A 46148-nucleotide genomic window follows, 5' to 3' on the forward strand; every position below is an offset into this window, starting at 1 on the left:
CGCTGATCCTGCTGCTGATGATGTGGGGGTTGCACAAGGCGTTCTACCTGGAGTCGCAAAAGCAGATTGCGCAGTTGCATTCCCTGGCGCCGATCTCCGCTTCGCGCAAAGGCCGAGGTGGCTGGCGCCAGCGTTTGAGCCAGGCGGTGCATTTTCCATCCCGCGATGAGGTGTACCGTTTCCTCGACACCACGGTGCGCCCGGCGATTGAGGAAGTGACCGCAGTGTTTGTCGAGAAGGGCCTTACGGTGGTGACCCAGCCCGACCCGTCCAACGACAGCGTCAGCCTCGAAATTGGCCATGGCGAAGAACGCCCGTTCATCTACCAGGTGCAGATGCGTGGCTACTTCACACCGTCGTTCGCCTTGGGCGGCATTGGCAAGAAAGAGATCAACAACCGCCGCTACTATCGGGCCGAAGTGCACTTGAGTGAGGGCAGCCAGGACTATGACCTGGTGGGCTACACCAAGGAGCAGATCATCAATGACATCCTCGACCAGTACGAGCGCCATCTGCAGTTCTTGCACATGGTGCGCTGATAGCGTTCCTCTCAAGTAGGTCTTTGCTGTAAAAGGAAGAGGCAGACTTAAGCGATTCAGCTGCTTAAAAGGCCCGGGAATATGCCTATTCCCGGGCCTTATTTGCCCTAGATCAAGAGAGGATTCGATGACGTACATTGCTGCCGAAAACCGCTATGAATCTATTCCTTATCGCCGCGTAGGCCGCAGTGGACTGGTGCTGCCGGCACTGTCCCTGGGGTTGTGGCACAACTTTGGCGACAGCACCCCGATCGACACCCAGCGCGCTTTGCTGCGCACCGCGTTCGACCTGGGTATCAACCACTTCGACCTGGCCAACAACTACGGCCCGCCCTACGGCAGCGCCGAGATCAATTTCGGTCGGTTGCTGCGCGAAGACTTCAAGCACTATCGCGACGAGTTGATCATCTCCAGCAAAGCCGGGTGGGACATGTGGCCCGGCCCTTACGGCCAGGGTGGCGGGTCGCGTAAATACGTATTGGCGAGCCTGGACCAGAGCCTGCAACGCCTGGGCGTCGATTATGTAGATATTTTCTACTCGCACCGCTTCGACCCCGACACGCCCCTGGAAGAGACCGCCAGCGCCCTGGCCACCGCCGTGCAGCAAGGCAAGGCGTTGTACATCGGTATCTCGTCTTACTCCGGGGTAAAAACCCGCGAAATGGCGGCGCTGCTCAAAGAGTGGAAAGTGCCGCTGTTGATCCACCAGCCGGCCTATAACCTGCTCAACCGTTGGGTGGAAAAAGACCTGCTGGAGACCACTGAAGAACTCGGCGCCGGGGTGATCGCTTTCACGCCGCTGGCCCAGGGTTTGTTGACCGATAAATACCTCAACGGCGTACCGGCCGATGCGCGGGTCAATCGTCCGGGTGGTGGCTCGTTGCAGGCCCAACACCTGTCCGAAGCCAACATCGCCCATGTACGCGGCCTGAATGAAATCGCCAAGCGCCGTGGCCAGAGCCTGGCCCAGTTGGCGCTGGCGTGGACATTACGTGATCCACGGGTAACCAGTGCGCTGATCGGCGCGAGCCGGCCGGAGCAGATTATCGAAAACGTCGGGGCGTTGAAGAACTTGAGCTTCAGTGCGCAAGAACTGGCGGAGATTGATCGGTTTGCGCAGGAAGGTGGGATCAACCTGTGGGAAAAACCGTCCACTGCTGAATAACCTTACACCACTGGTTGATCGTTCCCACGCTCTGCGTGGGAATGCAGCCCCGGACGCTCGGCGTCCGCTTTAAAGTCGTGACGCAGAGCGTCACAGGAGGCGTTCCCACGCAGAGCGTGGGAACGATCTGTCGCCAAGCGTCAGAACGGCACGTCCCCAAGAATCGTCGCCCGGTGCATCACCCGCCGCTGCGGCCGGTAGTCATCCACGGCGTAATGCTGGGTGACGCGGTTATCCCAGAACGCCACGTCATTCTCCTGCCAGCGCCAGCGGATGGTAAATTCCGGGCGGGTGGCGTGGGCGAACAGCAGCTTGAGAATGGCCTCGCTTTCGGCCGGTTCCAGTTCATTGATTCGGGTGGTGAATCCGTCGCTGACGAACAGCGATTTACGCCCACTCACCGGGTGCGTGCGCACGACCGGGTGCGATAGCGGCGGGTTTTTCTTGCGGGTTGCTTCCCAGCGCACAAGGTCTTCGGCGGTGTTGCCAAAGCGCTCCAGCGGGAACGACTTGGTGAAATCGTGTGTGGCGGTGAGGCCATCGAGCAAGCGCTTCAACGGCTCGGACAACGCCTCATACGCCGCAATCCCACTCGTCCACAAGGTATCGCCGCCGAAGGCTGGCAGCAGCTTGGCGCTGAGCACAGCGCCCAGGGCCGGCGTGGGCAGGAAGGTCACGTCGGTATGCCACACCGCGTTATCACGCACATCGGTGACGGCGGTGTCGAGGATCAGCACTTCGGGCTGTTCCGGCACGTTGGGGTAGATCGGGTGGATGTGCAGGTCGCCAAAGTTTGCCGCGAACCGTGCCTGTTGCGCAGGGGTGATCGGCTGGTCACGGAAGAACAGCACCGAATAATCGAGCAACGCCTGTTCAATGGCCTCGCGCTGTTCGGGGTTCAGCGGCTGGGTGATATCGACGCCACTGATCTGGGCGCCCAGGGCGGTGCTTAATGGGGTAACGGTCAGGCTGCTCATTGTGGGTTCTTCACTCAGTGTGCCTGGCCATGCCAGGGCACTAATTTACGCTGCAGGGCGCGCAGGCCCATTTCCATGGCGAAGGCGATCAGGGCGATCACCAGGATCCCCAGCACCACCACATCAGTGACCAGAAACTGCGCCGCCGACTGCACCATGAAGCCCAGGCCACTGGTGGCGGCAATCAACTCGGCCGCCACCAGAGTCGACCAGCCCACGCCCAGGCCGATGCGCACACCGGTGAGGATATCGGGCAGGGCGCTGGGCAGGATCACATGGCGAATCAGTTGTGCGCGGGTGGCGCCCAGCGACTGCGCAGCCCGCAGCTTGGCCGGGTCGACGGTGCGCACCCCGGTTGCGGTCGCGATGGCGATCGGGGCGAAAATTGCCAGGTAAATCAGCAGCACCTTGGACAGCTCGCCAATGCCGCACCAGATCACGATGAGCGGCAGGTAGGCCAGCGGCGGAATTGGCCGGTAGAACTCGATCAACGGATCGAAAATGCCTCGGGCAATGCGGTTGGCACCGATGGCAATCCCCACCGGCACGGCGGTCAGCACCGCAAAGCCCAGGCCCAGGCCGATGCGGCTCAGGCTAGCGCCCAGGTGCTGCCACAAGGTGGAATCCATGTAGCCGGTGGTCGCCAGCAGCCAGCCTTTTTGCAACACGGCGGACGGTGGCGGCAGGAACAAAGGTTCGATCAAACCGGTGGCGGTCACCGCCCACCACAAGGCAAGCAGAGCGACCAGGGTCAGTACGCTGATCCAGCGCGTGCTCAGGCTGCGGCGTACCGGGATAACGGCAGGTGCCACCGGCTTGTTGGCCGTGGCGGGAAGTTCGTAGCTGCTCATGCGTACACCTGCCTTTGGGAGAACACTTTGCCCAGCACGTGTTCGCGGGTTTCGATAAAGCGTGGGTCGGACTTGATGGCGCGGGCCGATTCTCCGGCGGCATACCGTTGGCCGAAGTCCAGCTGCAACCGCTCAACGATCTGGCCGGGGTTGGGCGCGAGCAAGATCAGGTCGGTGGCGAGAAATACCGCCTCTTCAATGTCGTGGGTAATCAGGAACACCGGCTTGGCCGTGCGCCGCCACACTTGCAGCAGCAACTCCTGCATCTGTTCACGGGTGAAGGCATCCAGGGCGCCGAAGGGTTCGTCCATCAGTAATACGCGAGGGTCGGCCGCCAAGGCGCGGGCAAGGCCGACGCGCTGTTTCTGGCCGCCGGAGAGTTGCCAGATGCGCCGGCTGTCAAAGCCGGCCAGGTCCACCAGTGCGAGCATTTCACGGGCGCGCACATCGCGCTGCGCCTTGGGCACGCCGGCCAGTTCCAGGCCGAAAGCCACATTGGCCAGCACGTCCTGCCAGGGCAGCAGGGCATCGTCCTGAAACACCACGCCGCGCTCGGCGCTGGGGCCTTTGACCGGCACGCCATCGAGGGTGATACGCCCGGCAGACGGTTCGACGAAGCCGGCAATCAGGTTCAACAACGACGTCTTGCCACTGCCGGACGGGCCCAGGGCAACCAGCAACTGCTGGGGCCCAAGCTCCAGTGAAATATCGGACAGTACCGGTTCCGGAGCGCCTGGGTACTGTGCGCTGATGCGCTCCAGTTGTAGCAAGGCCATCGCAGTGAACTCCTGGGTCAGTTGGTGATGAACTTGGCGCTGACGTAAGGGGCGTAGTCGGGCAGCACGGCCTCGACCTTGCCCTGTTCCTTGAGGAACGCAGCGGTGTCGGTGACAGCCTTGATGGTCGGCGCGCCCAACAGGGTTACCTGGTCGGGGGCCAACGGGTAGACGTTGCCTTGCAGTAGCAAGGGGATGTCGCTGGCCTTGGCGCCGGAGAGTTTCACCAGTTTGTCGACGTTGCCGGTATCGGCGAGCCAGGCTTGTGGGTCTTTGCGGTAGGCGGCGTACGCATCCAGGGTGACCTTGGCGAAGGCGGTGACGATCTCTGGGTGCTTCTCGGCAAAATCCTTGCGCACGATCCATGCATCGAACGTCGGCGCGCCGAACTTGGCCAGTTCGCCGGAGGTAATCAGCACCTTGCCGGTTTCTTTGGCCACCCCCAGAGCTGGGTCCCACACGTAGGTGGCGTCGATATCACCACGCTTCCAGGCGGCGATGATGGCCGGCGGGGCGAGGTTGAGGATGGTGACTTTGGCCGGGTCGATGTTCCAGTGTTTCAGGGCGGCGAGCAGGCTGTAGTGGCCGGTGGAAACGAAGGGCACAGCGATTTTTTTGCCGACCAGATCCTCAGGGCTGTTGATCCCCGAACCGTTACGGGCCACCAGGGCTTCGGCGCCACCGATCTGGGTGGCGACGAGGAAAGTTTGCACCGGGACTTTGCGGGTTATTGCGGCAGTCAGTGGGCTGGAACCGAGATAGCCGATCTGCACGTCGCCGGACGCGATGGCGGCGATGATGTCGGCGCCATTGTCGAATTTACGCCAGTCGATCTTGGCGTTGGTGGCCTTTTCATAGGCGCCGTCGGCTTGGGCGACTTTGGCCGGGTCTACGGTGGTCTGGTACGCAATGGTCACATCCGCCGCCTGGGCAAACAGGCTGGCACCGGCCAGGGACAATGCGGCCAACAGGCGCAGAGGGATCAGCAGTTTCAAGGGGAAGCTCCTCAATCAGGCGGCCGAGGGTCGGCGTGAGAGGAGACTAAATGATCTAAGAACTCGAAAATAAATAACTTTTTCGAATTAGCTTATGAGGGTAAATGGCGAAGCCTGTTTTCAGGCTGGCAGAATAATGTGGGAGCTGGCTTGCCTGCGATAGCGGTGTATCAGTCAACAGGTGGGTTGCTGACCCACCGATATCGCAGGCAAGCCAGCTCCCACACAAGCCAGCTCCCACAGGGGAGCGAGCCTGAGGTTAGTTGCTGATGGCCAGGATGCTTGCCTGGTACGAGCCGACAAACACATCGAAATCGCCCACTTCGTTCTGCTCCAGCTCCGCCTGTTGCGCCAGCGACGCACGGGCCAGTTCTTCAAAGCGCGCTTGTTCCTCAGGCGCCAAAGGCTCCTTGCGGAAGTATTCAGCATGCACTTCGCTTTGACGCAGGGAGAACTGCGCAAAGCTTTCCTTGCGCTCAGCCATGGCTGCCAACACCTGGGCCGAGGGCGTCAGGGACGGGTCCTTGACCTTGGCCAACTGGGCGTCCAGTGCCTCGCTATGTTCGGTGATGCCATGGCTCTGATCGAGCAGGGCGGCCAGCGGGGCAATCTTCTCCAGCAACTCGGCCGCCCACTCCTTCATGTCCACCGGCTGGCCGTCACGCTGCAATTGCAGGCCCGGACGGCGGCCTTCCTTGACCACGCTGAGGAAGTTGGAGCTGGCGTTGCCGCACTCGTTGTTGGCGAACAGCGGGCTGTCGTTCAGTGCGCAGTACAGCAGGAACGCGTCGAGGAAACGTGATTCCGGCAGGTCGATACCCATCGGCAGGAACGGGTTGATGTCCAGGCAGCGCACTTCGATGTACTGAATACCACGGGCCATCAGCGCCTGGATCGGCCGCTCGCCGGTGTAGGTCACGCGCTTGGGACGGATGTTGGAGTAGTACTCGTTTTCGATCTGCAGGATGTTGGTGTTCAGCTGCACCCACTCGCCATCCTTGTGCGTGCCGACTTCAACGTACGGCGCGTAGGGCGTTGCCACCGCTTCGCGCAGGCTATCGGTGTAGCTGGCCAAGTCGTTGTAGCACGGCGTCAGGCCGGCCTGGGCATTGCTCTGGTAACCCAGGTCGCTCATGCGCAGGCTGGTGGCGTAGGGCAGGTACAGCGTGTCGGCGTCGAGGACTTCAAGCTGATGCGAGCGCCCCCGCAGGAAGCCGGCGTCCAGGGCGGGCGAGGCACCGAACAGGTACATCAACAGCCAGCTGTAGCGACGGAAATTACGGATCAGCGCGATGTAGGCCGTGGACTGATAGTCACGGTCGGTGCCGACAAACCCTTCTGTTTCCTTGAGCAACGGCCACAACGCTTCCGGGAGGGAAAAGTTGTAGTGGATGCCTGCGATGCACTGCATGGTCTTGCCGTAACGCAGGGCCAGGCCCTTGCGGTACACGTACTTGAGCTGACCGATATTGGAGGTGCCATAGTAGGCAATCGGAATATCTTCCTCGGCCGGCAACGGGCACGGCATCGAGGGGCTCCACAGGTATTCGCTGCCCAGCTTGGAGTAGGCAAAGCGATGGATCTTGTCCAGGCTGCTCAGGGTCTCGGCCGGGTTGGGCAGGGCTGGGGTGATGAACTCCAGCAGCGATTCCGAGTAGTCGGTGGTGATCTGTTCATTGGTCAGCGCGGCGCCCAAGGCTTCGGGGTGCGGCGTTTGCGCCAGGCGACCTTCGTTGGTGACACGCAGGCATTCGCGCTCGATGCCGTGCAAGCATTGCTCTAGCAGGGAGAGGTGTTCGCGCTTGCCGAGCAGGGCCAGGCGGCGGTTGAGAAGTTCGCTCAAGTTGGATTCCTTCACGCGTCAGTCGCCCCAATATGGGGGTGGGCAGGACGGTCTACAAGGGTGAAGTTGAAACTGGCGTGATCGCCTGGTTTTGAGTCGATTTGACCCGCTCTGAATTTGCCGACTTCACTCCATGAATTGGGCTACAGCGCAGCGAGAAAATTCCGACGCTGTTATCGCAGCGCCGAAATTAACTCAAATCGGGGGTGGGGAGCTATAGGACAGCGAACGTGCCCTGCGCTTTTGCGACAAGTCTTTCGCCTTGGTACACCTCGGCCTCGACCACCAGGGTGCGGCGACCGGTGTGGATCACCCGGCTGGTGCACAGCACATCACCGTCTTCCACGGCGCGAATATAGTTGATCTTGCATTCGATGGTGGCGCTCTGCTGGTCGAAACCGTGGGCGCTGGAACACGCCAGGCCCATGGTGATGTCCACCAGGCTGAAAATCGCCCCGCCATGGAGCTTGCCCGCGCGGTTGCGCAGGTGCGGCTCCAGGGTCAGGGCCACCTCTGCAACGCCCTCTTCCAGGCGTTGCAGGCGGCAGCCGATCAGTTCGCTGAAGGCGCTCTGGGTCAAACCGGCCGGAATCTCCATCAGCGTTTCTTCAGCTGTTTAGCGTTGGCAAACAGCGACGCCATGGCGTTGTTGCTCGGCGCGGCAGTCGCGGTTTCCTTGCGCGGCGCGTTGTTCTGCGACTGGCGTGGCGCCGAACCTGGGCGTGCGCCACGGGCACCGTCGATTTTCTCGCCGGGGGTGTCGCTCATGCGCATCGACAGGCCCACGCGTTTACGCGGGATGTCCACTTCCATGACCTTGACCTTAACCACGTCACCAGCTTTCACCGCTTCACGTGGGTCCTTGATGAACTTCTCCGAAAGCGCGGAGATATGCACCAAACCGTCCTGATGCACGCCGATGTCCACGAATGCGCCGAAGTTGGTCACGTTAGTCACCACGCCTTCGAGGATCATGCCCGGTTGCAGGTCCTTGAGGTCTTCGACGCCGTCCTGGAACTCCGCGGTCTTGAACTCGGGCCGCGGGTCGCGACCCGGTTTCTCCAGCTCTTGCAGGATATCGGTGATGGTCGGCACACCGAAGGTTTCGTCGGTGTACTTCTTCGGGTCCAGGCGTTTGAGGAACGCGGCATCGCCGATCAACGAACGGATATCGCGGTCGGTCTCGGCGGCAATGCGTTGCACCAACGGGTAGGCTTCCGGGTGAACCGCAGAGGCGTCCAGCGGGTTGTCGCCGTTCATTACGCGTAGGAAACCAGCAGCCTGTTCAAAGGTTTTTTCACCCAGGCGTGCGACCTTTTTCAGCGCAGCACGGGTTTTGAACGCGCCGTTTTCGTCGCGGTGACTGACGATGTTCTGCGCCAGGGTGGCGTTGAGGCCGGAGATCCGCGCCAGCAGGGCCACGGATGCGGTATTCACATCCACGCCCACGGCGTTTACGCAGTCTTCCACCACCGCATCCAGGCCGCGTGCCAGTTTGAGCTGTGACACGTCGTGCTGGTACTGGCCGACGCCGATGGATTTAGGGTCGATCTTCACCAGTTCGGCCAGCGGGTCTTGCAGGCGACGGGCGATGGACACCGCGCCACGGATCGACACGTCGAGGTCCGGGAATTCCTTGGACGCCAGCTCCGACGCCGAGTACACCGAAGCGCCTGCTTCGGAGACCATGACCTTGGTCATCTTCATGGCTGGGTATTTTTTGATCAGCTCGGCGGCCAGCTTGTCGGTTTCGCGGCTGGCGGTGCCGTTGCCGATGGCGATCAGGTCCACCGCGTGCTTGGCGCACAGGGCGGCGAGGATCGCCAGGGTCTGGTCCCACTTGTTGTGCGGAACGTGCGGGTACACCGTGGCGTGGTCCAGCAGTTTGCCGGTGGCGTCGACCACCGCGACCTTGCAACCGGTGCGCAGGCCCGGGTCGAGGCCCAGGGTGGCACGCGGGCCGGCCGGTGCGGCCAACAGCAGGTCGTGCAAGTTGTGGGCGAACACGTTGATCGCCTCGGTTTCGGCGCCGTCGCGCAATTCGCCGAGCAGGTCGGTTTCCAGGTGGGTGTAGAGCTTGACCTTCCAGGTCCAGCGCACCACTTCGCCGAGCCATTTGTCTGCCGGGCGGTTCTGGTTCTGGATGCCGAATTGTTGACCAATCATGCCTTCGCACGGGTGCATGGTGCCCGGCAGCTCGTCACCGACTTTCAACGCGGAGCTGAGAATGCCTTCGTTGCGGCCGCGGAAAATCGCCAGGGCGCGGTGGGACGGCATGCTTTTGAGCGGCTCGTCGTGTTCGAAGTAGTCGCGGAACTTGGCGCCTTCTTCCTCTTTGCCGGCGATGACGCGGGCGCTGAGGATGGCTTCTTGCTTGAGGTAGGTACGCAGTTTTTCCAGGAGGCTGGCGTTTTCGGCGAAGCGCTCCATCAGGATGTACTTGGCCCCTTCGAGGGCGGCCTTGACGTCGGCGACGCCTTTTTCAGCGTCGATGAAGCGCGTGGCTTCAGTTTCTGGCGTCAGCGACGGGTCGTTGAACAGGCCATCGGCCAAATCACCCAGGCCGGCTTCCAGGGCGATCTGGCCCTTTGTACGACGTTTCTGTTTGTACGGCAGGTAAAGGTCTTCGAGGCGGGTCTTGGTGTCGGCAAGCTTGATGTCGCGTTCCAGTTGTGGGGTCAACTTGCCCTGTTCCTCGATGCTGGCGAGGATGCTGATACGCCGTTCGTCGAGTTCTCGCAGGTAGCGCAGGCGCTCTTCCAGGTGACGCAGTTGGGTGTCGTCGAGGCTGCCGGTCACTTCTTTTCGGTAACGGGCGATGAAAGGCACCGTGGAGCCTTCATCCAGTAGAGCGACGGCCGCTTCGACCTGTTGTGGGCGTACGCCGAGTTCCTCGGCGATGCGGCTGTTGATGCTGTCCATAAAACCACCTGAAATTCTTAAAATCAGCACGCAGGCCCGTAGAAAAAGGCCGGCGAGGCTGGTTGAGCGGCCCGACTGGCGCCGCTGCCTGGGTCAAGAGGCTGGCTATTGACCCTCGAAATCGAAAAATTCACGACAAGCGGGTAAAAAAAGCCCGGCAGTAAACGGTAACGATCTGACGTTGCCCTGCACGCAGGCGCCGCATTATAACCAGCGTTCTGCCCTTCGGGGGTACTGCGCCGCAGGTTGCAGGGCGCGGGTTCGCTGGCAGTAGATGAAAAATCTGCTAACAATGCACACGGTGCGTATAACGGCAGCTACGCCATAATGCGCGCCGAGATAAGAGGAGCATCCAATGAGCAGCACCGCACAAACTGCTGAAGGCGAAAAAATTCTCATCGTTGATGACGATCCGGGGCTGAGCAGCCTGCTGGAGCGTTTTTTCAACTCCAAGGGCTATCGGGCCCGGGCGGTGCCGAACACCGAGCAGATGGATCGCCTGTTAGGGCGTGAAGTCTTCAACCTGGTCGTACTCGACCTGATGCTGCCCGGCGAAGACGGCCTTACTGCCTGTAAACGCCTGCGCGGTGCTAACAACCAGATCCCGATCATCATGCTCACCGCCAAGGGCGATGAACTGAGCCGTATCAAGGGCCTGGAACTGGGTGCTGATGACTATCTGGCCAAGCCTTTCAACCCCGATGAGCTGATGGCGCGGGTCAAGGCCGTATTGCGTCGCCAGGCACCGGCGGTACCGGGCGCACCGGGCAGCGAAGACGAAAGCGTCACCTTTGGCGACTACGAACTGTCGCTGGCCACCCGTGAGCTCAAGCGCGGTGAAGAAGTGCACATGCTCACCACCGGTGAATTCGCAGTGCTCAAGGCCTTGGTGATGAACGCTCGCCAGCCGCTGACCCGTGACAAGCTGATGAACCTGGCCCGTGGCCGGGAATGGGACGCACTGGAGCGCTCCATCGACGTGCAGATTTCCCGACTGCGCCGGATGATCGAGCCGGACCCTTCCAAGCCGCGGTATATCCAGACGGTATGGGGTGTGGGTTATGTGTTCGTGCCGGATGGCACCGCAACCAAGTGACCGATGATTTGCAGGGGCGGGTATCCTGGCGTTTGACTCCATGAGGGTCGACGGGATGCCCGGCGTCTGCAATTCTGCGAGCACCGCTCGTTCCTGCAAGGTGTGCAGCTTTCATCTATGAAAACCCCGCTGTGGTTCCCACAAAGTTTCTTCTCCCGCACCCTCTGGCTGGTGCTTATTGTCGTTCTGTTTTCCAAGGCGCTCACGCTGGTTTATCTGTTGATGAACGAAGACGTGCTGGTGGATCGGCAGTACAGCCACGGTGTGGCCCTGACGTTGCGGGGCTATTGGGCCGTAGACCCTGAGAACCGCGAAAAGGTAGCCAAGGCATCGACCCTGACTCGGGTTGATGGCGCGGGTGTGCCTGAAGGCGAGCAACATTGGCCTTACAGCGAGATTTACCAGCGCCAGATGCAGGCCGAATTGGGCGCCGACACCGAGGTGCGCCTGCGTATGCATGTTTCGCCTGCGTTGTGGGTGCGAGCGCCGAGCCTGGGGGATGCGTGGATCAAGGTTCCGCTTTATCCGCACCCGCTGCGTGGGCAAAAAATCTGGAACGTGTTGGGTTGGTTCCTGGCCATTGGCTTGCTCTCAACGGCGTCTGCGTGGATTTTCGTCCGCCAGCTCAACCAACCCCTCAAACGCCTGGTGTTTGCCGCTCGCCAACTGGGCCAGGGGCGCAGTGTGCGCCTGCCGGTCAGCGACACCCCTAGTGAGATGACGGAGGTGTACGGCGCCTTCAACCAGATGGCGGAAGATGTCGAACAGGCCGGACGCGAGCGCGAGTTGATGCTGGCGGGCGTGTCCCATGACTTGCGCACACCCTTGACGCGATTGCGTTTGTCCCTGGAACTGATGGGTGACCATACCGACCTCACTGATGACATGGTGCGCGACATCGAAGACATGGACGCCATCCTGGACCAGTTCCTGGCGTTCATCCGCGACGGGCGGGATGAGGTGGTCGAGGAGGTCGACCTCACCGACCTCGTGCGTGAGGTGGTTGCGCCCTATAACCAGAACGGTGAGCAGGTGCGCACGCGCCTGGAGCCGATCCAGCCGTTCGCCTTACGCCGGGTGTCGATGAAGCGCCTGCTGAACAACCTGATCGGCAACGCCTTGCACCATGCCGGTTCCGATGTGGAGGTTGCGGCGTACGTGTCCGGCGACAGTGCAGCACCTTATGTTGTGCTGAGCGTGATGGACCGTGGCACAGGAATCGACCCGGCGGAACTGGAAGGTATCTTCAACCCCTTCACCCGTGGTGACCGCGCCCGAGGAGGCAAGGGCACCGGGTTGGGGTTGGCTATTGTGCGGCGGATTGCGTCGATGCATGGCGGCAATGTTGAGTTGCGCAACCGGGAAGGCGGTGGGTTGGAAGCACGAGTGCGGCTGCCGCTGGGGTTGATGTTGCCTAGAGACGCTGTCTAACAAGCAATATGAATGCAAATGTGGGAGCTGGCTTGCCTGCAATGAGGACGGCACATTCAACATCGTTGTTGACTGAGCTACCGCTATCGCAGCATAGGTATTTACACAATTTTGTACGTTGTAGCAGCCGACGGTAACTACGATGCGAAGCGAGTCGCTCTTGATCTTGATCTGCTTTTGATCTTAGGCGCCCCGTTAAACCACGCTGGCGGATTACGGGCACACCGAGCCTAGGCGAGGTGCCGAGTGGTGGGGCAAGAGCGCTTTGCTTACTTTCGCGCTTTTCGAAAGTGAGCCGCCGTCAGGGCGGAACCCTAAGTGGCCTTTACCTAAATAACGGATATGTACGCGGTCAAATCCAACATCCCCGTCGGCTGTCAGGCCGTCTTCGCAGCGATGCGGCGACCCGACAAGCCAGCTCCCACAATTAGATCGCGGGGCGTCAGGTAGATAGGCGTCGGCTGTCAGGTCGCGGGAGCAAGCTCCCTCGCCACAGGGTCAGTGTGTAGATACCTATGCTGCGATGAGGGCGGCACATTCAACATCGTTGTTGACTGAGCTACCGCTATCGCAGGCAAGCCAGCTCCCACAGGTGTTTTGTGATGGGTGGTAGGTGGGGGTATTCAGCCCTTGCCCTTGGTCCGAGTCATATTCGGCCCGCCGTTCTTCTCCAGATGCTGAATGATGATCCCCGCCACATCCTTACCGGTGGTGGTCTCGATCCCTTCCAGGCCTGGCGATGAGTTCACTTCCATCACCAGCGGGCCATGGTTGGAGCGCAGGATGTCCACACCCGCCACACTCAGCCCCATCACCTTGGCCGCCCGTAGCGCGGTCATGCGTTCTTCCGGGGTGATCTTGATCAGGCTGGCGCTGCCGCCACGGTGCAGGTTGGAGCGGAACTCACCGGGCTTGGCCTGGCGCTTCATGGCAGCAATCACCTTGTCGCCCACCACGAAGCAGCGAATGTCCGCGCCGCCAGCTTCCTTGATGTACTCCTGCACCATGATGTTCTGTTTGAGGCCCATGAATGCCTCGATCACCGATTCAGCTGCCGTCGCCGTTTCACACAGCACCACGCCGATGCCTTGGGTGCCTTCCAGCACTTTGATCACCAGCGGTGCGCCATTGACCATCTCGATCAGGTCGGGAATGTCATCCGGGGAGTGGGCAAAACCGGTAACCGGCAGGCCGATGCCCCGGCGTGAGAGCAGTTGCAGGGAGCGCAGCTTGTCCCGTGAGCGCGCAATGGCCACGGATTCATTCAGCGGAAACACCCCCATCATTTCAAACTGACGCAACACCGCGCAGCCATAAAACGTCACCGAAGCGCCGATACGCGGGATCACCGCATCAAAGCCTTCCAGGGGTTTGCCCCGGTAGTGGATCTGCGGCTTGTGACTGGCAATGTTCATGTAGGCACGCAACGTGTCGATCACTACCATTTCATGGCCACGCTCAGTGCCGGCCTCGACTAGGCGGCGGGTGGAATACAGACGCGGGTTTCGCGACAGCACAGCAATCTTCATGCAGCACCTGGGGCAGAAATAGTGGAGACCGGGAACACCGGCTTGTCTTGAACGTACTTGAGGCCCGGATTGACCACCAACTGGCCGTCAATCAGCGCCTTGGAGCCCAGCAGCAGGCGGTAACGCATGGCTTTGCGACAGGCGAGGGTGAACTCTACCCGCCATACCCGATCACCCAAGGCCAGGGTGGTGCTGATCACGTAGCGCACCTGTGCATGGCCGTTGGAGCTCTTGATGGTTTTCATCGTCACCAGGGGCGCTTCACAGCGCCGGTGACGCAATTGCACCACGCTGCCCAGGTGCGCGGTAAATCGCACCCACTTTTCACCGTCGCGCTCAAAGGGCTCGATATCGGTGGCGTGCAGGCTTGAGGTGCTGGCGCCGGTGTCGATCTTCGCGCGCAGGCCCGCCACTCCCAAGTCGGGAAGTGCCACCCACTCACGCAGACCTACAACGGTCAAATGGTCAAATGTCTTCAATAGGGTTAACCGGTCAATTTGCCCAGGCTTGAGGAGATACCTCAGCCAACGCTTTGAATGCAGGCTTGGCGAACCAGAAACCCTGCATCAGAAATATTCCGCAGTCGGATAGGAAGTCGCGCTCGCCGGCACTTTCGATGCCTTCGGCGATGACAGTAACCCCCAACTGCTCACAGATTGTGACAATCCCCCGGACGATCACCTGACGGACACGATCCTGGTCGACATCGCGAATCAGCGCCATGTCGAGCTTGATCAAATCAGGTTGGAAATCGGCCAGCAGGTTCAGCCCCGAATAGCCCGCACCGAAGTCGTCGATGGCGGTCTTGAAGCCGAATTCGCGGTATTCACGCAGAATATTCGTCAAATGGCGATAGTTATCTACATGCTCGCTTTCCAGGGTCTCGAAAATCAGCCGGTCCAGTGGGAAATTGTGCGCCCGGGCGGCCTCCAGAGTGCTGCGGATACACAGCTCCGGGCGATATACGGCATTGGGCATGAAGTTGATGGAAAGGTGAGTCTGCATACCCAGGGCGGCGGCACCGGCGATGGCCTTGGTCCGGCAGCGCTGGTCGAAGCGGTAGCGATTGGTTTCGTTGACCTGAGCCAGCACCGACAGCGCGCCCTCTCCCTGTGTACCGCGCACCAAGGCTTCGTGGGCGAATATCGAATGGTCACGCAGGTCTACGATAGGCTGGTAGGCAAACGCAAAATCGAACCCCAGCGGCTCGCTTTGCTGGCAGCCCACGCACCGCTGGTTGGGCGAGGTGAGTGAAACGGGAAAGTCGGTCACGGCGTATCCTCGCGAAAACAGGGTGCTACCTGGCGTATCTTAGGTGAGCCTTGGGGTTTATGCGTCGAAGGGTTTCAACGGTAAAGTTGCGACATTTTTCAGAGCGAGGAATTCAAGTGGCTCAAAAGCAGGAAGAGCAAGAGAAGGTCCGGTTGGACAAGTGGTTGTGGGCAGCCCGGTTCTACAAGACCCGCGCCCTGGCCAAGGCGGCTATAGAGAGCGGCAAGGTGCACCATCGCGGCGAGCGCTGCAAACCGGGCAAGGAACCACGCGTCGGTGACGAGTATCAGATTCGTACAGGTTTTGATGAAAAAACCATCGTGGTGCAGGCACTTTCCATCGTACGCCGCGGCGCGCCTGAAGCGCAGGCGCTGTATGCGGAAACCGAAGCCAGTATCGCCAAGCGTGAGAACGCTGCGGCCATGCGCAAGGCGGGTGCTTCAGGCTTGACCACCGATGGCAAGCCGAGCAAGAAGCAGCGCCGCGATCTATTCAAGTTTCGCGGCAGCGGCAATGACGATTGATTGCACGAATCGCCTATGCAAACTCGATCAAAAGTGGGAGCAAGCAAGCCCGCTCCCACTTTTAGCCCTGAGGAGTTACGCAGTTGTGCGCATCACACTCAACCGCCCAATAACGGGCAACTTGCTCAGTAGCCCGAAAAGCGGCGCCGTCATGCGCAACAAGGCGCCCGACACCTTCGCCGCAAACGGCGTGTAATATCCCCAGCCCAACGCCAGCAGCGCCAGCAGTACGCCACCGATGTAGTCGTCCTGTCCCCAATGCGCGCCCGCGACCAGCCGCGGCATCATGAACAGCAGCGCCAGGCCCCAGATCACCAGCACCTGGCCGATGCGCTTGGCAAATACGGTCATGAACATCCCCCAGATCAACAGCACCGAAGCGTGGTCGCCGGGGAAGCTCTGGCTCGAACGGTCCTTCAATTCCCAGGTTTTCTCCAGCCCTGGGAAAAAGTCGCTCATTTGAATCGCGCCGCTGATGACCATCGACGGGCTACTGTGCTGCCAGCCCATGTGCGCCGCGAGTTTGGAGAACAGCATGCGGATAAACAGCAACAGCAGCAGGATGCCAAGGAAGCCAAAAAACGCCTGGCGCACCTGCACGGCCTTGAACACCCAGTCGCCGCGAATCAGCAGTGCCAGCAAGATCACGCCGACCACTGCATCAAACGGCCGCAGGCTGGCCACGGCCCATACATGCAACCAGGTCGAGTTTGTGGCCAATGGGCCATTGAGCAGGTGAAACAGCCACTCGTCTAAAATTACACAGAGCATCTGGCCCGTGGGCCACAGCCAAAAACACAGCAGCCCGATAGCGAGTAGATTGCAAAGAGCCCATCGCCGGAGGTTCCAGTTGGCTTGGAACAAACCCGGATTGTTCATAAACTGTCCCTCATCGCTCTATTGTGCTCCTTGAATTCAGGAGAAGTCGCACCAAGATGGTGCTAAAGCGTTTAATTTTATAAACCTTGTAATCATTTTGTCATCACTTCAGATACCCAGACCTATGACTGATCTACCGGATACCGACTTCACCCAACGCTTCATCTTCGATGAGAGCGATGCCCGCGGCGAGATGGTTTCGTTGGAGCTCAGCTATGCCGAAGTCCTTGCCAAACACGCCTATCCGGAGCCGGTCGCGCAATTGCTCGGCGAGTTGATGGCCGCCGCGGCGCTGCTGGTGGGCACCATGAAGTTCGACGGTTTGCTGATCTTGCAGGCGCGTTCCGAAGGGCCGGTGCCCATGTTGATGATCGAGTGCTCGAGCGAGCGCGAGATCCGTGGCCTGGCTCGTTATGACGCTGAGCAGATTGCTGCAGACGCTACCCTGGCCGACCTGATGCCCAACGGCGTCCTGGCACTGACTGTCGACCCGACCGAAGGCCAGCGCTACCAGGGTATTGTCGACCTCGACGGCCAGACCCTGTCGGAATGCTTCACCAACTACTTCGTCATGTCCCAGCAAGTGGGCACCAAGTTCTGGCTTAACGCCGACGGCAAGCGCGCTCGCGGTTTGCTGATGCAACAACTGCCGGCCGATCGCATCAAGGATGAGGATGACCGTGCCGAAAGCTGGCGGCATATCATCGCCCTGGCCGACACCTTGAAGGCCGAAGAACTGCTGGGCCTGGACAACGAAACCATCCTGCACCGCCTCTACCACGAAGAAGCCGTGCGCCTGTTCGACGCACAAGGCCTGCGCTTCAATTGCAGCTGCTCGCGCGAGCGTTCCGGCAACGCGCTGGTCAGTCTGGGCCTGGAAGATGCGCAAAATCTGGTGGTGGAACACGGCGGCCATATCGAGATCGACTGCCAGTTCTGCAACCAGCGCTACCTGTTCGATGCGGCTGATGTAGCGCAATTGTTCGCTGGCGCAGGCAGCGACACCCCTTCCGACACCCGCCACTAAAACGTTTAAGCACAGGTAAATCACCTGACAAACGCCGGATTAGAGGTGTTCTGACGGGAGGGCCCTACTCTTTTTGGGCTTTTCTGGCATAATCCGGCCCACTTTTTTCGCGGTAGTAGTGCGCAACTTTCTACTACAAAACGTTTGGAGCACTCGGCCATAGGCCGACGGGGAACCTCATGACGCAAGCCAATAACGCCGTATACACCGATCTGAGTGTTGACGATCTGGTCAAAGAAGCCCTGCAGCGCGGTGAAGGCGTGCTTGCCGATACTGGCGCGCTGGTCGTAGAAACCGGTCATCGCACCGGTCGTTCGCCGGTTGACCGTTTCATCGTTGAAGAGCCTTCCACCCAGGACGCCATTGCCTGGGGCCCGATCAACCGCAAGTTCCCGGCCGACAAGTTCGATGCTCTGTGGGCTCGCGTCGAGGCCTTCAACAACGCGCAAGAGCATTTCGTTTCCCATGTTCACGTAGGGGCTGCAGAAGACCACTACCTGGCCGTGAAAATGACCACCCAGACTGCCTGGCAGAACCTGTTCGGTCGTTGCCTGTTCATCAACCCGGCCCAGTACAACCCGGCCGGTCGTGACGAGTGGCAAGTGCTCAACGTGGCCAACTTCGAGTGCGTGCCAGAGCGTGACGGCACCAACTCCGACGGTTGCGTGATCCTCAACTTCGCCCAGAAAAAAGTACTGATTGCCGGCATGCGTTACGCCGGTGAAATGAAAAAAGCCATGTTCTCGGTGCAGAACTTCCTGCTGCCGGCTGCTGACGTGCTGCCAATGCACTGCGCCGCCAACATTGGCGAAGCAGGCGACGTGACCCTGTTCTTTGGTCTGTCCGGCACTGGCAAGACCACCCTGTCGGCCGACGAAAGCCGTTACCTGATCGGTGACGACGAGCACGGCTGGGGCGAAGGCGTGGTGTTCAACATCGAAGGCGGTTGCTATGCCAAGTGCATCGACCTGTCCGAGAAGAACGAGCCCGTTATCTGGAAAGCCATCAAGCATGGCGCGGTGCTGGAAAACGTCGTGATCGACGAGGCCAAGCACGCCGACTACGCCGACGTCAGCCTGACCCAGAACAGCCGTGCCGCCTACCCGCTGGAGCACGTTGCCAAGCGTTCCGAAAAGAACCTGGGCGGCGAGCCAAACGCGGTGATCTTCCTGACTTGCGACCTGACCGGCGTACTGCCGCCTGTGTCGATCCTCAGCGAAGAACAAGCGGCCTACCACTTCCTGTCCGGCTACACCGCTCTGGTGGGCTCGACCGAAATGGGTTCGGGCAGCGGCATTAAGTCGACGTTCTCCACCTGCTTCGGCGCACCGTTCTTCCCGCGCCCGGCCGGCGAATACGCAGAGCTTCTGATCAAGCGCATCCGTGGTTTCGGCTCCAAGGTCTACCTGGTCAACACCGGCTGGACCGGCGGCGGCTACGGCGTCGGCAAACGCTTCAACATCCCGACCACTCGCGGCGTGATTGCAGCGATCCAGAGCGGCGCGTTGATCGGTGCGCAAACCGAACACCTGGACACCATCAACCTCGACGTGCCATTGGCCGTACCGGGCGTTGAAACCGGCCTGTTGAACCCACGCAACACCTGGGCTGACAAGGCTGCCTACGACGAAGCGGCGAAGGCGCTGGCTGGCCTGTTCATCGAAAACTTCAAGAAGTTTGAAGTCAGCGATGCGATCAAGGCGGCGGGTCCTAAGTTGTAAGATTCGCTGGTTGTAAAAAAGCCGCCTCTTAAGCAGGCGGCTTTTTTATGGGCGAACGATTAGTCGGCGATGTGCAGTACCACTGCACCGACCAGCACCAGCACGACGCCTGCCACCTGCACCGCTGACAATTGTTCCTTGAAAAACACAAACCCCAGGATCGCCGCAATCCCTCCCGACAGCGTACTGATCACCGTCACCACCGACACCGAGCCGGCCATCGCGCCCCACGAAAACGCCGAGAACCCGCCGAGGTTCATCAAGCTCGCACCGGTCAACGTCGCGCAGTTTTTCAGTGGCGGGATCTTCAGGCCATCCTTGATCTTCAGCACCATCACCACCAGCACGCACAGGCCCACGAGGTAACCCAGCCACAACATGCTGATCGGCCCCAACGCCGGCAGTGTGTAGCGGCCTTGCAGCCAGAAACTGGTGCCGTACAAGGTTGCGGCGAACATGGCGTAGGCAATCGACAGGCGCGGGTTGTTGTGGGGCGTACCGTTGTCCTCGTGGATGCTGGACAGCACAACGCCGATCACGCACAAAGCGATGCAGCCCAGTTGTACCAGGCTGATGGGCTCACCGCTGGCCCAGGACAGCAGAGTGGTCACCACTCCATACGACGTCACCAGCGGCGCGACGATGGCCGCTTTGCCCAAGGCAAAGGCTTTGGACAGCGCAAGCGCGCCGGACACCGTCAGCAGGGCGGCGGCGATACCCAGGAGCCAGACGCTTAAAGGCGCACCAAGGGATTTGAAAAAGAAGGCCGGGAAAATGACCAGCAGGAGCGTCATGATCAAAAAGCCAAGCGCTTGGCCGAAATACACTGCGCGTTTAACGCCAACGGCGCGGGCGTTGAGGCCCACCAGAAAGTCCGTGCCGCCCCAGAGCAGGGCGGCCAGCAGGCCCATTGTTACGTCCATGTAAGGTCCTTGTTTGTATACCGATCGCCAGCTTGGCGCAGTCCCAATGTGGGAGCGGGCTTGCTCGCGAATGCAATGTATCTGTAACGTAAATATTGGCTGACACGCCGCATTCGCGAGCAAGCCCGCTCCCACATTTTGTGCTCAGTGTTGCTCAGGTCAGCTAAGGTTTTCCAGCGTTTGCGTGTCCCAGCTATGGGTCTTGATCGCCAGGTAGAGCATGCCGATGGTCAACGGGATCTTGTCGCCACGGCCTTTGGCGCGACGCTTCAGGAACACGTCGAACACCGGCGGCTGGAAGTAACGATAAGCGTCGTAGTCGCTTAGGTCGACCCGGAAATCCTGTTCCAGCGCCTCCATGAATTGCTTGGCCTCAACGCCATCGCAAGCAAGGTCGAAGTTGAGCGAGGTTTGCAGGCTAATGGTCTTGTGTTTCGGCAGACCGATTTCTTCATGCAGCAATTGCAGGAGTTGCTGCATGACAGGGTCTTCGGGGAAGTTGGGGGCCAGGTTCATGGTTGGGGTGCGTAGGAGTGGGTGAGGAGGCTTTTTACGTTGCAGGCGGTATTTGTTTCGCGTGATGAAGAGAGCCAAGCCTATCAAAAACAAGGCCAGGGGAAGAAGTTGAATGTTCAGGACAATGGCGATGTAGGGTAGCCAGAACAACAGAAGCAGTCCCGTTACGATGAAGGTAACGGCGAAACGCGTTCTTAACGTGCAGTCAGTGATTTTGTAATACAGCAGCAGATGGAGAGCGAATAATAGCGCTGTTTGTAGGTAAAGCCATTGACTAAAATTCATCTGGAGTACACATGCATTGAGACGCTTGAGCGCTGCGGGCCTATGCCACCGCTGACCTGAGCATCCAGGCCAATGACGATGTCTGCGCTGTGAAAGTTGCGGATCCTGCGATAAATCAAGTTGATAGGAGGTTATTTTCAGTCGGCTACGCGTAACTGGTATAGAGGGTTGAACGGGTATTTGAAGCAGTTTGGGAAACGGACGACGTGACGTTTGGCGGTGTCTTACAAAAGCCTCCGGCATTTATGGCTTGCAACGATGTAATGGGTAAAGCTGATCAATTGTAGGAGCGAGCTTGCTCGCGAAAAACTCAGGGGCGCCGCGTTTTTTCTGATTTACCGCGTCATCGTTGGCGATTTTCGCGAGCAAGCTCGCTCCTACACAGGTGTTGCTTAGACTTGCGCTTGTTCAGGTTGCAGCTGAACGTGTTGCGCGGCTTCCAACAAATCACAGCCGTCCTGAACGAGCAGGTACAGCGCATTAATGATGTGGGAAATGTCTTTGAGGTCGGCGTGGTCGAAGGTCAGGCAGGAGAAGGTTTCCAGTAAGTCGCTGGCAGCGCGGATACGCTGGTGGGCGGCCGATTGGATATCTTCAGCTTTGGCTGCAGTGTCTATGACAAGAGGGTGGGTGGCGGTGAAGTTGGTGCGTAGCTGACGATAGCGGTCCATCGTTTCAGGTATTTGCATTTGAACGTACTCGGTTTGCTGTTAGGTAACCGACATCACCGTGGCCAAACGGTGGGTGGCGGACTGTGCGCGGGTTGGCCAGCCGGAAACAGCAATCCGACACGTCCGAAGACGTCCCACACACAGCCGCCATAGCAGTGCGTTACGAGACGATAGACGCTCGCAAGGCAAGTAATGGCACTTATGTGTGCTGTTTTCAGGTGACCAAACCCGGTCGCTGAATTGGCAGCGACGAGCCGAACCTTAAAAGTGAGTTTGTTCTCGAGCAATAAACAGATAGTTTAGTCGTTCGAAGTTCGATCAAGCACTCAGAGGCCTACCGATACACCGCTCAAAAATCGCTTCCAATCCCCGATAGTCACACGCCACCGCGTCAATATTCGCGGGTATCCAGGCCGCATGTTTTACCAGCCACCAATTCACCGAAAACCCCGCATTCACGATGATCTGTTCAAACAGGATCCGCTGCGCCCGTCCATTCCCCTCGCGGAAGGGGTGAATGACGTTCAGGTCGCCATAAGCTTCAGCGATTTGGCGCACAAGATCAGCCTGAGTCGCACCGACATACCAATTGGCGTCTTGCATATGCCGGACGATTTTCGCCGCTTCTGGTGGAATACGCTCCGGGGTGCAAAACAGCGTGTCGCCTTTCTGGATGTTGACGCTGCGCAGTTCGCCGGCCCAGTCATAAATGTCACCGAACAGTATGCGGTGAATGTGTTGCAGGCGATCAAGGTCGTAGGGCGGCGGAAAGAGTGGAAGGTTGCCTATGGCGATTTCGGATAATTCCCGCTCGGCCTGGTGCAGGCGTGCTTCATCGAGTAAATCGAGGCGGTTGCGCAGGATGCTGCTACTGGGATAGCAGTACGGGTCCTGGCCCACCCCGTATTTGTCGAGCATCAGCGTGAGGTGTTGCGGTACTTGGCAAGGACGGCTTCGCGTGTCGGCAGGGGTTTGTCGACGTCGGTCGGTTGGGTATCGAACCCTTCCAGGCGCAGGCTGGCCAGGTAATTGGAACGGCGGATCTTGTGATAGTGATCCTGTTTTTGCTCAAACGTCAGTTCGCTCATCGCTGCGTCCTCTTGGAAAGCAAGGCTTGATTGTAGCGCAATGCGTAGCTCGGTAGGCGGGATAAAAACCCCGTCACAATCTGTATAAAAAATCTGCCAGCGAGCTCATTTCAGCGTATGTTTCACCGCAAAATCTTGTAGGGCGATTCCGCCCACTACTTAAAGGGAGTTAAGCATGGGTTTGCTGCGTGTCGCCTCGGCGATGTCTTTGTGTGCGGTGGCGTTTTCTGTCCAGGCCGAGCAGTTGCCGATTGAGGTGCTGAGCGCGGTGGTCAAGGACCAGAAAATCGCCGATGCCGAAGTTTTGCTGCAACGTAACGGCGCACAGAACGTGGTGGGCCGTACCAACGCGCAAGGCCAGGTCACGCTGACCAGTGAGGCGGCTGACGATGCCAGCAACCTGCTGATCATCAAGAAGCCTGGCTATTCCAACCTGGTGGTGAAGTGCCCGTGCAAGGGCATGACCTATGCCATCAGCCCGGTGATGGAAAACCTCGACGGCCTGCGTGTGGTGTTGACCTGGGGCAGGGCTCCGCGCGACCTCGACTCCCATATGATCTTCCCCGGCAATAACATCTTCTTCAACAATAAAAAGGGCACCGACGCCGAACTGGACGTGGATGACACCGACAGCTATGGCCCGGAGACCATCACCCTGCAGAAAAAGCATTACGGCGAAAGCTACGTCTATGCCGTGCACGACTATTCCAACAGTGGCTCTCCCACCTCCAGCGAGTTGTCCAACAGTGAGGCCAAGGTGTTCGTGTATATGGGGCAATCCCTGGTACGCACCTACTATGTGCCGCAGAACCGCACCGGCAACCTGTGGACCGTATTCCGCATGACCGGCAGTGGTGACTTCCAGGACATCAACACCTTCACCGGCGTGAGAGTCGGCGCCGAAGATGTGCTCAACGAGGTCAAGCCGTTGCTGGATGACAGCGTGGCCGTCACCGCCGTGACGGTGAGCTCGTCGGTACAGGCCGATGCGAAAAAGCTGAACCTCAAGGGCGAAGCGGCCTACCAGGCCGGTAACCTGGACCAGTCCATCGACTTCTTCCGTCAAGCCATCGAGCTGGATAACAGCTTCGGCAAGGCTTACGGCAACCTGGGCCTGGCGTATCAGAAAGCCGGCAATACTGCGGAGTCGATCTGGGCCAACCGCAAGGCTATCGCCCTGGCCACCGGTACCAATGCCGCGACCGTGCGTGCCGGTGCCTACTACAACATTGCACGCATCTATGAAGCGGCCGGCCAGTTCCCGGATGCGTTGCGTCATTACCAGTTGGCCAAAGAGCAAAAGGCCAACCCGGTGTATGACACGGCGATTGAGCGGGTGCAGAACCGCTGATTCAGCTGTAGCTCGGTTGTGAAATGTGGGGGAGGGCCCGCCAGCTCCCACATTTTTGTCTGCTACGTCCTGCTACTTTCTCGGAAAATTCCCACTTCGGCCCTGGGCCATCCCTCCCCCTGTGTATCATCCTGTCTCTTTTTTCCTTGCGACCTTTCTCGATTCGCCGAACTTACTGGGCTACGTTTTTAAGCCACGTTCAGCGGTCAATGGAGTGACAGCCTTATGCACGACACCCTCCAGCAGGTCTTTGGTTACCCACACTTTCGCTTGGGCCAGGAAGAGACGGTCAGCGCCGTGCTGGCTGGGCGTTCTGCCGCCGCCATTTTCCCTACGGGGTCGGGCAAATCCTTGTGTTACCAGTTGTCGGCCGTGTTGCTGCCGCACCTGACGCTGGTGGTGTCGCCGTTGCTGGCATTGATGCAGGACCAGTTGGGTTTCCTGCAGCGCCATGGCATTTCGGCGGGCAGTATCGATTCGGCCCAGAGCCGTGATGAAGCCAATGATGTCATGGCCCGTGCGCGATCGGGCGAGCTCAAGATCCTGATGATTTCCGTGGAGCGTTTGAAGAACGAGCGTTTCCGTAATTTCCTGAACAGCGTGCAGATCTCGTTGCTGGTGGTGGACGAGGCGCACTGTATTTCCGAATGGGGCCACAACTTCCGCCCGGATTATTTGAAACTGCCGGACTACCAGCGCCAGTTCAACATCCCGCAGGCGCTATTGCTGACGGCCACGGCCACACCCAAGGTGATCGCCGACATGCAGGCCAAGTTCGCCATTGCTGCCGAGGATGTGGTGACCACGGGCTTCTATCGCTCCAACCTCAACCTGCTGGTGGAACCGGTCAGCGGCCACGACAAACGCCGCAGGCTGGTGGAGTGGATGAAAGCGCGGGCCAACCAGCCGAGTATCGTCTACGTCACCTTGCAGAAAACCGCCGAGCAGATTGCCGAGCATCTGAACCGCCACGGCATTCAGGCCGAGGCTTATCACGCGGGGTTACCCCACGAAAAGCGCGAAGGCATCCAGCAGCGTTTCATGGGCGGGCGTTCCAATTGCACTGTCGCAACCATCGCGTTTGGCATGGGCATCGACAAGAGTGACATCCGCAATGTCGTGCACTTCGACTTGCCCAAGTCCATCGAGAACTACAGCCAGGAGATCGGCCGCGCCGGGCGTGACGGGCAGCCGTCGGATTGCCTGGTGTTGGCCAACCGCGACAGCCTCAATGTGCTGGAAAACTTTGTGTACGGTGACACGCCGGAGCAGGAAGGCATTCGTCGTGTGCTGGAGGAGTTGCAGGCCGCGCGTAGCGAAGGGCAGTGGGAGTTCTTGCTCAGGTCGCTGTCGGACCACAGCAATATTCGCGAGCTGCCGCTCAAGACGCTCCTGGTGCAATTGGAGCTCAAGGGCGTGATCGCACCGCGCTATGCGTTTTATGCGGAATACCGGTTCAAATACCTGATCGAGCCCGAGGCCTTGCTGGCGCGCTTTTCTGGCGAACGGCAGCAGTTTGTCGCGGCGATCATCCAGGTATGCAAGCGCGCTAAAACCTGGGCGACGGTGGATTTCGACGCGCTTTATCAACAGCACAATGCCGAACGCAGCCGGGTGGTGAAGGCGCTGGATTATTTTCAGGAGCAGGGCCTGATCGAGCTCGAAAGCAAGCAGATGACTGAGGTCTACAGTTTGCTCGACACCGATTTTGACCCGCAGGCGCTAAGCGCCGAGTTATACACAGGCTTCAAGCAGCATGAGGTGACGGAGGTCGCGCGGATCCACACTATGCTCGACCTGTTCGCCACTGAGCACTGCCTGGGGCAACGCCTGGCGCGCTACTTTGGTGATGAAAATGCGCCCCAGCGTTGCGGGCATTGTTCGGTATGCCACGGCCAGGTCGCCCATCTGCCGGCGCCGCCGAGCCTGCCGCCGCTTGTGGATAAAAACTTCATGGGGCTGTGCGGTGATTTTATCCACAGGCATCATGAGCACACGGGGCACTTGCCGAATGCGGAGCGTTTGACGCGTTTCCTTGGCGGTATCAGCGTACCGTTGTTTACCAAGTTGAAGGCGCGGGGCATTCCCGGTTTTGCTGCGCTGGAAGACTATCCCTACGCCGAGGTGCGCGACTGGGCCCATGCTCAATTGGATCAACTTTGACGAGACTTGCCGATGCCTGACTCAACGCCTGTGCGCGACGATTACCGCCACTTCCAGCCGATCACCACGCGTTGGCACGACAACGATGCCTACGGCCATGTGAATAACGTCACCTACTACAGCTTCTTCGACACCGCCGTTAATACCTACCTGATCGAACAGGGCGGGCTGGATATTCATGACGGTGAGGTGGTGGGGTTTGTGGTGAGTTCGGCCTGCGATTACTTCGCCTCGATTGCTTTCCCTGAGCGCATTGAAATCGGCCTGCGGGTAGGCAAGCTGGGCAATAGCTCGGTGCAGTATGAACTGGCGGTATTCAAGGCGGGCGAGCAGGAGGCGTGTGCGGCGGGGCGCTTTGTCCATGTGTTTGTGGACCGAGCGTCGAACCAGCCAGTGCCGATTCCGGGGATGTTGCGCGAGGCGATGCAGCGCTTGGTAGTTTGAGGCACCTACAAGCAACCCAGACCAAATGTGGGAGCCGGGCTTGCCCGCGATGGCGCAGTATCAGGCAATACCTCTAAACCTGATTCACTGCTATCGCGGGCAAGCCCGGCTCCCACACTGGATGTGTTCGTCAGAGCACGTATTGATCAGTCGCGATAACGATGCTTGTTCTTGCGATGCCCATAGGCATGGCCGCGGCCTGGGTGGCCATCGCGGTAGTAGCGACGATCGTCACGGTCGCGATCGCGGTAATGGCGGCTGTCGCGATCACTTTCGTTACCCATGTAGTTGCCCAGCGCGCCGCCCGCGCCACCGCCGGCTGCTGAGCCGACCAATGCACCGGTACTGCCGCCGACGCTGCGACCCAAGACGTTGCCGCCGGCTGCGCCCAGTGCGCCACCGATGGCGGCTTCGCCACGGCTACGCTTGTCTGCGCCGACCGCGCTACCGCCAGCGCCGCCCAGGGCCGCGCCGATGGTCGAACCGGTATTGCCGCCCAACTGCTGGCCGACAACGGAACCTAGAACCCCACCCAATGCGCCGCCTACACCGGCTTCGGTGGTGCCGCCAGCCATGGCTGCGCCACTGACCAGGCCAAGGGACAACAAGAGAATCGAGGAGAACTTCATTCAGGGAAACCTCAAGGGATGACGGCGCGATCCTGAGGTTGTATCGAGCCGCTGACAATCGAAATCCGACCGGCGGCAGAGGTTGTATACAATTTGCTAAGTTACTGTTTTGTATCGGGAACTTAAGTCGTTTTTACAGGTCTTTAACTACTTCGGAAGGGCCGCTTTTATGCAAAAGCGGCCCTTTTTTTGTGCCTGCAGAATGTGCGGTGATTGTGCTGGCCTCTTCGCGGGCAAGCCCGCTCCCACACGGGGATGGGTTCACAATTGAGAATGTGTGAACCGATCTAATGTGGGAGTGGGCTTGCCCGCGAAAGCGGTAGTTCAAGCAACACATATCTCGGATCAAGTCAGGCCGAGCGCGCCATGATCAACCCACTGTCACTCGCCGCTTCCAAGCGAATCGCAACAAACTTCGACGTTGGCGTATGGCTACCGTCGCCAGTGCTTTCCAATGGCACCAACGGGTTCACTTCCGGGTAGTAAGCCGCCGCCTGACCCGCCGGAATATCAAACGCCAGCAGCGTAAAGCCTTTCACACGGCGCTCACGACCGTCTTCCCACAGCGACACGATGTCTGCCTTCTGCCCCGGCTTGAAGCCCAGGCGGATGATGTCGGCTTCGTTGACGAACAGCACGTCACGCTGGCCTTTGACCCCGCGATAACGGTCGTCCAGGCCATAGATGGTGGTGTTGTACTGATCATGGGAGCGCATCGACTGCATGATTAGGTCCGGCACCCGGCCCGTGGCGTGGGTGCGTTCGTGGATCAGGTCTTTGGGCAAGATGTTCGGGCGGAAGTTGGCGCGGCCCGACGGGGTGTTCCAACGGCGTGCGCCGGCGGAGTTGCCCAGGTAGAAGCCACCTGGGTGTTTGATCTTCTCGTTGAAGTCCTTGAAGCCTGGGATGGTGTCGGCGATCAGGTCGCGGATGCGCCCGTAGTCAGCCACCAGCCAGTTCCAATCCACGGGCTTGCTGCCCAGGGTGGCGGCAGCAATGCCCGCCAGGATCGCCGGCTCGGACTTCATCAGTTTCGACAACGGTTGCAGTTGGCCGTTGGAGCCGTGGACCATGCTGAACGAGTCTTCCACCGTCACCGCTTGCGGGCCGTCGGCCTGAATGTCGATGTCGGTGCGGCCCAGGCACGGCAGGATCAACGCGTCTTTACCGTGCATCAGGTGGCTGCGGTTGAGCTTGGTGCTGATCTGCACGGTCAGGTCGCAATTGCGCAGCGCTTCGAAGGTGCGCGTGCTGTCTGGCGTGGCTTGGGCAAAGTTGCCGCCCAGGCCGATAAAGACTTTGGAGCGGCCTTCAAGCATGGCGTGAATCGCTTCCACCACGTTGTGGCCGTTGTCTCGCGGCACCTGGAACTGGAAACGTCGCTCCAGCGCGTCCAGAAACGCCACCGGTGGGCGTTCGTTGATGCCCATGGTGCGGTCGCCCTGCACGTTACTGTGGCCACGCACCGGGCACAGCCCTGCGCCTGGGCGGCCAATATTGCCGCACAGCAGCATCAGGTTGGCGATTTCCTGGATGGTCGGCACCGAGTGCCGGTGCTGGGTAATCCCCATCGCCCAGCACATGATCACATTCTTGCCTTTGGCGTACATGCGCGCCGCTTGCTCGATCTCCACCAGGGTCAGGCCGGACTGCTCGACGATTTCCTCCCAGGAGGTGTCGTCGATCTGGCCCAGGTATTCCAGGACGTTGGCGGTGTGTTCGTTGAGGAAGTCGTGGTCGAACACTGCTTCCTTGCCTTCGGCCAGGGCTTGGCGTTCCCACAGCAGCAGGAATTTGGCCATGCCACGCAAGATCGCCATGTCGCCACCCAATGCCGGGCGGAAGTAGGCGGTGTTGGTTGGCTTGTCGCCGTTGGTGAGCATTTCCAGCGGATGTTGGGGGTGCTGGAAGCGCTCCAGGCCGCGCTCTTTCAGTGGGTTGATACACACCACCTGGGCGCCGCGCTTCACCGCTTCGCGCAGAGGCTCGAGCATGCGTGGGTGGTTGGTGCCAGGGTTCTGGCCCCAGACGAAAATGGCATCGGCATGCTCGAAGTCATCAAAGGTCACGGTGCCTTTGCCCACGCCCACGCTCTGCGCCAGGGCTACACCGCTGGCTTCGTGGCACATGTTGGAGCAGTCCGGGAAGTTGTTGGTGCCATAGGCGCGTACAAACAGCTGGTACAGGTAGGCAGCTTCGTTGCTGGCGCGGCCCGAGGTGTAGAACTCGGCCATGTTCGGGCTGGGCAACGCGTTGAGGTGCTTGCCGACCAGGTCGAAGGCGGCTTCCCAACTGATGGGCGTGTAGCGATCGGTCTGGGCGTCATAGCGCATCGGCTCGGTCAGGCGGCCCTGATATTCCAGCCAATAGTCGCTTTGTTCCAGCAAAGCCGTGACGCTGTGCTTGGCGAAGAAGGCCGCATCGACGCGGCGCTTGGTGGCTTCCCAGTTGACTGCCTTGGCGCCGTTTTCGCAGAACTTGACCATGCCGCTTTCCGGTGAGTCGCCCCAGGCGCAGCCCGGGCAGTCGAAGCCGCCGTTCTGGTTGGTCTTGAGCATCATGCGCAGGTTTTTCAGGGCGTTGTCGCTGGTCAGCCAGGCTTGCGCCACGCTGATCAGGGCGCCCCAGCCACCGGCTGGGCCTTTGTAGGGCTTGTAGCGTGGGGTTGGGGTCTGGTCGGCTTGGTGGTGAAGGCTCATGGCTGGTGCTCCATCGCAGGGCTATAGACCCGTGGCGCGCTTTTTTGCGGCAGGTGGATGAGGTTGAGGTTGTGCCGGCGCGCCCATTGCAGGGCCAGGCCGGTGGGCGACGACAGGCTGACCAGAGTCTGGATGCCCGCGCGCAAAACTTTCTGAATCAATTCCAGGCTGCAGCGGCTGGTAACAATCGCCAGGCCGCCGTCGGTCGGAATCTTTTGGCGGATCAACGCGCCAATCAATTTATCCAGAGCGTTATGCCGACCGATGTCTTCGCGACCCATCAGCAATTCGCCCTGGCTATTCATAAACACTGCCGCATGCACGGCACCGCTGTGTTGGCCCAGGGGTTGGAATGCGCTGATACGCTGGCGCAGGCCATCGAGCCACTGCGCCGGCGGCAAGGGCGCGCCGGGCAGTACCTGGAGGTCGGGCAATGCTTGCTCTACCGCTTCCACGCCACACAGGCCACAGCCGCTGGTGCCCGCCAATTGGCGGCGTTGCTGCTTGAGGTTCCAGAACGCACGGCTGGAAACCTGTACCTGGGCGTACTGGGCTGCGCCTGAACCGCTGATTTTCAGGTCATAAATGTCGTTAACGTCGGTGATAATGCCGCTGCCGAGGCTGAAACCTACAATGAAGTCTTCCAGGTCCGTAGGCGTCACCAGCATCACCGCCTGGCTGATATCGTTATAGGCAATCGCCAGCGCCACTTCTTCGGCCAGCGCAGTGCTGGCGACTTCTGTGTGTTCAAGATTGCAATAGTGATAGCTCTGGCTGGCGACGGGCGCGGTCGATTCAAGAGCGGGCGCCGCGCAGTGAGGGCGCTTGGCGTTCATGGGGCAGTACCACCGGCGGATTGATCAGTGTTTAGACTAGGCGCGACAAAGGGGCGCGTCTAATCGCCAGTATTGATCTATTGATAGAGGGCGTCGATCAAGGTTCACCCGCGTTTTCGTCGGGCTTATTCCAGGTAGGGTTGATTGGGATACTTTTGAGTCTTTAGCCAGTCTGGAACCCAAGTCGGCAGGACTGGTCTAGTCTTGGGCATCTGGAAATTAAATCCCAAGGAGAGCGCACCATGAGTATTTTTAGCTTTATCAAAGAAGCCGGCGAAAAGATCGTCGACCTGTTGACGCCGGGTAATGCGAACGCCAGTGAGCAGTTGAAGGAGCATGTGAGCAAGGTGGGCCTGGGTAGTCCAAACGTGCAGACCACGGTGGATGGCGACAAGGTCACGGTGACCGGTGAAGTGGCCACGCAGGAAGAGAAAGAGAAGATCCTGTTGGCGCTGGGCAACATTGCCGGCGTGGCAAGTGTGGATGACCAGATCACTGTCACTGGCCCTGCGGTTACCGCTGCTCGTTTCGTTGTAGTGAAAAAGGGCGATACCCTCAGCGCGATTTCCCTGGCGGTGTACGGTAACGCCAACCAGTACAATAAGATTTTCGAGGCTAACAAGCCACTGTTGTCGCACCCGGACAAAATCTATCCAGGCCAGACACTGCGTATCCCTGAGTAATACGCAGGATAAAATGAGGAAGCTCGCCCTTTTGTAGGAGCGAGCTTGCTCGCGAAAAATTCACAGGCACCGCGTTTATCCAGGAAGCACGCGTTATCGTTGACGTTTTTCGCGAGCAAGCTCGCTCCTACATAAGCCCGGTAATAAGTTCTCGATAATCCCCGACGGCTGCAAATTCTGCGGTGTCCTTTGGTCCTTTCTTGCTATCAGGCTCCTTCACTGCCAGCAAATGACCGACACCGAAATCCCGAGCGCTGCGCAGGATCGGCAAAGTGTCATCTATAAACAGGCTACGGGCCGGATCAAACTGGATATCCGCTTGCAAGGCTTGCCAGAATTGCGGGTTCTCCTTGGGAAAACCGTAGTCGTGAGAGCTGATCAATCGCTCGAAATACGGCGCCAGTTCAATGCGTTCCAACTTCAATGACAGCGAATCACGATGAGCGTTGGTGATCATGATCACGCGCTTGCCGGCCTGTTTGATCGCCGCCAGGAACGTATCGGCATCCGGGCGCAGGGCGATCAGGTGGGCGGTTTCCAGTTTGAGTTCGCGCACCGGAATCTTGAGTTCGGTGCTCCAGAAATCCAGGCAATACCATTGCAACTGTCCGGCGTTACGCTCAAACAGCGGTTGCAGCTCCATCTCGGCCATGGCCTGGCTCACACCGTGCAGCTCGGCGTAGCGCTGGGGCAGGTGCTCCATCCAGAAGTGGTTGTCGTAATGCAGGTCGAGCAGGGTGCCGTCCATGTCCAGCAGGACGGTGTCGATGGCGTGCCAGGGCAGAGAGGGCATGGTGGGGTCTCATGTAAGTAAAGATATCCGACACAGACAATCGGAAAAGCCACGGTATAGTAACCCGATCACGCCAAGGAGCCGTTTATGCGCCAGAAACCCACTGTCCTCGCCCGCGAAATAGTTGCCAGTAGCCGTTTGTTCCGCGTGGAGGAAGTGCAATTGCGCTTTTCCAATGGCGTTGAGCGCACCTACGAGCGTCTTGTCGGGCGTGGCACGGGCTACGGCGCCGTGATGATTGTAGCGATGATCGATGAAGATCATGCATTGCTGGTGGAAGAATACTGCGGCGGCACTGACGAATATGAATTGTCATTACCCAAAGGCCTGATCGAGCCCGGCGAGGACGTGCTTGCAGCCGCAGACCGCGAACTCAAGGAAGAGGCCGGCTATGGCGCACGGCAGTTGGAACACATCACCGAGCTGTCATTGTCGCCAGGTTATATGAGTCAGAAAATCCAGGTGGTGTTGGCTACCGATCTTTATGAAGAGTGCCTTGAAGGTGATGAGCCCGAGCCGATGCGGGTAGACCGGGTCAACCTGCGTGAGCTGTCGGCGTTGGCGCAAAACGAGCAATTCAGCGAAGGTCGCGCCCTGGCGGCGCTGTATCTGGTCAGAGACCTGTTGACCCAGCGTGGAGCGTTCAACGCATGAGCGAACTGTTTTTAGGCCATCCGTTTATCGCCCCGGTCATTGAGCTGGCGCGCCAGGCCGGTGAAGCTATCCTGCCGTACTGGCGTGCCGATATAGCCGTGACCTCCAAGGCGGACGATTCACCCGTGACGGCTGCCGACCTGGCTGCCCACCATCTGATTCTCGCAGGCCTCACCGCGCTGGACCCAAGTATTCCAGTGTTGTCTGAAGAGGACGCCGATATCGATCAGCGTGTGCGTGCCGGCTGGCAGCGCTGGTGGTTGGTGGACCCTTTGGATGGCACCAAGGAATTCATTTCCGGCAGTGAAGAATTCACCGTCAATATTGCATTGATCGAACAGGGCCGTGTGGTGTTCGGCGTGGTGTCGATACCGACCACTGGCCGTTGCTACTTCGGCGGCGCGGGCCTGGGGGCTTGGCGGTCGGACGTCAATGCCGCGCCCAAGCAGATTCAAGTACGCCAGACCAGGGCTGCGGGCGAAGCCTTTACCGTGGTGGCCAGCCGTCGTCATACCAGCCCTGAGCAGGAGCGCTTGCTGGAGGGTTTGAGCGAGGGTTTGGGTGAGTTGAAATTGGCGAATATCGGCAGTTCGTTGAAGTTTTGTTTATTAGCCGAGGGCAGTGCCGATTGTTATCCGCGCCTGGCGCCGACGTCGCAGTGGGATACCGCAGCGGCCCAGGGTGTATTGGAAGGGGCGGGGGGCGAAGTGTTGGAGTTGAATGGCAAGCCGTTCAGCTACCCGGCGCGGGAGTCGTTGCTGAACCCGTTCTTTCTGGCATTGCCAGCCAAGGCCGCCTGGCGTGATCGGCTGTTGACCCTGGCCAGATCTTAAGATCACTGCAGAGCAAAATGTGGGAGCGGGCTTGCCCGCGATGGCGGAGTGTCAGTCGTACAGGTATTGGCTGATCCACCGCTATCGCAGGCAAGCCAGCTCCCACATTAGCTTTATGGAGTGGCTGCTAGCGATGCAGCACGTACTGGCCGGTAAAGACGACGGCATGCTCTTCACTGCCTTCATTCACAATCCACGTCTCCAGCGCCAACCGCGCCCGCCCATAGCGCTGATAGGTCGCCACAAAGCGTTTCCACACCTTCTCCTGCGGCGCCGCGCAAATGGCTGTCGCGTCTTGCGTCACTGGCAGTGGGTAGCTGATCTGCCCTTCCTGAATCACGATATGCCCGTCTTCAATCCCGGCTTCACGCAGCTTCAGGTGCAGCCAACCCCAACCCGCCAGCACCGCGCCGCAGTAGAGGCTGCCGCCAAACATGGTGCTTTTGTGGTTGATGTTGGCCTGCAAGGGCAAGTGCAGTTGCAGTTTGTCGTGATGCCAGTCGAGCACCTTGAGGCCCATTTCCCGGGTGAGTGGGATGTCATGGTGAAGGATGGATTCCAGGTAACGGCTGTCGCGGCTCATGGCGGCCTCTTCGTGGGTGGACGATGTCATTCGTCGTCGGCGCTCTGGCTGGCACTGTCGGCGAAGTTCAGGCCGTGTTTGCGCAGTTTGTCATGCAAGGTTTTGCGCGGCACGCCCAAGGCTTCGGCGAGGCTGCGCACGGAGCTGTGGGGGCGGGTCAGTTCGGCGGCGATCAGGCTTTTTTCGAACTGTTCGACTTGCTCGCTCAGGCCTCCTGGCGTGGAGGTCAGCACGCCGGCGGCGGGATGGTCCTGGGTGTTGTCCAGGGCCAGCTCCAGGCCGAGGGCGAAACGCTCCGCGGCGTTTTGCAATTCCCGCACATTGCCCGGCCAGCTGTGGCGCAGCAACAGCGCGCGCTGGCCCGGTTGCAGTTCGTGCAAGGGCAGGCCGTGACGGCTGCTGGCCTCGTCGGCGAAGTGCTGGAACAGCATCAGCGCATCTTCACCCCGTTCACGTAGCGGTGGGATGCGCAGCGGCGCCACATTGAGGCGGTAATACAAGTCGGCACGGAAACGGCCCTGGTCAGCGGCCTGGCGCAGGTCTTCCTTGGTGGCGGCGATAATGCGGATATCCAGCGGGATCAGCTGATTGCCACCCAGGCGTTCCACTACGCGCTCCTGTAAAAGACGCAGCAACTTGACCTGTACATCCAGGCTCATGCTTTCAATTTCATCCAGAAACAGCGTGCCGCCATTGGCAAACTCGAACTTGCCGATGCGGCGCTTCTGCGCGCCGGTAAACGCGCCGGGTTCATGGCCGAACAGTTCGCTTTCCACCACCGATTCCGCCAGGGCCCCGGCGTTGATCGCCACAAACGGGCCGCTGCGTCGGCTTGAGAGGTCGTGCAGGGCGCGGGCGACGACCTCCTTGCCCGCCCCGGTTTCGCCGAGGATCAGCACATCGGCCTTGGTTGCGGCCAGCGCACCGATTTGCTCGCGCAGGCGCAACATCTGTGGCGAGTGCCCTACCAGGCGCGTGCTCAGTTGCTGGCGGTCGCTGAGGGCCAGGCGCAGGCTGCGGTTGTCCAGTACCAGCCGGCGCAGGGCCAGGGCACGACGCACGCTGTCGAGCAGCGCGTCACTGGCGAAGGGTTTTTCCAGGAAGTCATAGGCACCGGCACGCATGGCCTGCACCGCCAGCGGTACGTCGCCGTGGCCGGTGATCAGCAGCACCGGCAGGTCGGGGTCCTGGCCGTGCAATTCGGTCAACAGTTCCAGGCCGTCCATGCCGGGCATGCGGATGTCGCTGACCACCACGCCCGGCCAGTCGCGGGACAGGCGTGTGGTGAGCCCGTTGGCTTCGCCCAGGGGCAGGACTTTCAGGCCGGCCAGGTCCAGGGTCTGGCACAGGGCCTGACGCAGGTGTGGATCGTCGTCGATCAATACCACCTGAATCGAGTTGTCGATACTCATACACTGCGGTCCTCGGACGGTTGCAGACTGACGCCCGGCGAGCCGGCACGCAATTTCAAGGTTAACAGCGCGCCGCCTTCCTTGTGGTTGGCAAACGACAGTTCGCCGCCAAAGGCGCGCATCAGGGTGTCGCAGATCGCCAGGCCCAGGCCCAGGCCTTGGGTGCGCGTCTTGGTGGTGTAGAAAGGCTCGCTGGCGCGGCCCAGGGCTTCCATGCAAAAGCCCGGGCCGTTGTCGCGAATATACAAGTTGACGCCTTGGGGCGTGGTTTCGGCACTCAGCCACAGTTTGCGTGGCGGGCCTTTTTCGGTGAGGGCGTCCAGAGCATTGGCCAGCAAGTTACCCAGCACCTGGCGCAGGCGAGTTTCACCTGCCTGCACCCACAAGGTCGCCTCTGGCAGGTCGCGGATCAACTCCACCTCCATCGAACGCCGACGCTTGGCCAGCAATGCCAGGGCGTCGTCGAGCGCCGGTTGCAAAGCCACGCTCTCCGGCGCATGCCGGTCGCGGCGGGCGAATGCGCGCAGGTGGGCGATGATCGAGGCCATGCGCCCGGTCAATTCGCTGATCAGCTTGAGGTTGCCGCGGGCGTCGTTGGTGCGCTCATGGTCGAGCAGGATTTCGGCGTTTTCGGCATAGCTGCGAATCGCCGCCAGTGGCTGATTCAATTCATGGCTGATACTCGCCGACATGGTGCCCAGCGCCGAGAGTTTACCGGCCTGGACCAAGTCGTCCTGGGCGCGCACCAGTTCTTGCTGGGCATGCTCGCGCTCCAGCACTTCCTGTTTCAGGCGCCGGTTCAGGCCCTCCAGGTCGCTGGTACGCTCGGCCACGCGCATCTCCAACTCGCGGCGGGCCTTGGCTTCGAAGGCGATGCGTTCCAGGTAGTGCCGGCGGCGCTGCATCAGCAACCCCAGCAACAGCATCAGCACCAACAACGTGGCGCCGCCTACGGCGACGACCGTGCGCACCGGACGGTTGATCAGCGAGCGCGGCGCGAGGATTTCCACGTTCCAGCCGGTCTCGGCGATGGCCGTGGATTGGCGCAGCCAGGCGCTGCTGCTGAGGCTCAGCGGCTGCGGGTCGCGGGTGGGGTAGGGCTGGATGGCAACGATGGCCTCGCGTTCTTCGGCAGTCAGTGGCCGAGTGGCGCGGAATCGCCATTGCGGGCGTGAGGTGAGGATCACCACGCCGTTATGGTCGGTGACCAACAGTTGTTCCGGGGTATTGCCCCAGAGGCTTTCGGTGTGGTCCAGGTCGACCTTCACCACCAGCACGCCGATGATGGTGTCGCCGTCACGTACCGCGGCAGCGAAGAAGTAGCCGCGCTTGGCCGAGGTGGTGCCCAGGCCGAAGAAGCGCCCCAGGCGCCCTGCCATGGCCTCGCTGAAATACGGACGGAAGGAGAAGTTGCGCCCGACAAAGCTGTCTTGTTTGTCCCAGTTGGACGCGGCGAGGGTCTTGCCGGTGGTGTCCATCAAATACATCACCTCTACCCCGGCCTGGGCGGCGACGTCCTTGAGCAACTGGTTGGCACTGACCAGGTGGGTGCTGACGTGGGGCGCGTCCAATGCGGTGCGCAGGGCCGGCAAGTCACCGAGGATTTGCGGCAGTATTTCGTAGCGATGCAGGGTGCCCAACAAGTTGGCGACGTAGAGGTCGAGGGTCTGGCGGTTTTGCCCGGCCAGCTCGCTGCGGTAATAGCGCTCGGCCAAATGCTCCAGCGGCCACAACAGCGGCGCCAGGCACAGAGCCAGCAGGGCTAGGCTGCGCCAGCGGGGTCTTCGCGCAAGAGGTGGGGTCATGGAAGTCGCGCCTGTGGGTACAGGCGCATTATGCCTAGTGCTGCTGTGCAAGACACTCGTGCAATGCGTCCTGCCACTGTGGCTGGCTGACGTGCCATTGCTGTTGCAGGCGCGTGCAGTCCAGGCGCGAGTTCAGCGGGCGCTTGGCGGGGGTCGGGTAGGCGCTGGAAGGGATCGGTTCCAGCTCGGCGCAGGCCTTGCCTTCGGCGCGCAGTTGCTCGCCAATCGCCTCGGCAAAACCGAACCACGAGGTTTCACCCTGGGCAGTGAGGTGGTAAACGCCCCAATCCCCTGCCTTACCGGCCTGCCACTGCTCGATCAGCACACGGGTGCTGTTGGCGATAGTCCCGGCCCAGGTCGGCGCACCGATCTGGTCGGCCACGATGCGCATCTGCGGTTTTTCCTGCAGCAGGCGCTGCATGGTCAGCAGGAAATTCTTGCCATGGCTCGAATAGACCCAACTGGTACGCAAGATCAGGTACTGGCCACCTACAGCCGCAATCGCCTGCTCACCCGCCAGCTTGCTCTGGCCGTAGACACCCAATGGGTTGGGCGTGTCGTCTTCGGTGTAGGCGGCAGGTTTGCTGCCGTCGAACACGTAGTCGGTCGAGTAATGGATCAGCGGGATACCCAGCGCCTTGGCTTCCTCGGCGAGGATGCCGGGGGCGATGGCATTGATGGCAAACGCAGCGTCCGGTTCGCTCTCGGCCAGATCGACGGCGGTGTGGGCCGCCGCGTTGATGATCAGGCCAGGGCGATGGGCGCGCACTTGTTGGCGGATAAGGTCTGCGTCTGCCAGGTCAAGCTGGTCGCGGCCCAGGACGATAAGTTCGCCCAGGCTCTGGAGCCGCGCCTGCAGCTCCTGGGAGACTTGGCCGTGTTGGCCGGTGATGAGGATTTTCAGAGGCGCCATCACAGAAATAAATCCGCGTCTTTCAGGGTTTTACCGTTTTGATCTTTGGCGGACAGCGTCGGCGTGCCATTGAGCTGCCAATCGATGTTGAGATCCGTATCATCCCAACGGATACAACGCTCCGCAGACGGCGTGTAGTAGTCCGTGGTCTTGTAGAGGAATTCGGCATAGTCGCTCAGCACGACGAATCCATGGGCAAAGCCTGGTGGAATCCACAACTGGCGGTTATTTTCTGCCGATAGGCGCACGCTGGCCCACTTGCCGAAATGCGGCGAGCTGCGGCGGATATCCACCGCCACGTCCAATACTTCGCCGGCGGTCACACGCACTAGTTTTCCTTGGGCGTGTTCTACCTGGTAGTGAAGTCCTCTCAGCACGCCCTTTTGCGAGCGCGAGTGATTGTCTTGCACAAACTGCAGTTGTAATCCGCTGGCTTTTTCAAACGCGCGCGCATTGAAGCTCTCATAAAAAAAACCGCGCTCATCGCCAAAAACCTTTGGCTCGATGATTAGTACACCGGGCAGTTCAGTGGCGATCACGTTCATTTAGTGTTTCCAGCCAGCATATACAGGTACTGACCATAGCCGGTCTTACCAAAGTATTTGGCGCGTTCCAGCAGATAGTCACGGTCGATCCAGCCGTTTTCATAGGCGATCTCTTCCAGGCAAGCCACTTTCAAGCCTTGGCGATGCTCGATGGTCTGAACGTAGGTCGAGGCTTCCAACAGGCTGTCATGGGTGCCGGTGTCGAGCCAGGCAAAGCCACGGCCGAAGCGTTCAACATGCAGATCGCCGCGCTTGAGGTAAGCATTGTTGACGTCGGTGATCTCCAGTTCGCCACGTGGCGAAGGTTTGACCGCCTTGGCGATCTTGATCACGTCGTTGTCGTAGAAATACAGGCCGGTCACCGCGTAATGAGACTTCGGTTTAGCCGGTTTTTCTTCAATGGTCAGGGCGCGGCCTTCGCTATCGAAGTCAATCACACCGAAACGCTCAGGGTCTTTGACCCAGTAGCCGAACACGGTAGCGCCTGAAGGGCGTTCGGCCGCAGTGCGCAGTTGATCGCCGAAATGCTGGCCGTGGAAGATGTTGTCCCCCAGGATCAAGCACACAGGATCATTACCAATGAACTCTTCGCCGATGATAAACGCCTGGGCCAAGCCATCCGGCGAAGGCTGCTCCGCGTAGCTGAAGCGCACACCAAACTGGCTGCCATCGCCCAGCAGGTTCTGGTATTGCGGCAAGTCCACTGGCGTGGAGATCACCAGGATGTCCTTGATCCCCGCCAGCATCAGTACCGAGATCGGGTAGTAGATCATCGGCTTGTCATACACCGGCAACAACTGTTTGGATACGCCCAGGGTAATGGGGTGCAAACGCGTGCCGGAACCGCCGGCCAATACAATTCCCTTCATCATGCGATCAAATCCTTCACGTCAGTATTGCCCAGTCGTTCACCTTGATAACTACCGTCCTGGACCCTGCGGCACCATTCCAGGTTATCGAGGTACCACTGCACGGTTTTGCGCAGGCCGGTCTCGAAGGTTTCTTCCGGGACCCAGCCCAATTCGCGCTCGATCTTGCTGGCGTCGATGGCGTAGCGTTGGTCGTGGCCTGGGCGATCCTTGACGAAGGTGATCAGGTCGGTAAATTTCTCCACGCCGGCTGGGCGTTGTGGCGCCAGTTCTTCCAGCAGGGCGCAGATGCCACGTACGACGTCGATGTTCTTCTGTTCGTTGTGGCCACCGATATTGTAGGTCTCGCCCACAACCCCAGTGGTCACCACTTTGAGCAGCGCACGGGCGTGGTCCTCGACGAACAGCCAGTCACGCACCTGCAGACCATCGCCATACACCGGCAGTGGCTTGCCCGCCAGGGCATTGAGAATCACCAGCGGGATCAATTTTTCGGGGAAGTGGAACGGCCCGTAATTGTTCGAGCAGTTGGTCAACAGCACCGGCAGGCCATAGGTGCGCTGCCAGGCGCGTACCAGGTGGTCAGACGCTGCCTTGCTCGCGGAATAGGGCGAGCTCGGTGCGTAAGGCGTGGTCTCGGTGAAGAGGTCGTCCACGCCGTGCAGGTCGCCATACACCTCGTCAGTGGAGATGTGGTGGAAACGGAATGCGCTTTTTGCCGGCTCTGCCAGCGTCTGCCAATAGGCGCGCGTGGCTTCCAGCAGGCTGTAGGTGCCCACGATGTTGGTCTGGATAAAATCCGACGGACCGTCAATGGAACGGTCCACATGGGACTCGGCCGCCAAATGCATGATCGCATCGGGTTCGAAGCGTGCGAGCACGGCGCTGACGGTGGCCTGGTCGATGATATCGGCCTGGACAAACTCATAGCGGCTGTTGGACGCGATGCTGGCCAGCGACTCAAGGTTGCCGGCGTAAGTCAGCTTGTCCAGGTTGAGCACTTCATGCTCAGTGTGTTGAATCAAGTGTCGGATCAGGGCCGAGCCAATAAATCCGGCACCGCCGGTGATGAGAATGCGCATGTCGAGGGCCTTTTCCTTAGACGGACATAAAGCGAAAGATGCATAGCTTGAGTTGTGAATCGGGCCGGCGCAAGCGCCGTGAGCATAAGGGGTTGATTATCGCCCCTGAACAATGGCGATATAGACGCCTGAAAAAACAAAGGTCGTCACAATGTCGTTAGCCACGTTGACCCACCGTGCCAGCTTGCCTTGCCCAGAAGTAACCCCCGAGCAAGCAGCATGCCTGCTCGAACGACATTATGGATTGACGGGCAAATTACGCTCATTGGGCAGTCAACAAGACCTCAACTACAGAATTGACAGCACGCAGGGCCGTTTCGTTCTGAAAGTCTGCCGGGGTGACTACGCCGCGGTTGAACTCCAGGCCCAGCACGCAGCCCTCCACAGCCTGGGCACGCATCCCGGCCTGCGCGTGCCCAAGGTCATCCAGACAGTGGAGGGCGAGGAACTGCTGACGGTCAACGTCGACGGCCAAACCCTGCACCTGCGGCTGTTGGACTACATCGACGGCCAGCCCCTGACGCATTTGCCCCACCTGAGCCGTGCCGTGATCGAAGGCTTTGGTGAGCTGTGCGGGCAAATGAGCAACGCGCTGGCAGGTTTCGAACACCCTGGCCTGGAGCGCACCCTGCAATGGGACCCGCGCCACGCCCAGGCATTGATCACCCACCTGCTGGCAACCTTGCCCGATCTGCCGCAGCGTGCCGCTTTGGAACAGGTGGCCAGGCAGGTCGAGGCGCATGTGCAGCCGTTGGCGGCACGCCTGCCGTGGCAAGCGGTGCACATGGACATCACCGATGACAACGTGGTGTGGCAGCGTGATACCCAGCTACACTGGCGTATTCAAGGCGTGATCGATTTTGGTGATCTGGCGCGCACCTGGCGAATTACCGACCTGTCGGTGACCTGCGCGTCGCTGTTGCACCATGCCGACGGTGATCCGTTTGCCCTCTTGCCGGCGATCCAGGCCTGCCACGCGGTCACGCCCTTGCAGCGCGAAGAGTTAGAGGTGCTGTGGCCGTTGATCGTCGCTCGCGCGGCAGTGTTGGTGCTCAGCAGTGAGCAGCAGCAACGCCTGGACCCGGATAACACTTATCTAAAGAAAAACGCCGAGCACGAGTGGGAAATTTTCGATATTGCCACGTCGGTGTCCTTTGAGCTCATGCAAGCGGCGATTCTGCGCAGCGTCGGCGAAACATTACCGTCCGTCGCCAACCACGACTTCGCGCCTTTATTGCCAGGTGTGGTGGGTCGCGAGTTCGCCCTGATCGACCTGGGCGTACTCAGCCCGCATTTCGAGGCAGGCAATTGGGAAACTCCCGGCATAGATCGGCGCTTGCTGGATGAAGCGGCGACGGTGCATGGGCTGGCGGCCAGTCGTTATGGGCAATACCGCTTGTCGCGCACCCGTCCCGACAGTGCGGTGGAGTCCGAGACCTTCCCCCTGCATGTCGAGCTGCATCTGCCCCACGGCACGGTTTTGGAGGCGCCCTTTGCGGGAACGCTGCGCGAAGGCACCGACGGCTTACTGTGCTTGCATAGCAGTGGGCTGAGCCTGCGCTTGTGGGGCGTGCGAACATCACTCAAGCCCGGCGCAACGCTGGTCAAAGGGCAGGTGCTGGGCGAGGTTCATGGGCCGTTGACCGTGCAGTTATGCCGCGCCGACCTTGAGCCACCGCTGTTCTGCACACCTTCCCGGGCGTTGGCATGGCAGGCGTTGTGCCCGTCACCCGCGGCGCTGTTGGACCTGGCCTGTGATGCTGAGCCGGAACTGGACCCAGAGGCCCTGCTGGCCCGGCGTGATGCCAGCTTTGCCCGCTCCCAGAAGCACTACTACGCCGACCCGCCGCGTATCGAGCGTGGCTGGCGTAACCACCTGATCGATATGCAGGGCCGATCCTACCTCGACATGCTCAACAACGTGGCCGTGCTGGGCCATGGCCACCCGCGCATGGCGGAGGTGGCGGCGCGGCAGTGGTCGTTGCTCAACACCAACTCGCGGTTTCACTATGCGGCAATTGCCGAGTTCTCCGAGCGCTTGCTGGCGTTGGCGCCGGAGGGCATGGACCGGGTGTTCCTGGTCAACAGCGGCACCGAGGCCAATGACCTGGCGATTCGCCTGGCCTGGGCCTACAGCGGCGGGCGCGACATGCTCAGCGTGCTGGAGGCCTACCACGGCTGGTCGGTGGCGGCGGATGCCGTGTCCACCTCGATTGCCGATAACCCTCAGGCCTTGAGCAGCCGCCCGGATTGGGTACACCCGGTGACGGCGCCCAATACCTACCGCGGTGAGTTCCGCGGGCCGGCCAGTGCGCCGGACTATGTACGAAGCGTGGAGCATAACCTGGCGAAAATCGCCGCGAGCCGGCGTCAATTGGCCGGGTTCATCTGCGAGCCGGTGTACGGCAATGCCGGCGGCATCTCCCTGCCAGCGGGTTACCTGCAACAGGTATATGGCTTGGTCCGTGCCCAGGGTGGCGTGTGCATCGCCGACGAAGTGCAGGTGGGTTACGGCCGCATGGGGCATTTCTTCTGGGGGTTTGAACAGCAGGGTGTGGTGCCCGACATCATCACCATGGCCAAAGGCATGGGCAACGGCCAGCCGTTGGGCGCGGTGATCACCCGTCGAGAAATTGCCGAGGCACTGGAGGCCGAGGGTTACTTCTTCTCGTCATCCGGAGGCAGCCCGGTCAGCTGCCGGATCGGCATGGCAGTGCTGGACGTGATGGAGGAGGAAAAACTGTGGGAAAACGCCCAAGTGGTAGGCGGGCATTTCAAGGCACGACTGGAGAAATTGATCGACCGCCACTCACTCGTCGGTGCTGTACACGGTTCGGGATTCTATCTGGGCCTTGAACTGGTGCGTGATCGCCATACCCTCGAACCTGCGACGGCAGAAACCGCCTTGTTGTGTGATCGTCTGCGTGAGTTGGGGATTTTCATGCAGCCTACGGGGGATTACCTGAATATCCTCAAGATCAAGCCGCCGATGGTCACTTCCCGGCGCAGCGTGGATTTCTTTGTGGACATGCTGTCGAAAGTGCTGGATGAGCAACTGTGATTTATCGATGGTTATCGGCTATTTGTTGCAGAACTGAGCACCTATCGTATTTTTAGGCTGTTAAAGCCGATTTTTATCCATTATAAAGTTGCCCTTCACCCCATTCGGAGCCCTGATCGCCATGACCACCTTGCACAGCACACCTCGCGCCGATGGCTTTCACATGCCTGCCGAATGGGCGCCCCAGACTCAGACCTGGATGATCTGGCCCGAACGCCCAGACAACTGGCGCCTGGGCGGCAAGCCTGCGCAGGCGGCCCATGTGGCGGTGGCCAAGGCCATCGCGCGGTTTGAGCCGGTGACCGTCGCGGTTTCCGCCGGCCAGTACGAAAACGCCCGTGCCCGCCTGGACGTGCCCAATATCCGCGTGGTGGAAATGTCCAATGACGACGCCTGGGTTCGCGACACCGGCCCGACTTTCGTGATCAACGGCAGTGGTGAAGTACGGGGTGTGAACTGGGACTTCAACGCCTGGGGTGGTTTTGACGGCGGCCTGTATTCGCCGTGGAACCGCGATTCCCAGGTGGGAGGCAAGATCCTCGAGATGGAGCGCGCACCGCGTTACCGCACTGAAGGCTTTGTGCTTGAAGGCGGTTCGATTCATGTCGACGGCGAAGGCACACTGATCACCACCGAAGAGTGCCTGTTGAACCGCAACCGCAACCCGCACCTTGATCGTGCGGCCATTGAGGCGGTGCTCAGCGATAACCTGGCTGTGGATAAGATCATCTGGTTGCCGGACGGCCTGTTCAACGACGAAACCGACGGCCATGTGGATAACTTCTGCTGCTACGTGCGTCCGGGCGAAGTGCTGTTGGCCTGGACCGACGACCCGCAAGACCCGAACTACCCACGCTGCCACGCAGCCATGGATGTGCTGCAAAGCAGCACCGATGCCCAGGGTCGCTCGTTCATCGTGCATAAAATGCCGATCCCGGGTCCGCTGTATGCCACTGAGGAGGAATGCGCCGGGGTAGATTTGGTTGATGGCAGCCAGGAGCGTAATCCGACCGTGCGGTTGGCCGGTTCCTACGTCAACTTCCTGATCGTCAACGGCGGCATCATCGCGCCGAGCTTCGATGACCCGTTGGACGACCAGGCCAAGCAAATCCTGCAGAATCTGTTCCCACAGCATGAAGTGGTGATGGTGCCGGGTCGCGAACTGTTACTGGGCGGGGGCAATATCCATTGCCTGACCCAACAGCAGCCCGCCCCGCAGCGAAAGTGAGTGCAGTTGTAACAGCGCCTTGATGGCGTAGGAGCACTGCGCCCTTGCGGTGCTCCCCGCAAGCCCGCGACCCAGCCCGGTCGCGGGCTTTTTCATGCCTGTATGCCAATGAACAGGGCACATTGGCATAGCTCTTGTATCGCTGTGGTTACAGTGGCCCAAGGGGGATGACCGCGCAGTTCTGTCACAAACCTTGAGTAAGTTAGCCGCTCACGCAGCAGGAGAGAGCGCTGAAATGAATGCCGATGTCCACCTGATGAACACGCGTACGTTCCACCCTTTGCGGGTCGACGGTGACGCCATCCATGCGCTGGCCCTCTGGTTGAAGGCAAACGGCTCGCGACAGGTCAGGCAAGCGCCTGACTTGCGCAGCGTGATGAGTGAGCGCTACCCGGTGGGGTTGTTCACGGAGGATGAGGTGCAGGCGTTGTGCGAGGTAATGAGCAACTAAAGAACACCTGAAACCAACTGTGGGAGCTGGCTTGCCTGCGATGGCGGTGGTTCAGTTAAACATTCAGTGACTGGCACACCGCTT

At 60.0% G+C, this 46148-nt stretch carries 43 protein-coding genes (1 of these 43 running past the window's edge); 16 read left to right on the forward strand and 27 right to left on the reverse strand.

Annotation, left to right across the window (positions count from 1 at the left end; translation table 11 throughout):
• On the forward strand, positions 1 to 539 hold the end of the coding sequence (betT, locus tag QK296_RS03355) for a choline transporter BetT (RefSeq protein ID WP_169856569.1). It extends 1423 nt beyond the left edge of the window; only the last 539 of its 1962 coding nucleotides appear in the window; its start codon lies off the left edge, out of view; the stop codon is at positions 537 to 539.
• Positions 540 to 666: 127 nt separating this feature from the next.
• On the forward strand, positions 667 to 1704 hold the full coding sequence (gene mgrA, locus QK296_RS03360; RefSeq protein WP_014716465.1) for an L-glyceraldehyde 3-phosphate reductase: 1038 nt from the start codon (positions 667 to 669) through the stop codon (positions 1702 to 1704).
• A 140-nt stretch (positions 1705 to 1844) separates the two neighbouring features.
• Here mgrA and tauD read toward each other — a convergent pair whose 3' ends face one another.
• The 7 genes from tauD to QK296_RS03395 form a co-directional block, all read right to left on the reverse strand.
• Positions 1845 to 2681 carry a taurine dioxygenase gene (tauD, locus tag QK296_RS03365; protein WP_282390601.1) on the reverse strand — a complete coding sequence of 279 codons (837 nt, stop codon included), beginning with the start codon at positions 2679 to 2681 and terminating at the stop codon, positions 1845 to 1847.
• 14 nt (positions 2682 to 2695) lie between these two features.
• On the reverse strand, positions 2696 to 3532 hold the full coding sequence (tauC, locus tag QK296_RS03370; protein ID WP_003187657.1) for a taurine ABC transporter permease TauC: 837 nt from the start codon (positions 3530 to 3532) through the stop codon (positions 2696 to 2698).
• Positions 3529 to 4308, reverse strand: coding sequence for a taurine ABC transporter ATP-binding subunit (tauB, locus tag QK296_RS03375; protein ID WP_003187659.1), 780 nt, complete (start codon positions 4306 to 4308; stop codon positions 3529 to 3531). The genes tauC and tauB overlap by 4 nt, the downstream gene beginning before the upstream one ends.
• Positions 4309 to 4325: 17 nt before the next feature.
• Positions 4326 to 5303, reverse strand: coding sequence for a taurine ABC transporter substrate-binding protein (gene tauA, locus QK296_RS03380; RefSeq protein ID WP_282390602.1), 978 nt, complete (start codon positions 5301 to 5303; stop codon positions 4326 to 4328).
• Between the two features lie 259 nt (positions 5304 to 5562).
• Entirely contained in the window at positions 5563 to 7146 is a 1584-nt protein-coding gene (gene gshA / locus QK296_RS03385) for a glutamate--cysteine ligase (protein ID WP_034134653.1), read from the reverse strand.
• Positions 7147 to 7360: 214 nt separating this feature from the next.
• Complete coding sequence (locus QK296_RS03390; protein WP_212613732.1) at positions 7361 to 7744, reverse strand: PaaI family thioesterase; 384 nt, start codon at positions 7742 to 7744, stop codon at positions 7361 to 7363.
• The gene (locus QK296_RS03395) at positions 7744 to 10068 is read right to left on the reverse strand and encodes a Tex family protein (RefSeq protein ID WP_003187667.1); all 2325 of its coding nucleotides are present in this window, start codon (positions 10066 to 10068) and stop codon (positions 7744 to 7746) included. The genes QK296_RS03390 and QK296_RS03395 overlap by 1 nt, the downstream gene beginning before the upstream one ends.
• A gap of 355 nt (positions 10069 to 10423) precedes the next feature.
• Between QK296_RS03395 and ompR the strand changes: the two genes are divergently transcribed.
• Entirely contained in the window at positions 10424 to 11164 is a 741-nt protein-coding gene (ompR, locus tag QK296_RS03400) for a two-component system response regulator OmpR (protein WP_003187669.1), read from the forward strand.
• 117 nt (positions 11165 to 11281) lie between these two features.
• Positions 11282 to 12595, forward strand: coding sequence for an ATP-binding protein (locus QK296_RS03405; RefSeq protein WP_003187671.1), 1314 nt, complete (start codon positions 11282 to 11284; stop codon positions 12593 to 12595).
• Positions 12596 to 13218: 623 nt separating this feature from the next.
• On the opposite strand, the gene rimK is transcribed toward QK296_RS03405, so the two are convergent.
• Genes rimK through QK296_RS03420 form a run of 3 tightly spaced genes read right to left on the reverse strand, consistent with a single transcriptional unit; the run spans position 13219 to position 15396 of the window.
• Complete coding sequence (gene rimK / locus QK296_RS03410) at positions 13219 to 14124, reverse strand: 30S ribosomal protein S6--L-glutamate ligase (RefSeq protein WP_003187674.1); 906 nt, start codon at positions 14122 to 14124, stop codon at positions 13219 to 13221.
• Positions 14121 to 14570 (reverse strand): ATP-dependent zinc protease, encoded by a 450-nt coding sequence (locus QK296_RS03415; protein ID WP_169856571.1) that lies wholly within the window; start codon positions 14568 to 14570, stop codon positions 14121 to 14123. The genes rimK and QK296_RS03415 overlap by 4 nt, the downstream gene beginning before the upstream one ends.
• A 46-nt stretch (positions 14571 to 14616) precedes the next feature.
• A complete protein-coding gene (locus QK296_RS03420) occupies positions 14617 to 15396 on the reverse strand; it encodes an EAL domain-containing protein (RefSeq protein WP_044270528.1) in 780 nt (259 codons plus the stop codon).
• A gap of 116 nt (positions 15397 to 15512) precedes the next feature.
• Between QK296_RS03420 and QK296_RS03425 the strand changes: the two genes are divergently transcribed.
• Positions 15513 to 15920, forward strand: a complete 408-nt coding sequence (locus tag QK296_RS03425; protein ID WP_047712342.1) for a S4 domain-containing protein — start codon at positions 15513 to 15515, stop codon at positions 15918 to 15920.
• Between the two features lie 75 nt (positions 15921 to 15995).
• Here the strand turns inward: QK296_RS03425 and QK296_RS03430 are convergent, their stop codons facing one another.
• The gene (locus QK296_RS03430; RefSeq protein WP_282390603.1) at positions 15996 to 16799 is read right to left on the reverse strand and encodes a phosphatase PAP2 family protein; all 804 of its coding nucleotides are present in this window, start codon (positions 16797 to 16799) and stop codon (positions 15996 to 15998) included.
• A 124-nt stretch (positions 16800 to 16923) separates the two neighbouring features.
• On the opposite strand from QK296_RS03430, the gene hslO reads away from it, so the two are divergent.
• Both hslO and QK296_RS03440 read left to right on the forward strand, forming a co-directional pair.
• Positions 16924 to 17826 (forward strand): Hsp33 family molecular chaperone HslO, encoded by a 903-nt coding sequence (gene hslO, locus QK296_RS03435; RefSeq protein WP_282390604.1) that lies wholly within the window; start codon positions 16924 to 16926, stop codon positions 17824 to 17826.
• A gap of 179 nt (positions 17827 to 18005) precedes the next feature.
• The gene (locus tag QK296_RS03440) at positions 18006 to 19547 is read left to right on the forward strand and encodes a phosphoenolpyruvate carboxykinase (protein WP_003187687.1); all 1542 of its coding nucleotides are present in this window, start codon (positions 18006 to 18008) and stop codon (positions 19545 to 19547) included.
• A gap of 59 nt (positions 19548 to 19606) precedes the next feature.
• On the opposite strand, the gene QK296_RS03445 is transcribed toward QK296_RS03440, so the two are convergent.
• The 5 genes from QK296_RS03445 to QK296_RS03465 form a co-directional block, all read right to left on the reverse strand.
• Positions 19607 to 20470: a DMT family transporter gene (locus QK296_RS03445; RefSeq protein WP_282390605.1), complete on the reverse strand. Its 864-nt coding sequence runs from the start codon at positions 20468 to 20470 to the stop codon at positions 19607 to 19609.
• Between the two features lie 159 nt (positions 20471 to 20629).
• Positions 20630 to 20986: a DUF1493 family protein gene (locus QK296_RS03450; RefSeq protein WP_003187689.1), complete on the reverse strand. Its 357-nt coding sequence runs from the start codon at positions 20984 to 20986 to the stop codon at positions 20630 to 20632.
• A 677-nt stretch (positions 20987 to 21663) separates the two neighbouring features.
• On the reverse strand, positions 21664 to 21960 hold the full coding sequence (locus tag QK296_RS03455) for a hypothetical protein (RefSeq protein WP_034134657.1): 297 nt from the start codon (positions 21958 to 21960) through the stop codon (positions 21664 to 21666).
• Positions 21961 to 22260: 300 nt separating this feature from the next.
• Positions 22261 to 22860 carry a putative adenosine monophosphate-protein transferase Fic gene (locus QK296_RS03460; protein ID WP_034134658.1) on the reverse strand — a complete coding sequence of 200 codons (600 nt, stop codon included), beginning with the start codon at positions 22858 to 22860 and terminating at the stop codon, positions 22261 to 22263.
• On the reverse strand, positions 22860 to 23030 hold the full coding sequence (locus QK296_RS03465; protein ID WP_003187692.1) for a YhfG family protein: 171 nt from the start codon (positions 23028 to 23030) through the stop codon (positions 22860 to 22862). Before QK296_RS03465 ends, QK296_RS03460 begins: the two co-directional genes overlap by 1 nt.
• Positions 23031 to 23205: 175 nt before the next feature.
• On the opposite strand from QK296_RS03465, the gene QK296_RS03470 reads away from it, so the two are divergent.
• The 3 genes from QK296_RS03470 (at position 23206) to QK296_RS03480 (ending at position 26988) form a co-directional block, all read left to right on the forward strand.
• Positions 23206 to 24381, forward strand: coding sequence for a tetratricopeptide repeat protein (locus tag QK296_RS03470; protein WP_003187694.1), 1176 nt, complete (start codon positions 23206 to 23208; stop codon positions 24379 to 24381).
• Positions 24382 to 24606: 225 nt separating this feature from the next.
• Positions 24607 to 26544, forward strand: a complete 1938-nt coding sequence (locus QK296_RS03475) for a RecQ family ATP-dependent DNA helicase (RefSeq protein WP_282390606.1) — start codon at positions 24607 to 24609, stop codon at positions 26542 to 26544.
• A gap of 12 nt (positions 26545 to 26556) precedes the next feature.
• Complete coding sequence (locus QK296_RS03480; protein WP_032894109.1) at positions 26557 to 26988, forward strand: thioesterase family protein; 432 nt, start codon at positions 26557 to 26559, stop codon at positions 26986 to 26988.
• Between the two features lie 146 nt (positions 26989 to 27134).
• Here QK296_RS03480 and QK296_RS03485 read toward each other — a convergent pair whose 3' ends face one another.
• The 3 genes from QK296_RS03485 to fdhD all read right to left on the reverse strand — a co-directional run bounded on the left by QK296_RS03485 (position 27135) and on the right by fdhD (position 31152).
• Positions 27135 to 27617: a glycine zipper domain-containing protein gene (locus QK296_RS03485; RefSeq protein ID WP_003187699.1), complete on the reverse strand. Its 483-nt coding sequence runs from the start codon at positions 27615 to 27617 to the stop codon at positions 27135 to 27137.
• Positions 27618 to 27967: 350 nt separating this feature from the next.
• On the reverse strand, positions 27968 to 30316 hold the full coding sequence (locus QK296_RS03490; RefSeq protein ID WP_137205011.1) for an FdhF/YdeP family oxidoreductase: 2349 nt from the start codon (positions 30314 to 30316) through the stop codon (positions 27968 to 27970).
• Entirely contained in the window at positions 30313 to 31152 is an 840-nt protein-coding gene (fdhD, locus tag QK296_RS03495) for a formate dehydrogenase accessory sulfurtransferase FdhD (protein ID WP_003187702.1), read from the reverse strand. The genes QK296_RS03490 and fdhD overlap by 4 nt, the downstream gene beginning before the upstream one ends.
• Before the next feature lie 242 nt (positions 31153 to 31394).
• On the opposite strand from fdhD, the gene lysM reads away from it, so the two are divergent.
• Positions 31395 to 31835: a peptidoglycan-binding protein LysM gene (lysM, locus tag QK296_RS03500; protein WP_282390607.1), complete on the forward strand. Its 441-nt coding sequence runs from the start codon at positions 31395 to 31397 to the stop codon at positions 31833 to 31835.
• A gap of 127 nt (positions 31836 to 31962) precedes the next feature.
• On the opposite strand, the gene yrfG is transcribed toward lysM, so the two are convergent.
• Positions 31963 to 32628, reverse strand: coding sequence for a GMP/IMP nucleotidase (gene yrfG / locus QK296_RS03505; protein WP_003187706.1), 666 nt, complete (start codon positions 32626 to 32628; stop codon positions 31963 to 31965).
• An 87-nt stretch (positions 32629 to 32715) separates the two neighbouring features.
• On the opposite strand from yrfG, the gene nudE reads away from it, so the two are divergent.
• On the forward strand, positions 32716 to 33282 hold the full coding sequence (gene nudE, locus QK296_RS03510; protein WP_003187708.1) for an ADP compounds hydrolase NudE: 567 nt from the start codon (positions 32716 to 32718) through the stop codon (positions 33280 to 33282).
• A complete protein-coding gene (gene cysQ, locus QK296_RS03515; protein WP_282390608.1) occupies positions 33279 to 34115 on the forward strand; it encodes a 3'(2'),5'-bisphosphate nucleotidase CysQ in 837 nt (278 codons plus the stop codon). Before nudE ends, cysQ begins: the two co-directional genes overlap by 4 nt.
• A gap of 127 nt (positions 34116 to 34242) precedes the next feature.
• Here cysQ and QK296_RS03520 read toward each other — a convergent pair whose 3' ends face one another.
• Genes QK296_RS03520 through rfbB form a run of 7 tightly spaced genes read right to left on the reverse strand, consistent with a single transcriptional unit; the run spans position 34243 to position 41324 of the window.
• Positions 34243 to 34698: a YiiD C-terminal domain-containing protein gene (locus QK296_RS03520; RefSeq protein WP_282390642.1), complete on the reverse strand. Its 456-nt coding sequence runs from the start codon at positions 34696 to 34698 to the stop codon at positions 34243 to 34245.
• 26 nt (positions 34699 to 34724) lie between these two features.
• Positions 34725 to 36110: a sigma-54 dependent transcriptional regulator gene (locus QK296_RS03525; protein WP_003187711.1), complete on the reverse strand. Its 1386-nt coding sequence runs from the start codon at positions 36108 to 36110 to the stop codon at positions 34725 to 34727.
• On the reverse strand, positions 36107 to 37915 hold the full coding sequence (locus QK296_RS03530; protein WP_003187712.1) for an ATP-binding protein: 1809 nt from the start codon (positions 37913 to 37915) through the stop codon (positions 36107 to 36109). Before QK296_RS03530 ends, QK296_RS03525 begins: the two co-directional genes overlap by 4 nt.
• Before the next feature lie 34 nt (positions 37916 to 37949).
• Positions 37950 to 38819 carry a dTDP-4-dehydrorhamnose reductase gene (gene rfbD, locus QK296_RS03535; protein WP_169856575.1) on the reverse strand — a complete coding sequence of 290 codons (870 nt, stop codon included), beginning with the start codon at positions 38817 to 38819 and terminating at the stop codon, positions 37950 to 37952.
• An 8-nt stretch (positions 38820 to 38827) separates the two neighbouring features.
• The gene (rfbC, locus tag QK296_RS03540) at positions 38828 to 39373 is read right to left on the reverse strand and encodes a dTDP-4-dehydrorhamnose 3,5-epimerase (protein WP_120247831.1); all 546 of its coding nucleotides are present in this window, start codon (positions 39371 to 39373) and stop codon (positions 38828 to 38830) included.
• Positions 39370 to 40245, reverse strand: a complete 876-nt coding sequence (gene rfbA / locus QK296_RS03545) for a glucose-1-phosphate thymidylyltransferase RfbA (protein WP_169856496.1) — start codon at positions 40243 to 40245, stop codon at positions 39370 to 39372. Before rfbA ends, rfbC begins: the two co-directional genes overlap by 4 nt.
• Complete coding sequence (gene rfbB, locus QK296_RS03550; RefSeq protein ID WP_169856498.1) at positions 40242 to 41324, reverse strand: dTDP-glucose 4,6-dehydratase; 1083 nt, start codon at positions 41322 to 41324, stop codon at positions 40242 to 40244. The genes rfbA and rfbB overlap by 4 nt, the downstream gene beginning before the upstream one ends.
• 151 nt (positions 41325 to 41475) lie before the next feature.
• Between rfbB and QK296_RS03555 the strand changes: the two genes are divergently transcribed.
• The 3 genes from QK296_RS03555 to QK296_RS03565 all read left to right on the forward strand — a co-directional run bounded on the left by QK296_RS03555 (position 41476) and on the right by QK296_RS03565 (position 46064).
• Positions 41476 to 44385, forward strand: coding sequence for an aminotransferase (locus QK296_RS03555; RefSeq protein WP_282390609.1), 2910 nt, complete (start codon positions 41476 to 41478; stop codon positions 44383 to 44385).
• Between the two features lie 121 nt (positions 44386 to 44506).
• Positions 44507 to 45613: an agmatine deiminase gene (gene aguA / locus QK296_RS03560; RefSeq protein ID WP_120247834.1), complete on the forward strand. Its 1107-nt coding sequence runs from the start codon at positions 44507 to 44509 to the stop codon at positions 45611 to 45613.
• A 235-nt stretch (positions 45614 to 45848) separates the two neighbouring features.
• On the forward strand, positions 45849 to 46064 hold the full coding sequence (locus QK296_RS03565) for a hypothetical protein (RefSeq protein ID WP_003187725.1): 216 nt from the start codon (positions 45849 to 45851) through the stop codon (positions 46062 to 46064).
• Positions 46065 to 46148 lie beyond the last annotated feature (84 nt).

Source organism: Pseudomonas sp. AL10 (genome assembly GCF_029960685.1).
In the GTDB taxonomy this organism is placed as follows: Bacteria; Pseudomonadota; Gammaproteobacteria; order Pseudomonadales; family Pseudomonadaceae; genus Aquipseudomonas; species Aquipseudomonas lactis.

Bases quoted from the DNA above. Each gene is read 5' to 3' on its own strand.
- mgrA (WP_014716465.1), top strand. From the start codon at position 667: ATGACGTACATTGCTGCCGAAAACCGCTATGAATCTATTCCTTATCGC.
- tauD (WP_282390601.1), bottom strand. From the start codon at position 2,681: ATGAGCAGCCTGACCGTTACCCCATTAAGCACCGCCCTGGGCGCCCAG.
- tauC (WP_003187657.1), bottom strand. From the start codon at position 3,532: ATGAGCAGCTACGAACTTCCCGCCACGGCCAACAAGCCGGTGGCACCT.
- tauB (WP_003187659.1), bottom strand. From the start codon at position 4,308: ATGGCCTTGCTACAACTGGAGCGCATCAGCGCACAGTACCCAGGCGCT.
- QK296_RS03390 (WP_212613732.1), bottom strand. From the start codon at position 7,744: ATGGAGATTCCGGCCGGTTTGACCCAGAGCGCCTTCAGCGAACTGATC.
- QK296_RS03395 (WP_003187667.1), bottom strand. From the start codon at position 10,068: ATGGACAGCATCAACAGCCGCATCGCCGAGGAACTCGGCGTACGCCCA.
- ompR (WP_003187669.1), top strand. From the start codon at position 10,424: ATGAGCAGCACCGCACAAACTGCTGAAGGCGAAAAAATTCTCATCGTT.
- QK296_RS03405 (WP_003187671.1), top strand. From the start codon at position 11,282: ATGAAAACCCCGCTGTGGTTCCCACAAAGTTTCTTCTCCCGCACCCTC.
- rimK (WP_003187674.1), bottom strand. From the start codon at position 14,124: ATGAAGATTGCTGTGCTGTCGCGAAACCCGCGTCTGTATTCCACCCGC.
- QK296_RS03430 (WP_282390603.1), bottom strand. From the start codon at position 16,799: ATGAACAATCCGGGTTTGTTCCAAGCCAACTGGAACCTCCGGCGATGG.
- hslO (WP_282390604.1), top strand. From the start codon at position 16,924: ATGACTGATCTACCGGATACCGACTTCACCCAACGCTTCATCTTCGAT.
- QK296_RS03440 (WP_003187687.1), top strand. From the start codon at position 18,006: ATGACGCAAGCCAATAACGCCGTATACACCGATCTGAGTGTTGACGAT.
- QK296_RS03445 (WP_282390605.1), bottom strand. From the start codon at position 20,470: ATGGACGTAACAATGGGCCTGCTGGCCGCCCTGCTCTGGGGCGGCACG.
- QK296_RS03450 (WP_003187689.1), bottom strand. From the start codon at position 20,986: ATGAACCTGGCCCCCAACTTCCCCGAAGACCCTGTCATGCAGCAACTC.
- QK296_RS03455 (WP_034134657.1), bottom strand. From the start codon at position 21,960: ATGCAAATACCTGAAACGATGGACCGCTATCGTCAGCTACGCACCAAC.
- QK296_RS03460 (WP_034134658.1), bottom strand. From the start codon at position 22,860: ATGCTCGACAAATACGGGGTGGGCCAGGACCCGTACTGCTATCCCAGT.
- QK296_RS03465 (WP_003187692.1), bottom strand. From the start codon at position 23,030: ATGAGCGAACTGACGTTTGAGCAAAAACAGGATCACTATCACAAGATC.
- QK296_RS03470 (WP_003187694.1), top strand. From the start codon at position 23,206: ATGGGTTTGCTGCGTGTCGCCTCGGCGATGTCTTTGTGTGCGGTGGCG.
- QK296_RS03475 (WP_282390606.1), top strand. From the start codon at position 24,607: ATGCACGACACCCTCCAGCAGGTCTTTGGTTACCCACACTTTCGCTTG.
- QK296_RS03480 (WP_032894109.1), top strand. From the start codon at position 26,557: ATGCCTGACTCAACGCCTGTGCGCGACGATTACCGCCACTTCCAGCCG.
- QK296_RS03485 (WP_003187699.1), bottom strand. From the start codon at position 27,617: ATGAAGTTCTCCTCGATTCTCTTGTTGTCCCTTGGCCTGGTCAGTGGC.
- QK296_RS03490 (WP_137205011.1), bottom strand. From the start codon at position 30,316: ATGAGCCTTCACCACCAAGCCGACCAGACCCCAACCCCACGCTACAAG.
- fdhD (WP_003187702.1), bottom strand. From the start codon at position 31,152: ATGAACGCCAAGCGCCCTCACTGCGCGGCGCCCGCTCTTGAATCGACC.
- lysM (WP_282390607.1), top strand. From the start codon at position 31,395: ATGAGTATTTTTAGCTTTATCAAAGAAGCCGGCGAAAAGATCGTCGAC.
- yrfG (WP_003187706.1), bottom strand. From the start codon at position 32,628: ATGCCCTCTCTGCCCTGGCACGCCATCGACACCGTCCTGCTGGACATG.
- nudE (WP_003187708.1), top strand. From the start codon at position 32,716: ATGCGCCAGAAACCCACTGTCCTCGCCCGCGAAATAGTTGCCAGTAGC.
- cysQ (WP_282390608.1), top strand. From the start codon at position 33,279: ATGAGCGAACTGTTTTTAGGCCATCCGTTTATCGCCCCGGTCATTGAG.
- QK296_RS03520 (WP_282390642.1), bottom strand. From the start codon at position 34,698: ATGAGCCGCGACAGCCGTTACCTGGAATCCATCCTTCACCATGACATC.
- QK296_RS03525 (WP_003187711.1), bottom strand. From the start codon at position 36,110: ATGAGTATCGACAACTCGATTCAGGTGGTATTGATCGACGACGATCCA.
- QK296_RS03530 (WP_003187712.1), bottom strand. From the start codon at position 37,915: ATGACCCCACCTCTTGCGCGAAGACCCCGCTGGCGCAGCCTAGCCCTG.
- rfbC (WP_120247831.1), bottom strand. From the start codon at position 39,373: ATGAACGTGATCGCCACTGAACTGCCCGGTGTACTAATCATCGAGCCA.
- rfbA (WP_169856496.1), bottom strand. From the start codon at position 40,245: ATGATGAAGGGAATTGTATTGGCCGGCGGTTCCGGCACGCGTTTGCAC.
- rfbB (WP_169856498.1), bottom strand. From the start codon at position 41,324: ATGCGCATTCTCATCACCGGCGGTGCCGGATTTATTGGCTCGGCCCTG.
- QK296_RS03555 (WP_282390609.1), top strand. From the start codon at position 41,476: ATGTCGTTAGCCACGTTGACCCACCGTGCCAGCTTGCCTTGCCCAGAA.
- aguA (WP_120247834.1), top strand. From the start codon at position 44,507: ATGACCACCTTGCACAGCACACCTCGCGCCGATGGCTTTCACATGCCT.
- QK296_RS03565 (WP_003187725.1), top strand. From the start codon at position 45,849: ATGAATGCCGATGTCCACCTGATGAACACGCGTACGTTCCACCCTTTG.